The organism is Rhodanobacter sp. 7MK24, assembly GCF_014842995.1.
Taxonomy (GTDB): Bacteria; Pseudomonadota; Gammaproteobacteria; order Xanthomonadales; family Rhodanobacteraceae; genus Rhodanobacter_A.
This window is the reverse complement of sequence record NZ_JACYXL010000007.1, coordinates 57672-115342: the sequence shown is the minus strand read 5'-3', so window position 1 is coordinate 115342 and position 57671 is coordinate 57672. Positions and strand designations below refer to the sequence as shown.

Below are 57671 nucleotides of genomic sequence, written 5' to 3'. Positions count from 1 at the left end.
CGCGGGTGAATGCATCGTTGGCATCACCCGCCAGCATGTGGGTGGCGCCAGCCACTTCGATGTGGCGTGCGTGCGGCACCAGTTGCCTGAACTCGGCGACGGTGTCATGCGACACCACGTCGCTGCGCTCGCCCGAAAGCAGCAACACCGGTACCCCCACCTTCGCGGCGGCGGCGAACAGGCGCGGCTGATAGCGCTCGCTCTCGGCGATCAAGTCGCCGGCCAGCAACGCCGGATCCCAATGCCAGCGCAAGCGACCGTCTGCGCCTTCGCGCAGCAGCGGGCGCAATTGTTCCTCGCTCTTGCGGCCGGGACGGTGTGGCAGGTAGGCGGCGATCTGTTCGGCGGCTTCCACGTAGTCGGCAAAACCGGCCGGATGCGCCTGCATGAAGGCAAGGATGCGCTCCACGCCCTTCGTCTCCCAACGCGGCGTGATGTCTACCAATACCAGGGCGCGAAACGGTGGAGGCTGCGCCTCTCCTGCGGCCACCAGCCCAAGCAGCCCGCCCATCGAGGCACCGACCAGCACCGACCGCTCGGGCTGCGCACGGGCCAGCAGCAGCAGGTCGTCCACGAACTGTTGCATGTGGTAATCGCCGCCCGGCGCGCGTCCACTCTCGCCGTGACCACGTGCGTCGAAGCTGACGCAGCGGCAGCCACACGCCGCCAACGCGGCGACCGCCCCGTTCCACGCACCACGCGTCTGGCCGAAGCCATGGGCGAACAAGAGAGTGGGCGCGCCATCTGCACGATGCGTCTCCATAGCTAACTGTGCACCGTCGAGGGCGGCGATGGATTCGATGTGGGCAGCAGGGGCAATTGACTTGTCCATACGGATGAGTATGGATTGCTCGATCGAGTGCCGTCAACCCATTCGCGCGGGTTACTAAAGCCCGGCGCAGCGGCTACCATACGGTCATGGATTCAAGCCCGAAACCCGAACGAACCCGCCTCACCGCGGAAGACTGGGAAGTAGCCGCCCTGCAATTGATCGCCGACCAAGGCGTGGGTGCGCTGGCCGTCGAAGCCTTGGCCCGCCAACTGGGCGTCACCAAGGGCAGCTTCTACTGGCACTTCCGCACCCGCGAAGCGTTGCTGCAGGCCGCGCTGGAACGCTGGGAGCAGTACGGCGAAAACGAAGTGCTGGGCCAGATCGAGCAGATCGCCGATCCGCGCCAGCGCCTGCCCGAATTGTTCCGCCGCGTGGCGCACGAGCTGCAGCCACACCGCGTGTACGCCGCTTTGCTGAAGGCGCTGGATCATCCGCTGGTGGTTCCCGTGATGGCGCGCGTGTCGCAGCGACGTACCGAGTTCCTGCACACCGCCTACCGCGAAGCCGGTCTGCCGCCACGTGAGGCGTTGAATCGCGCGCGGCTCACGTACGCCGCCTACGTGGGCTTTCTGCAACTGAATTTCACCCTGGGTCTTCCGCGCATCAACCACGAAGAGTTCGATGGCTACGTGGAACACATGATCGCTACCCTTATTCCGGCCTGACCCCCTCCGGCAAGAGCTTGCGAACGGCGCCGCTTGGCGCCGTTTTTACGACCGATCTTCCTGGCCACCATCCCCCGCGCCATCCCTAAGATGCGGCGCAAGAAAACGCCACTGGCGGTTTTTGCTGCATTCTTCCTTGCAATGCCAGTGCTCGCAAACTACGGTTCCTCCACCCTTTTTTATAAAGACCAGTGAGGACATGATGGCAAGCACTCTGGACGCGCTCGAACGTTGGGTCAACGAAGTTGCGGCACTTACCCGTCCCGCGAAAATCCACTGGTGCGACGGCTCCGAAGCCGAATACCAGACGCTGGTCCGGCAAATGCTGGCCGACGGCACCCTGATCGAGCTCAACCAGCAGACCCACCCAGGCTGCTACCTGCATCGCTCCCATCCGTCCGACGTGGCACGCGTGGAGCACCTCACCCTGGTCTGCCACCAGAACGAGCAGGATGCCGGTCCGAACAACCATTGGCTGGCCCCGGCCGAGGCGCACGCGAAGATGGATGCGCTATTCGACGGCTGCATGGAAGGCCGCACCATGTACGTGATCCCGTACTGCATGGGCCCGATCGGCTCGCCGCTGTCGCGTTGCGGCGTGGAGATCACCGACAGCCCTTACGTGGTCGCCAACATGAAGATCATGACCCGCATGGGCAAGGCGGCCCAGGAGCGCATCGAAAACGAAGGCATCTTCGTGAAGGGGTTGCACTCCACCGGCGAACTGGATCCGGAACGCCGTTTCATCATGCACTTCCCCGAGGAGCGCACGATTAAATCCTACGGCTCCGGCTACGGCGGCAACGCACTCCTGGGCAAGAAATGCCACGCGCTGCGCATCGCCAGCAACCAGGCCCGTGACGAGGGCTGGCTGGCCGAGCACATGTTGATCGTCGGCATCGAGAACCCCAGCGGCGAAACGCACTACATCGCCGCCGCTTTCCCCTCAGCCTGCGGCAAAACGAATCTCGCGATGCTGATTCCGCCCGAGGGCTACCGCAGGGATGGCTGGAAGGTGTGGACGGTGGGCGACGACATCTGCTGGATGCGCCCCGGCACGGATGGACGTCTATACGCCATCAATCCCGAGGCGGGCTTCTTCGGCGTGGCGCCGGGCACCAGCGACAGCAGCAACCCCAACGCGCTCAAAAGCATTTCGCACGACACCATCTTCACCAATGTCGCCGTCACCGCCGACAACCAGCCGTGGTGGGAGGGCTTGCCCGGCACGCCGGTCACCGATTGGCAGGGCCGCCCCTACGACCCCGCCAATGGACCCGCCGCACATCCCAACTCGCGCTTCACGGTGAGCGCCAAGCAGTGCCCCACCTGGTCGCCCAAGGCCGAAGACGCGCAGGGCGTGCCGATCAGCGCCATCGTGTTCGGCGGTCGCCGCCCCTCCTTGCTGCCACTGGTGATGGAGGCGCGTGACTGGACGCACGGTGTGCTGATGGGTGCCGCGATGGGCTCGGAAACCACGGCCGCAGCCACCGGCGCCGTCGGCGTGCTGCGCCGCGATTCGATGGCGATGAAGCCCTTCTGCGGATACCACTACGGCGACTACTTTGCGCATTGGCTGAGCTTCGACCAGCCCGGCGCCAAGTTGCCCAAGGTCTTCCACGTCAACTGGTTCCGCAAGGGCAAGGACGGCAAGTTCCTGTGGCCGGGGTTCGGCGACAACCTGCGCGTGCTGGAGTGGATGATCGCGCGCGTTGAAGGCAAGGTGCGCGGCAAGGAAACCCCCGTCGGCACCCTCCCCGCGCCCGGCGAGCTGAAGCTTGACGGGCTGAGCCTCGACAAGACCGCACTGGCGGAGTTGCTCGACGTGGATCAGGCAGGATGGCAGGTCGAGTTGGCCGCTATCGGCGAATATCTGGCCAGCTTTTCGCCCCGCACACCTGCGGCGCTGCACGGGGAACAGCAACGCGTAGCCCTCGCGCTGGAAACCATCGAGCGCAAGGTCGCCTCGGCCTGAGCGTGCGCGCATCGCCGCGGACCTGTGCCCACGGCGATGCAAACCCTTTCGGCACGGCGGGCATCCAAGCTGGCAAGATGATCGCTGCCTGCCCCGCCACCGCCAGCCCGATGCCGCCAGCCCCCGCTGCCGCCGACGACGACAAGGACGACGCGCGCGCGGCCGCCATGGGCGACCGCCGTGCGTTCCAGCGGCTGTACTGCCGGCATGTTGAACGCATCAACGGCGCGATGTATCGGCTGGCCGGCTATGACCATGCCCGTGCCGAGGATCTCACCCAGGAAGCCTTCGTGCGCGCATGGCAGAAGCTGCCCAGCTTCCGTCACGAAAGTGCGTTCGGCACCTGGCTGTACCGCCTCGCGGTCAACATGGCACTGATGGAAATCCGCGCCCGCCGCGCCGACCCGGTCGGCTTCATGGACGAGGAAAAACTGCCCGACCATGGCGAAACGCCGTTCTGCGCCGCAGAACGCGAAGAACTCGAACGCGCCATCGGCAAGCTGCCGCCGCGCGCGCGCGCCGTATTGGTGCTGCACGACGTGGAAGGTTGGCGGCACGAAGAAATCAGCGAGGAGATGGACATGGCCGTGGGCACGTCCAAAGCGCAATTGCACCGCGCGCGGCAACTGCTGCGCCGCGCCCTGGGAGAAAACCCATGAACGAATTCGAATGGCGCCAGCAGATGCGCAAGCTGCGCGAGCCCGTCGCACCGCGCCGCGACCTGTGGGAGACGATCGACGCTGCACTGGAAGACCGCGGCGAAAGCGCGGCACCGCAGCACGTCACCCGTCATGCGCCGCCGCGGCCATGGCTGCTCGCCGCCGCGCTGGCTGGTGCTTTCCTGCTTATCGGTGATATCGGTCTGCACCTGCACCGCACCGCCCATGACGCACCGGACAACGCACCTGCACTGGCCAGCGCGCCTTGGAAGCCGGCCGATCCGCGCCTCAGCGGTGCGGCGATCGAACTGGATGCTGCCCGCATCGAACTGCGGCAGGCCATGCAACAGTCTCCCGATTCCACCTCGTTGCAGCGCCTGCTGGCGCGCACCGAACAGCAACAAACGCAATTGCGCCATCTCGCCCAGGAGGCCGGCTGACCGCAGCCGGGAACGATCATGAAAACCACCGCCCGTTACGCCCCCTTGCTGTTGTGCCTTTGCGCAGGCCAGGCCATGGCTGGCACGCCGATCAACCTGCAGCATGCCGCGACGCCTACTGCCCACATCAGCATCAGCAACATCTCCGGCGAAGTACGCGTCACCGCATGGGATCGGGCCACGGTGCAGGTCGACGGCCAGCTCGGCGACGGCGCCAAGCCGCTGGCGATCACAGGCAATGACGACAAGCTCGCCATCGAAGTTCAACCGCAGGGCAACGGCGGCGGCTGGCTCAATTGGGGCAGCGACAACCGCATGGGCCCGACCATGCTGGATCTGCACGTACCGCGCGGCGCCTCGCTGGATGTACGCGTGGTGAGCGCACCGCTGGTAGTCGACGGCATGGATGGCGGCAAGATCTCCGTCAACACGGTCAGCGGGCGGGCGCGCATCAACGCGAACAGTCCGTCGCTCTACATCGAAAGCGTCAGCGGCAACATCGAATTGGCTGGCCATGCAACGCAAGCCAACCTGCAGACCGTGAGCGGCGACATCCTCGCCCCGGTGCTGGGCGATCAGGCGAAACTGCAGACGGTTTCCGGTCGCATCCAAGGCAATGGCGGCCCATGGCGCCAGCTCACGCTGAGCACGGTGTCGGGCGACGTGCAGCTCGCCGGCAACCTCGCGCAGGACGGCAAGCTGTCTGTCGACAGCATGAGCGGCAACGTGCAATTGCAACTGCCCGCCGCCGCCAATGCCACCGTGCATGCCAGCAGCTTCAGCGGCGACCTGCGCAGCGACGTCGGCGCCGCGCAGAAATCCGAGCACGGCCCCGGCAGCAAGCTCGACGCCACCCTTGGCAACGGCAGCGGCACAATCAATGTCGAGACCTTCAGCGGCGACCTGCGCATCCGTACATCGAAATGATGCAAACGAGGCCAGCCGGACACCCATAAAAAAGGCCACCGGTCTTGACGACCGGTGGCGATGTGGCATCAACGCCGGAACTTGTCAGTAATCGTAGGTCACCGACAACCGCACGGTGCGCGGCGGGTTGGTGAACAACGGCTGCTTGTAGTAAGTGTTGACGTAAATCGTGTTGCTGGTCGGATCAAACGAAGCCGGGAACGACGGGTCCGTCTGCAACGGCCGCTGCTGGTTCAGCGCGTTGAAGATATCCAGGTTGAAGCCAAGCTTGTTCCCGGCGAACGCCGGACGATAGTGCACGCCAAGGTTGAGCAGCTCGGTCCATGGCGTGTGGCCGACCGATCCAGGCGGCACGCGCTGGCCATTGCACCAGTGATAGTTGCCGGTACCGTAGTTGTTGTAGCCGGTCGGGTCGTTGTCGCCGCCGGGTTTGTAGCCTCCCGGCCCCTGGGTGAGCGGCCCGTAATAACCAAGGCACTCCTGCGGCATGCCGGATTGCACCAGAAGCGTGGCGGAGAGCAGCCACTCTGGATTGATCTGGTAATTCCCGCGGAAGCGGACCTGGTGCTTGCGGATATTGGCGAACTCGCCGTACTGCCCATCCATAAGCTGCCAGCTGTCCCAGTCCTCGGTCTTGGAAATGTCTTCCTGGCCGAAGTCCGAGCGCACCTGGCCTTCGGTGTTGCCGAAGCCTCGCGTGAAGGTGTAATCGATGCGGCCATACCACTTGCCGTCGAACGGGTGCTCCAGATAGAGGTTCAGCGCGCCGTACTTGCGGACGGCACCGCGACTGAAGCCCCAGTCCTGCAGAGTCATGGGCACGGTGACCTTGCTGCTGCCGTCGTCCGACACCACCAGCATGTCGTTGGTGCGTCCCGGGTTGAACAGGCGGCAATACGAAGCGCCATACAACGAATCGGAGTAGGCGTTCGGATCGAGGCCCATCTTGGTCATCTTGGCGGCGATCATGCCGGGCTCGCATTCGTCGTCGATTGCGGCCTTCAGGTTACGCCACGTGGCCTTGGCTCCGTACACCCAGTTATCCCCCAGCTTCTTGTCGAAGCCGACGATGAATTCGTCCAGGTACTCCGGTTTCAGATTGCGCGCGGCAACCTGCATCGGATCCTTAGGCGCTCCCGTTTCGCCGTCCGGGGAAGTCGTCGGTCCGGCCTGGGTCAGGCCCTGCGGGATACCCGTGACCGGGTCGATGCTGGCGTACGAATACAGCGTGGTGAGATAGGTCGAGCGGTTGGCTGCTCGCTCCGCCGCATTGTCGGGCAGCGCCAGGTAGTAGCGGCCTGCATTGCCGTAGACCTTGAACGATGAGTCGCCGAACACATCCCAGCTAGCGCCGATACGGGGCTCCCACTGGTTCTTCTCGTCGACGAAGGCTTGTCCCAAGTCGTTGTAGTTGGTGAAGCGGTCGTTGCGCAGACCGATGCTCAGGTACACGTTCTGCGCCACCTGCCAGTTGTCCTGCAGGTAGTAGGCCTTCTGCGCCGTCGACATGCTGGTCATCCAGCCGATCTCGCGCTTCTGCACCTGACCGCCAGCCATGTAACGCCAGTAGTAATTGACCGATGGATCGAACGGGTTCTGCTGATCCGGCCCTTGGTCCACGGCCCGGTAGAACATGTTGTCGATACCCGCAAGCAGATCGTGGTCGCCCAGCTTGTAATCGAAATCCACGCGCAGACCGCGGGTAGCGTTCTTGGCGCCCGGCGCGGTCCATGAGGTGTTGGTCTGCGCGTTGCCCGGATGGCTGCCGTCGGGCAGCGTCGCATTGCTCGCGCCGGAAATGAACGGCAGCGGGCTGGTATTGCCGTATACGACAGGATCCTGGAAGCGTGCCTTGCCACCGGTAATGCTTAGCGTGGCCGCATCGGTGATGTAGCTGGTGAAGTGCGCTACATAGATCTGCGCGTTGTCCTTGGTGACATCGTTCTTGCTGGAGAACGCACCGCGCTGGAGCGTGTCGTAGTCGAAATCGTAGGTCGATCCGGCGCCCAGGCTGTTGTTGTCCTTCAGCGCCGTCAGTTCCAGGATGTTGCTGTCGGTGATGTTCCAGTCCAGCTTGCCGTAGAACTTCGTTTCCTTGTTGCGGTAATCCTGCACCTTGGCATTGTCGTTGTTCTCGACATTGGTGCCTTGCGTGCGCGTGGTCTCGCCTGCCAGGAACATGTACAGCTTGTCCTTGACCAGCGGGCCGCCCACGTAGGCGGAGTAGATCGTCTGCCAGGACGTGTTGTCGTTGCGGTACTGGCGCAGAGACCCGGGAGCATTCGGACCCGCGGCATAGTTGACCAGGCTGCTCGATGCAGGAATGGCCGGGTTGCCGTAGCGGTAATTGACCGGATCGCTCTCCAGATAGCGCGGCTGCCAAGCGACCTGGCCGCCGAAGTGCCACTCGTTGCTGCCGCGCTTACCGACCTGGTTGATCACGCCGCCGTCGGAACGACCATATTTGGCGTCGTACCCGCCGGCAAGGGTTTCCTGCTGCTCGATGGCGCCATAGGGCAACTGGAAGCCGCCCAGATTCTTGTACGGTTCGCCGACGTTGTAGCCGTTCACGTAATAGGCATTCTCTGACACGCTGGAACCACCGAACGACACCAGCGATTGACCGGACGGCCCGGTGAAGAAGCCGCTACCTGAGGCGGTATTCGGCGCGAGCAGTGCGATGGCCTCGGCGCTGTGCGCCACCGGCAACCGCTGCAGATCGGCTGCAGTGATGACAGTGCTCGAGTTGACGCTGGTGACGTCGATAGCGGGCAATGCGCTGGCCGAGACCGTTATCGAGGACAGCTGGGTGGGATTGGCGTTGCTCGAGCCGCCGGTGGCGCTAGCGAAGTCAACGCCTGCGGCGGCACCGGTGGAGACATAGGTGTTGTCGCGCGCACTCACCGTCTTGCCGTTCTGCTTCAGGGTGACCGTATAGGTACCCACGGGCAGATTGTCGACGCGATAGCGGCCCGTGCTGTCCACAGGCACTTCCCGCGTGAAGCCCGACGTGTTGCTGACCACTACGGTCTCACCCGACGCCACTGGCGCCTGGCCGAAGACGCTGCCGACAGTGCTCTGCGCAAGCGCGGCCCCGCTGAAACTCAAGCCCACGGCAATCGCCAAGGCCGTCGGGCGCCAGCGCGTGGCGTCGGCACGGTATCGAATGCTCATCGTGATTCTCCCCAAATGGATTGCGTGCAAAGGATCGATGGCCCAAATGCCAGGATCCGGCGGATCGCGGAAATTCCTCCGGCGCCGCAAGTTCGCATGAGATTATGCGAAATTCCGTACGCTTAACGACCACCGACAGCAAAAATATGACGTTAGAAAATACAGGTCAACACAAATTTTATACTCTATAACCGTAAATATTTACGAATTAACGGTAACGAACACCCCTTGCCAAGCCATGTTCAAGCACCGATGCCCGCCCCTACAGCGCTGAACGAAGCAACGAATTGAGCCCACAGAAGACCAGAATTACTATCTCCCAATGCCTTTCACGCCTCTCCTTCCCGACAAATTCCAGCATCGTTCCGGGCATCCGGAAGAGGCTGACGACCTCCGCCTAGCCTCGTCGCAAACGTCGCTGGAAGCACGACTGGCCCAGGCGCCACACGACACCACTACGCTCATCGAGCTGTCGGAAGTATTGTTTCGGCGCGGACGCCTGCGCGCCTCCAGCCATCCGCTGCTGGCGGCTGCCAGCCGGCTCCCGCGCAATGCGCCGCTGATCGTCTCCTTGACGCAACGCCTTGTTGCCAATGGCGAAATCCTTGCTGCACGGACTTGCCTCGACCTGTTGGAAGAAGCACCTGCTCCACCGGCCGACTTGTTGGCTGCACAGGCCCACCTGCGCTTCATGATCGGCGACCTCGCCAAGGCGTTGGAGCGGATCCAATTGGCCCTGCACGCTGGAGCCGACTCGCCCGGCGAGCACCACATGCACGCCCTGCTGCTGCAATTCAGCGGCAGGATCGACGAGGCCGAGGCAGTGCTGGAGCGCTGCCTTGCGCGATGGCCGCAATTCGGCGACGCCGTTACGGTACTGGTCAATCTACGCAAGCAGCGTCCCGGGGCGAACCGGCTGGATCGGATCGACAAGCAATTGCGTCTGATGCCGCATGAAACTACCGATACCGATCGTGGTTTCGTGCGTGCGGAATTCGAATATGCCCGTTTCAAGACGCTGGATGATCTCGGGCAGAACGGGGAGGCCTGGGAGGCGCTATCGCGTTGCAATGCGATCATGCGCAGCCTGAATCCCTACGACGCTGCGGCAGAGGAAGCTGTCACGGCGGCCCTGCTCAACATGCCGGCGACACCCGCGCCGCCTGGCCCTGCCAGACCGCCAGGCCCCGTACCCATCTTCGTCGTGGGCATGCCTCGGTCGGGTACGACCCTGTTGGAACGAATCCTTTCCAGCCACTCGCTAGTCGCTTCGGCAGGGGAAATCATCGACTTCTGGCGCCAACTGCACTGGGTGGCCGACGTGGCACCTGCGCAGTCCGCAGGCCTGTTGGAAATCATCCGCCGCAGCGGCAACGTCGATTACCGCGAACTGGGTCAGCGCTACTTGAAGCAGACCCAATGGCGTGCGCAAGGCAGGGCGTATTACATCGACAAGCTGCCCGCGAACATCCAGATGGTCTCCTTCATCCGGCGAGCCCTGCCGCACGCCCCCATCTTGCATATGGTGCGCGATCCCATGGATACCTGCTTTTCCAACTACAAGGCTCTGTTCGGCAATATTTCCTCGTACAGCTACGACCTCACAGCACTCGCGCACTATCACGCGCAATACATGCGACAGGCGCAGCATTGGCACAGCACGATGCCCGGTGCCATGCTCGACGTGGGGTACGAGGCGCTCGTGCAGGATACCGAAGCAACCGTAAGCCGTGTCTTGGCTCACTGCGGACTGGCTGTCGAGGAAGGCTGCTTCCGCCCTGAACGCAATGCCGCGCCTGTCGCCACGCCCAGCAGCGCTCAGGTACGCGAATCGATCCATGTACGCGGACTGGGCCAATGGCGCCGCTATGCACAGCAGTTGGAGCCGCTACGTCTGGCGCTGGAGGCTCAGCAAGCAGCGCTCGCCTTTCCGATGTGACAGCGCGGCGCCCAGCGCGATGACGCGCCATTACTGCTGCCTGCCACGCGCGCGTTGCATGAGATACCCAGCTTAGGCTGGCGAACTCGCACGCTTTAGGAGCCGAACGACCCGGCCAATGTGGAGACACGCGTCCATACAGCCGAGATCTATCGCACCACCAAAGCAAGAGCGCCATCGCTTTACGCGACGGCGCTCTTGTCTGCGCGATATTCAGGGCGAATCGCGGATCAAAGATCCTGGTGGTATTGCACGTAAGGCGTACGCGACTGATCCGGCTCGGGGCCGGCCGGCGTGTTCGTCGGCGCACCGGACGACCACAGGTTCTGAGCTCCCACGCTGAGCGAGCCCTGCCACGGCAAGTGCCACGTCACGCCAAGGTCGATGCTGTTCCAGCGGCGGTCGGGGCTGTAGCCATTCCCTGGCACGCCAGCCAAAGGCTGCATGGTGCGGCCGATAAGGGTGCCGCTGATCGGGCCATGGTCGACGCCGAAGCTGATCGCTTTCTGATCCAGCGTACTGATGCCCAACAGGTTGCCCGGCAACAGATGGATGCGGCCGACACTGGCGCCCACGTCCACACCGCTGTTGGTACCCAGCGCCAGGCGGCCGCGTGCATTGAGCTGCGAGCTGCTGTCGAAACCGGTAAGGCCATCGACGCTGGGCGTCACACCGGGCAGCACACGCGGCAGACTGGTACTGTTTGGCGTGCTGTTGCTGCCCACGCTCACGCCAAGGCTGTAAGGCCCGTTGAAGTAAGTGGCGCCAACCTCGCTGCCTACCACACGCAACGGGCTGTTGACCCAGGATTGCTGGCTGACATCAGCGTTCGCTTGCCAGTTCGGTGCCAGGCCGTATTGTAGGCCGGTGCTCACGAGCGTGGAGGCATCGACAGCATGGGGGGACAACAGCGAATCGCGCTGTGCCTGGGCGCCATTGCTTCCGTCTGCCTTGAGCACGAGCAGGCGGCCGTCCGTGCCACGCCACAACGGCACCGCCAAGCCCGACTTCACCTTGGCGACCTGCGCTGGCGGCTGCTTCAGCAACTGTCCGGCCAGTTGGCCGTTAGCATCGTCCACGCCCTGACCGGCCGCCACAAAGGGCAGCAAGCACAGCAGCATTGGGGCAAGCAGTCGACGCATAGACGGCAGGTTCGTTACGGTAGCTATGATTCGGAATTGTCGGCAGAAGTTTACTGCACTTTACATTTAAATAACAACGACACAAGGGTTTCGGTACAGTTAATGAATACACCCTGTGACCGCCATCTCAATAGCGGGGTTCGCGTCACCTTGGATTCCAACTGGCGCACTACTGACCCGCAGGATATAACGGGTTCTTCGCCGAAGCCTGCCCGCCTGCCCTTTTGATGAGCCCAGCTTCCCCGCCGCCGCGCTCCACGCCCATGCCTGCCTTGGCCAAGGACTTGGCCGGCGTGCCGGCAGCCATCGAGCAGTTGCTCAAGGCGCAGGACAGCGCAAGCGTGCTGGAGGCCTGCGCGCGCATCCTGGAGGATCTCGGCATCGCCGGTCGGCTGCATTGGCAACCGCTGGCAAGCCCGGGTGTGGAATCTCACGGGTGGCGCCACGAACTGGCGGAAGATGTGCAACACCAGCTCGTGCTCGTACTGAGCCACGACGAACCGGTTGCCCTGCCGCTGCGCGGCAAATTGGCCTGGCTGGGACGGCTCGCCGATGCCCGCCTTAACCAACTCTCCGAATCCAGCCGTCTGTACGAGGCGATCTCCCGGCTGGCATTGGCTGAACGCCTGCAGCGCGCGCTCTATGCAATCGCAGAGCAAGCCAGCGCGGAACAGGACATGCCCGCGCTGATGCGCTCACTGCACACCATCGTGAGCAGCCTGATGTACGCAGAGAACTTCTACATAGCGCTGTATGACGCCGCCAGCGACAGCGTGCGCTTCCCGTATTACGTGGACAGCCTTGATGTCGATGTGCCTTCGCCCGAACGCAGCGTGCCGCTGAACGAGCTGCTGCATGGTGTCACCTGGAACCTGTTGCGTCGTGGACGCCCTCTGTTCGGTGCCATCGACGAGCTGGCGCAGGAACTGGGCGGGCAGTTCCAGTTGCACGGTACGCGCTGCGAGCACTGCATCGGCGTGCCATTGTTCCGCTCAGGACAGGTCGTCGGCTGCATCGTGGTGCAGAGTTATCGCGCCAAGATGCGCTACACCCGGCACGATCTCGACCTGCTGAGCTATGTGGCACAGCACGTGCAGACCACGATAGAACGGCGTGGCGCCCACGTGGAACTGGAACGCCGCGTCGCCGATCGCACCACCGCGCTGCGCGAGGCCAACCGCGTGCTGCGACAGCAAGTGCTGCAGCGCCAGCGCGGCGAACGACTGCAGGCGGCGCTGTTCCGCATCGCCGAGCTGGCCGGCACCACCGACAGCCTCGACGACTTCTATCCCGCCGTGCATCGCGTGATCGGCGGTCTGTTGTACGCACGCAATCTGTACATCGCGCTTATCGACGAGGAAACGCAGTTCATCACCTTTCCCTATTCGGTGGACGAGATGAACAGCGAACGCCCGCCACGCCGCCGTGGCGGCGGAGCCACCGAATACGTGCAACGCACCGGCAAACCGCTGCTGGCGGACATGGCGACCATCGATCGCCTGATCGCCAGCGGCGAGATCGTCAACCCGGGGGCGCGCTCGGTGTGCTGGCTGGGCGTGCCGTTGAGTTGGGCCGACAAGGTGCGCGGCGTGCTGGCCGTGCAGAGTTACAGCCCCGAACATACCTACAGCGAACGCGACCAGGAACTGCTCACCTTCGTCAGCTACCACGTGGCCAACGCATTGCAGCGCAAGCATGCCGACGCCACGCTGAAGCAGGCTTACGCCAGCCTGGAGCGCCGCGTGGTGGAGCGTACCCGCGCGTTGGGCCTCGCCAACCGCGATCTGCGCGAGCAGATCGCCGAACGCGAACGCATCGAGCGCCGGCTGAAGTACGAGACCCTGCACGACTCGCTCACCGGCCTGCCGAACCGCACCATGCTGCTGCAACGTCTGGAGCAGGCATTGCAGCATTACCTCGCGAACCCGAAGGATGGGTTTGCGGTGCTGTTCATCGACCTCGACCGCTTCAAGGTCATCAACGATTCGGTCGGCCATCTGGTCGGTGACGACCTCTTGTTCCAGGTCGGCGGTCGGATCCGCGCCTGCCTGAAAACCCGCGACATCGTGGCTCGACTGGGTGGCGACGAATTCGCCGTGCTGCTCGAGCAGGTGCCGGACGTCGCCGCGGCGCAGCGCACCGCCGAGCGCGTGCTGAAGGAGTTGCAGGCGCCGTTCCGCCTGGGTACCCGCGAAATCTTCACCTCCGCCTCGATCGGCATCGCGATGGCAGATACGCACTATCGCCAACCCGAGGAGCTGTTGCGCGACGCCGATTCCGCGATGTACCACGCCAAGGACGGCGGCCGCCATCGCGCCTCCCTGTTCGACGATCGCCTGCGCCACGAGGCGCTGTCCCAATTGCGCATGGAGGGCGATCTGCGCCATGCGCTGGCTCGCCGCGAGTTCGTGCCGTTCTACCAGCCCATCGTGTCGCTGGCCGACGGCTGCATCGCCGGCTACGAGGCACTGCTGCGCTGGAACCACCCCGAGCGCGGCCTGCTGCTGCCGCACGATTTCCTGCTGATCGCCGAGGAGACCGGCTGCGCCGAGGCCATCGACTGGCTGGTCTTCGAACAGGTCTGCGCCCAAGCCATGCAGCTGCTTGGCGGCAAGGGCACGATCAGCATCAATGTCTCCGGCCTGCACTTCCGCTCGGATGACTTCGATGCCCGCTTGCTGGCGCTGCTGGACAAGTACCACGTGCCGCCTTCCAGCATCCGCGTCGAGGTGATCGAGCGCACGCTGCTGGACAATCCGGCGCAGGTGAAGCGGATGCTGGAAAACCTGCGCCTGCAGGGCATGGGCATCGCGCTCGACGATTTCGGCACCGGCTACTCCTCGCTGAGCTACCTGCACCAGTATCCGTTCGACGCGCTGAAGATCGACCGCTCCTTCGTCACCGAGCTGGACAGCGACCGCAAGGGCCAGGGTGCGGCCGTGATTCGCGCAATCCAGGTGCTGGCCGATGCGCTGAGCATGCAAGTGATCGCCGAAGGCATCGAGAACACAGCGCAACAACAGGCTCTACTCGACATGGGCTGCCGTTACGGCCAAGGCTTCCTGTTCGCACGCGGGCAGGCCGCCGAATACTGGCTGCGCCCGGAAAACCGCTTGCCGTAGACACGCACAAGGCGCGCCCGCCGGGCGCTTACGCCGTGCCGGAAGTGCCCGCCCCGCCCGCATCGCGCAACAGATGCTCCGCATCGATGCGGTCGAACTCGTAGCGTTGCGCGCAGAACTCGCAGTTCACCTCGATGCGGCCGTCCTGCTCCGCCAGCGTGGCCTCCACTTCCTCGCGGCCCAGCGAGCGCAACATCGCCACCACCCGTTCGCGCGAGCAGCTGCAGCCGAAGGCCAAGGGGCGCGGCGCGAACAGGCGCACGGACTCCTCGTGGTACAGGCGGTACAGCAGTTGCTCCGGCGCGGTGGTCAGCATTTCCTCGGCACCGAGCGTGCCTGTGAGGTGCATCACCCGTGTCCACGCATCGTCGTCCTGCACCGCGCCCTGGCCGCCTTCGTCGGGCAGCTTCTGCAGCATCAGGCCCACCGCGTGCTCGCCGTCGGCAGCCAGCAGCAGGCGCGCGGGCAACTGTTCTGACTGCGCGAAATAGTTCTCCAGGACACCTGCCAGGTCCGTCGCGCGCAATTCCACGAGGCCCTGATAACGCTGGCCGCGTTCAACGTTGCCGATGGTGATGGCCATCACCGCCTGCGGCAATGATTCCAGCGACAGCGGCTCGGGCAGCGGCCCATCCCAGCGCGCCAGGCCACGCAAACGGCCATGGTCCGTGCACTCGGCGAACAGCAGACGCAACGCGCCGGCGCTCTTCAACTGCACCGACAACTCGCCGTCGAGCTTGATATTGGCGGTCAGCAACGCACTGGCGGCCAGCGCCTCGCCCAGCAGATTGCGCAACTCGACCGGGTAGTCGACGCGTCCAGCCACCTCGCGCCACGCCGGCCCAAGCCGCACCAACGCGCCACGCACGCCGGCGCGCTCGAGCAGGAAGCGGTGCAGCACATCTTCGACAAATACGGTTTCCACAGCCGATACCTCGCAAAACGATCCCCGCTAGATGGGGCCGGATGACGGCCGCGCAATAGCCGCACCTATACTGCCCCGACTCCCCGCCATTCGCCCACCATGCCCCTTCAACTCTCCCCTCGCCGCGTGTTGCGCTGGATCGTCTTTGCCGTACTGGCCTGGCTGGGGCTCACCTGGTTGATGGTGCTGGCAATGCGCTTCGTGCCGCCCTTCACCTCCGCGGTAATGCTGGAGCGGCACGTCGGCGCCTGGGTGCATGGCGAGCGCGATTTCCGTCTGCACCAGCACTGGGTGCCGTGGTCGCAGGTATCGCCATGGGTCCCGCTGGCGATGGTGGCCGGCGAGGATCAGAAGTTCCCCTACCATCACGGCTTCGACTTCAGCTCCATCCACCAGGCGATCGACGCCGCCGACGACGGCGCTCGCCTGCGCGGCGCCAGCACCATCAGCCAGCAGGTCGCGAAGAACCTGTTCCTGTGGAACGGCCGCAGCTTCGTGCGCAAGGGGCTGGAGGCGTACTTCACCGTGCTGATCGAACTGACCTGGCCGAAGCGGCGCATCCTCGAGGTGTACATGAACATCGCCGAGCTGGGCAACGGCATCTACGGCGTGGGCGCAGCCAGCGAGGCTTATTTCAACGAACCTCCCGCGCGGCTCGATCCGTCGCAGGCGGCACGGCTGGCCGCCGTGCTGCCCAGCCCACGGCGCCTGCACGCGGATCGTCCGAGCGCCTATGTAATGCGCCGCGCTGGCTGGATCGAGCGGCAGATGCGCCAACTCGGCGGCCCGTCCTACCTCGGGCGCCCCTGACCATTGCGATCCTCCATGATCGCGGAAATGGAGCGGGCGACTGTCCTCTGCCGCCGTCTCCAGGCCGGTGTTTCACAGGGCGGCAACACCCGTTGCGCATGTCAGCGTTAGACTGACCACATGCTCCCACGGCCGGAGATCGGACATGCGTCAGGTCAAGCATCTGCTGGAGAACAAAGGCGGCACCATCCACACCATCGCGCCCGATGCGCCCGTGCTGGACGCGATCAAGCGGATGGCCGAGCACCGCATCGGCGCACTGCTGGTGATGCGTGGCGAGCAGTTGTTGGGCGTGGTGTCCGAACGCGATTACGCGCGCAAGGTGATCCTGCAGGGTCGCTCGTCGTCGCAGGCGACGGTGAGCGAGATCATGCACGGCGATCCGCTGACCGTGGGGCCGCAAACCGACGTGCTCGACTGCATGCGCCTGTGTACCGACAGCCGCGTGCGCCACCTGCCCGTGCTCGACGACGGCAGGGTGGTGGGCGTCATTTCGATCGGCGACCTGGTGAAGGCGGTGATCGACGCGCAGGCCGAACAGATCGAGCATCTGGAACGCTACATCACCGGTTGAGGCCGGGATTGGGCGTACGGAAGGCGCGCGGCGGCCACTTCACGCGGCCCGCTTTTCCTCCGACGCGAGATCGGGCGACCAGCCGGCGCGTATCGACACCCAGGTGGCGAGCACGGCCACGCCGGCGCCCGCCAGTGCGAGGCCGCTGATACCCGCGCCCAGCAGGCGCAGGCCGCTCACTGCGCTGGTCACCGCGAAGTCGCCGAAGCGCCACACTGCGGTTTCCACGAAGTTCTTGCCCTTGTAGCGCGTCTCGCGCGGCACGCGCGTATACAGCGCATCCACCGCCGGCTTGGTCATGCCATAGGCGAAACCACGCGTGGTCACCATCATCACGGCCAGCGCCGGGATCGTGGCACCCAGCACCGCCACACTGCCGTGACCGACCATCATCACCGTCAGCAACAGCGCAACATTCACCAGCGAAGGCAGCACCAGGCCCCAGCCCGGGCCGAAGCGCACCAGCAACCAGCGCGTAAGCGTGAGTTGCAGCAGCGCGCCCAGCGTGTTGGTGGCAAGGTCGAGGTCGTTGTAGAACGCGGTGCGCGCTACGTTCCCGGCGAAATGCAGCTTCGCGTAATCCGCCACCAGCGCGTAGGCCAACGTGCCGACGCCATCGCCAAACAGCATGAGCAATGCCATGTAGCGCAGGAATGGGCGCGACCACAGTTCACGCACGCCGGCCCACAACGAGCCACCGATCGCCTCGCCGCCCGACCTGCCCGGTCGCGCCTGCTCGTGATGTGCAGACAGGTGCAGCAAGAGCACCAGTGCAGCCGCCAGCGTCAGTGCCGATACCACCAACAATGGCGCCACGCCCAGCCAGTGAACCAGCAGACGGGTGAGCAACGGGCCGCAGATCGCTCCCGCCATGCCGCCGAGCGCAATCAAGGAAAACACTCGGCGTGCGCGCTCGCTGGAGAAGATGTCCGCCATCACGCTCCAGAACAGCGACACCACGAACAGGTTGAACACACTGCCCCAGGCGAAGAACACCACACCCAGTTCTCGGGCCCCCACGCGATCCTGCGCCATGAAGGCCGGCACGAAGGCCAACTGGCAGACGGCGAAGAAACTGTAGCTCCAGGCCAGCATGCGGCGCCGCGAGAAGCGCGCCACCAGCCAGCCGAACACCGGCGTGAACAACAGCATGACCGCGAACACCACGCCGTAGAACAGCGGTAACGACTGCGAACCTACAGCTCCACTCAACTGGTCGCGCACCGGCCGGATGATGTAGTACGACGTCATCACGAAGAAGAACGCCAACGCGGACAGCCCAGACTCGGCGCCCTCGCGCGTGGCGGCGGAACGAATCGAACTCACTGTGGCATCCCGCACGGGCCATGCCCGGAAGGGCGCAAGGCTAGCACGCGCCTCCACGCCGCGTGTCGCCATATGGCGGCCGTCGAAGGTCATCTCGGGGGGCGCATTGTCCCGGCACGCGAAGTACCGGAAAATCGGCGTTCCGCGTGGCCGATGGATCCCGTCCACGCATTCCATCTCGGCGTTTCGCGCGTCGCCCAGCCTTGCGAAGAAGATGCGGATTCGACACCTCGCCCTTGCCTGCACCACCTGCCTCGCCTGCACCAGCGTCCACGCCATGCAGGCGCATGCCCAAACCCAGGCGCAGACACAGCTCCAAGCACAGCCCCAAGTCCGGGCCGCCCCGGCAAGCGCCCTGCCGCCGGCCAGCGCGAACATCCCCTCCGAGGAACTTCCGCAGGCGCGCGTCCAGGCCACGCTGATGGATTACCAACGCTGGCTGGACGAGCTCGATGCGCGCCATGGCGCCGCAGGGCTGGCCACGGCGGTGGTGATCGACGACAAGGTGGTGTTCGAGCACACCCAGGGCTACGCCAACGCCGCTGCCCGGACACCGGTGACGGCCATCACGGTGTTCCGCCTGGCGTCGCTCTCCAAGGCCTTCGCCACCGCGGTCACCGGACTTGAGGTCGACGCCGGTAAGCTCGGTTGGGATACCAAGCTGGTCAACGTGCTGCCCTACTTCAAGCTCAAGGATGTGCAGTCCACCGAGCTGGCCACCGTGGCCGACATCCTCGGCCAGCGAGTGGGCCTGCCGCACAACACCTATGACAACCTGCTCGAAGACGACGTGCCCTACGACGAACTGGTGCGCAAGCTCGACGAAGTCGAGAACACCTGCGCACCCGGCGTGTGCTACGGCTACCAGAACGTGGCGTTCAGCCTGATCGGCGACGTACTGTTCGCGCGTACCGGCAACTTCTTCGACAAACTCGTCGAACAGGACATCTTCAAACCGTTGCACATGCAGACGGCCAGCTACGGACGTGCCGCGCTGGAGTCCAGCAAAAGCTGGGCGCAGCCGCACCATGCAGGAAGGAACCACAGCTGGGTGCCGTTCGAACCCAAGGACGCCTATTACCGCGTGGCGCCGGCCGCCGGAGTCAATGCCAGCATCCGCGACATGGAGCTATGGCTGATCGCGCAGATGGGCGGCCGCCAGGACGTGTTGCCCACCACGCTGCTCGACGTGCTGCACGCGCCCGGCGTGGCGACTCCCACCGAGGTGCGCGCCACGCCGTGGCGACACGCGCGGCTCAGCAATGCCAGCTACGCGCTGGGTTGGCGCGTCTACACCTACAACGGCGAAACGCTGCTCTTCCATGCCGGCGCCGTGGCGGGCTACCGAACCATGATCGGCTTTTTCCCGAAGTACCACGCCGGCGTGGTGACGCTGTGGAATTCCAGCGGCGCGATGCCCAGCGGGCTGATGCCGATGGTGTTCGACGATCTGCTCGGCTTGCCCCACGTCGACTGGGCCGGCGTGGAAAGCGCCACCCCAGCCAAGACCGCACCGGCCAAACCCGCGCGCAAGAAGTCCCGCAAGCACCAGCAGCACTGACGATCAGCTTCGAACCGGACAAAAACGGCGCACGCGATGCATGCGCCGTTTTTTCTTCACGAATCGTGTGGCCACTCAGCGACCGGTGCTGAATTCAATTTTCTGCTCGTTCGTGCTTTCCACCGGGTTGCCGTCGCGCATCGCCGGCTTGAAACGATAGCGTTCGATCGCATCCATGGCGGCACGGTCGAACACATGGCGCGGTTGTGCATCGACCACGTGTACGTTGCTGGTGGCGCCTTCCGCGGTGATCGTGAAACCGACGAGCACCCAACCGGCCTGCCCCGTGCGCAGCGCCGCAGTCGGATACCTCGCCTGCACCGCCTTCAACAATACCGCGCTGCTGTTCTGCGCGCCGGCGGTGTCGGTCGAAGCCGTTTGCGTCTGTCCCTGCGGCTGCGTCGCAGTCTGCGGCTGCTCGGCGGCCTTCTGCTGCTTGGCCTTGGCCTGCTCGGCAGCCAGCGCCTGCTGCGCCTGCAATTGCTCGGCCTGCTTGGCGGCTTCCAACTTGTCGGCAGCGGCCTTCTGCGCGGCGAGCTGCGCCGCCTTCTGCTGATCCTGCGTCTGCTGCTCCTGCTGGCTGGCCAGCTTGCGCTGGGCATCGAGCTTGGAACGCAGGATGGTCAACGTGTAATTCGCCGGATCGGCCTTGGCCAACAGGTCGATCTCGCGCTGCGCTTCGTCGAAGTTGCGTGAGTTGACCGACTGCTCGGCATCCGAGGCGGCGAACGGGAACGTCTCGCGCAAGGCGCTGGTCGCCACCGGGTTGTCTGGCTGCTTGGCAAGTACGCGCAAGTAGAACTCGAACGCGTTGTTGCCGGCAGGCGCCAGGTAACGCTGCGCCTTCAGGGCTTTGCTGGCCTCGTTCAACAACTGGTTGACGTCCAGCGCCTGCAGGTTGGCCGGCGCGGCCTCGGCCTGCGTCGCCTCCGCCTTGCCTGCCGCGGGCGCCGAAGGCGCAAGGCCGGCATCAAGTTGCATCTGCTGTCGGTAAGGGCGAACGATCAGGAACCACGACGCCGCAGCGAGCGCTGCGACGATGGCGACGATGGCTATGGCAACGGGCCGGACGGCCCCGCGCGCGCGATGGCGTGCGATGTAGGTATATCGGGTACCCATGGTCTCTCACCGAGTGTCGACAGATACCCGCGCTTTCCCCCTGTGCATCCAGGATGCGGAGAGTCCCCGACTCGCCGCGGCGCGGATTGACGACAAGGTAACCGCATTGCGCCAAGGTGCGCAAATCGCGCGATCCGTCCCCGCAAGCCGTGACACACGCCTCGGCACCATGACGGCCATCGTGCCAGGGACTTTCAAGCCACTCCGGGCCCAAACGCCACCGGTTTTCCTGTGCCCAAAACGAAACGTCCCGGCAGGGCCGGGACGAAGTTCCGAATCGATCTCCCCACGCTGGGCACCGCAGGGAGAGAAATCGTTTGACGCTCGTTGTTGTGTTGCTTACTTCTTGGCGGTGGTCTTGACAGCCTTCACCACCTTGGCGGCGGCAGGCTTCTTCGCAGCAGCTTTCTTGGCTGCCGGCTTCTTGGCAACCTTCTTCACAGCGGCCTTCTTGGCAGCAGCCGGCTTCTTGGCGGCAGCCTTCTTCGGGGCAGCCTTCTTGGCGACCTTCTTCACGGCAGCCTTCTTGACGGCCGGCTTCTTGGCGGCGGCCTTCTTGGCGACCTTCTTCACGGCGGCCTTCTTGGCAGCCGGCTTCTTTGCAGCGGATTTCTTGGCAGTGGCCATGGTTCGTCTTAGCTCCTCATCGGTTGGCAGTGGTTGCCCAGTAAAAGCGTGGAGGAACGCCTCGACCAGCAGATCGCTGTTCGTGGCATGCCTCAAATTCTTCACCTGACGTTCGGTGCGCAGGTCGGACAGCGTTCGCAGTACATGGAGCGGAATCGAAACGGTGATCTTGCGTACTGCGTTCGCTTTCTCGCCGTGCTCCACGTAAGGCTTGATGAATTTCGGTGATGCCATGTTGCCGTTCCCCGTGAACTTGGGCGAAAGCTATTCCGTAAGATTTCAGCTGTCAATGGATTTTGATCGGCAAATCAAACCCTTTCGCCGGAGGGCCCACGCCGACCATGCCGACAGCAACTCCGGATCACCGCGCCATGCATTTTCTTATGGACGTCTATACTTCCACACGAAAAATCAAGCATTAACCGGAAGACAACGACAAAACGCTGGAAACAAGGCACTTCACGGCAATGTCACGCGCATCGCGAGGAATTCGCCGCTCTGTTTCAGCAACGCAACGACACACGTCACGCGCACCCACGAGCCGCGCCCAGCCAGATGAACGGGACGCGACCAGCCGCATCTCGAACCGACCGGCAACGGAAGGGATTCGGCTCCGCCGAGGACACCAAAACCCGCCCAAGACATCCCGGCTCGACCGGCAGGGTGGCGCGGCGACCCGGCCAAAAGCCACGCCGATTCACCCGCCCACCAATGCAAATGGACGTCCATTTGCGAAATCGATGCACCACACCGGATGCCGGAAACGACGACGGCCGCGCAAGGCGGCCGTCGTCGAACTCGCAGGGCAAGAAGACTCAGTGGTCTTCGTTCTCGACCAGTTCCTCGTAAGCGCCGGCGTCCAGCAACTGGTCCAGTTCGGCACGGTCGCTCATGCGCACCAGGTAGATCCAGCCGTCGCCCCAGGCGTCTTCGTTGATCGTCTCCGGCTTGTCGTTGAGTGCCTCGTTGACTTCCACCACCTCGCCGGACACCGGCGAGTAGATGTCCGAAGCGGCCTTCACCGACTCCACCACGGCGGCGGCGTTGCCGGCAGTGACGCTTGCGCCGATTTCCGGCAGCTCCACATAGACCAGATCGCCAAGCTGGGCTTGCGCATGGTCGGAGATGCCCACGCGCACCAGGCCGCCGTCCTCGACGCGGGCCCACTCGTGGGATTTGTTGAACTTCAGGTCGCCGGGGATCTCGCTCATGGTCGGGTCCTATATCGGGTCTGGAAAGGGGCGGAGTCGGGCGGTCATTCTAGCCGCAAGAGGATGCGCGGTCAGATGCCTTCGCAGGGCTGACCGTCGCGCACGAAGGGATATTTCACCAGACGTACGGGCAACTCGCGTCCGCGGATGTCCACACGGACCGTGCCCGGCTCGCCGGCCGGGATGCGGGCGAAGGCGACGGCCTTCTCCAGCGTGGGCGCGAAGCTGCCGGAGAGGATTTCGCCCTCGCCGTTCGCGGTGAGCACTTTCTGGCCGTGGCGCAACACGCCCTTCTCGTCCAGCACCAGGCCCACCATCACGCGCTTCACGCCATCGGCCTTCTGCTTCTCCAGCGCGGCGCGACCGATGAAGTCGCGGCCTTCGTCCAGTGCAATGGTCCAGCCGAGATTGGCCTCCCACGGCGAAACGGTTTCGTCCATGTCCTGGCCATAGAGATTCATGCCGGCCTCCAGGCGCAGCGTGTCGCGCGCGCCGAGGCCGGCCGGTACGACGCCTGCCGCAGCCAACGCTTCCCACAACGCCACGGCATGGGTGGCCGGCACGACGATTTCGAAGCCGTCCTCGCCGGTATAGCCAGTGCGCGCCACGAACAGCGGCATGCCATGCGGTCCTTGCGCCGCAGCGGCGGCGAACTTGCCGAGCTTTTCGATGCGCGGACGATCCACCTCGTGCAACAGGCCAAGCACCTTCGCGCGGGCGTTCGGACCCTGCACCGCGATCATCGCGAACTCGGGACGCTCCTTCACTTCCACGCCGAAGGCCGCAGCCTGCTTCTCGATCCATGCCAGGTCCTTGGCGCGGGTGGCGGCGTTCACCACCAGGCGGTAGTGCTCGTCGCCCAGGAAGTACACGATCAGGTCGTCGATCACGCCGCCCTGCTCGTTGAGCATGCAGGTGTACAGCGCCTTGCCGTGCACCTTGAGCTTTTCCACGCTGTTGGCCACGAGGTGCCGCAGGAAATCCTTGGTGCGTGCACCGTGCAGGTCGATCACGGTCATGTGCGAGACGTCGAACATGCCGGCGTCGCGACGCACCGCGTGGTGCTCCTCGATCTGCGAGCCGTAGTTGATCGGCATGTCCCAGCCGCCGAAATCGACCATGCGTGCGCCCAGCGCGCGGTGGGTGGCATTGAGTACGGTCTTCTCGGTCATCGCGGTGGCGCTCTGCGGGGGAAAGAGACACCCATTATCCCCTGCACGCGCAAGGCATTCCAAGCCATGGACTCAGTGCGCAGCCGTATCGACATGGCGGAAAGTGAGGTTGATGCGGGCTTCCGCCAGATTGCGCATACGAGGCAGGTCATGTCGGCACAACCGCTGGGTAGCGCCGGCCATGCGCAACAGGCTGCCGTGCGGCAGCATCAGTTCGAAGGTATCGCCAAGCTGCACGGGTTCGCCGCGCGCACGGCGGCGGCGAAAGCGGAAGCGCCGCTCCGCCCCCAGGCTCAACGAAGCGATGACCGGCCGCGCGCCCAATTCCGGTTCGTCGTCGCTGTGCCAACCCATTGTGTCGTTGCCGTCGCGGTACAGGTTGGCCAGCATGCTGTTGAAGCGGGCACCGCAGGCCTGTTCGACGCGCGGCCGCAGAGCAGCCGACACCGCTGGCCATGGCCGAGGCTCGAAGCGGCTGCGCGAATAGGTGTAGGCAGCGCCCGGATCGCCGATCCAGCAACTCAGGCGCGGCGACGCGACTTCACGGCCGAACAGGCGGATGCGGTGGGTCTCCCAAGCAATGGCCTGCCGCAACTTCCCGAACAATGCATCCGCTTCGGCTGCGTCCAGCCACTGCGGCCACACATCCACATCGGCACCCGGCAAGGGGATGTGCTGCCAGCCGCTCATGGCCTAGACGGGATAATCGTCGCCCGCCGGCTCGACGATGCGCTCCAGCAGCTGCGCAGTCACCTGCTCCGCCAGCTGCTCGGCACGCAGGCCCGCGGTTCGCAGGTGCACCTCGGGCGACTCCGGCTGCTCGTAGGGGGCGTCGATGCCGGTGAAATTGCGGATCTCGCCAGCACGTGCCTTGCGGTACAGGCCTTTGGGGTCGCGCTGTTCGCATTCCGCCAGCGGCGTGTCCACGAATACCTCGACAAACTCGCCCTCGTCGAACAGCTCGCGCACCGAACGCCGCTCGCTGCGGTAGGGCGAGATGGCGCTGACCAGCACGATCAGGCCGGCGTCCACCATCAGGTGCGCCACCTCGCCGATGCGGCGGATGTTTTCCACGCGGTCTTCGGGCGTAAAACCCAGGTCCTTGTTGATGCCATGGCGCACGTTGTCGCCGTCGAGCAGGTAGGTGTGGTGGCCCAGCGCATGCAGGCGCTTCTCCACCAGGTTCGCGATGGTGGACTTGCCCGCGCCGGACAGGCCGGTGAACCACAGGCACAACGGGCGCTGCCCCATGCTGCCGCCGCGCACCGACTTGTCCACGTCCACGTGCTGCCAATGCACGTTGGCGGAGCGCGTCAGCGCGAAGTCGATCATGCCGCAGGCCACGGTGGCGTTGCTCTGGCGGTCGATCAGGATGAAACCGCCCAGCGTGCGGTTGGTGGCGTAAGGCTCGAACGCGATCGCCTCGTCGAGGCCCACCGTGCAATAACCCACTTCGTTGAGCGACAGATGGCGTGCGGCGAGCTTCGCCTGCGTGTTCACGTCCACCTTGTGCTTGATCGACATCACCCGCGCGTTGACGGTGCGCGCGCCGATCTTCAGCCAGTAGGTGCGGTTGGGCAGCAGTGCGTTGTCGCCCAGCCATACCACGTGGCAGGCGAACTGGTCGGCTACCGGCACGGGGCGCAGCGCGTCGGCGACCACGTCGCCGCGGCTGGCGTCAAGCTCGCGGTCGAAGCACAGCGTGACCGCCTGCCCTTCACTCGCGCTCTCCAGGTCGCCGCTGGCCGTGACGATGCGGTCGATGCGCGCACGCTGCACGCCTGGCTGAACCAGCACTTCGTCGCCGCGCGACACGCGACCGCCGCAGATCGTACCGGCGTAGCCGCGGAAACTCTGGTCGGGCCGGTTCACCCATTGCACGGGCATGCGGAAATCCTCAGCGCGCGCGGGCGCGGCATCGGCAACCTCAAGCAATTCCAGCAAGGTCGGGCCCTGGTACCACGACAAGCGCTCGGAGCGCGCACCCACGTTGTCGCCGCCCGGAGCAATCACCGGCAGGCAATCGACCTTGGTGATGCCAAGCGTCTGCGCCAGTTCGCGATAAGCCTCGGTGATTCCGCGATAAACGGTTGCGTCGCAACCGACCAGGTCCATCTTGTTCACCGCCAACACCACCTGGCGGATGCCGAGCAGGCTGCATATGTAGGTGTGACGGCGCGTCTGCGGCAACAGGCCTTTGCGTGCATCCACTAGCACCACGGCCAGGTCGGCGTTGGAAGCGCCAGTCGCCATGTTGCGCGTGTATTGCTCGTGTCCGGGGCAGTCGGCCACGATGAAACTGCGTCGCTCGGTATGGAAATAGCGCCACGCCACGTCGATGGTGATGCCCTGTTCGCGCTCGGCATCGAGACCATCGGTAAGCAGGGCGAAATCCAAGGCGGCGCCCGCCTCGGCGTGCAATTTGCGGCTGTCGCGTTCGAGCGCGGCGAGCTGATCGTCCGGCACCATGCCGGCGTCGTACAGCAGACGACCGAGCAGGGTGCTCTTGCCGTCGTCCACGCTGCCGCAGGTGATGAAGCGCAGCAGGCCCCGGGCGCGCTCGGCGCTGTTGGCGTTGGCGGCCATCAGAAATAGCCCTCCTGCTTCTTGCGCTCCATCGATGCCGTGGGATCGTGGTCGATCACGCGCCCCTGCCGCTCGGAGCTGCGCGACTCGGCCATCTCGTCGATGATCTCGTCCAGCGTGCCGGCGGTGGATTCCACCGCGCCGGTGAGCGGGTAGCAGCCCAGCGTGCGGAAGCGCACCGTGCGCATCTCCACCTTCTCGCCCTCGCGCAGGGCGAAGCGTTCGTCGTCCACCATGATCAGCGCACCGTCGCGCGCCACCACCGGGCGCGGCTTGGCGAAGTACAGCGGCACCACCGGAATGCCTTCGCGACGGATGTACTGCCACACGTCCATCTCGGTCCAGTTGGAGATCGGGAACACACGCACGCTCTCGCCCTTGCGGATCTGCGTGTTGAACGTGTGCCAGAACTCCGGACGCTGGTGCTTGGGATCCCAGCGGTGCTGTGCGTTGCGGAACGAGAACACGCGCTCCTTGGCGCGGGATTTTTCCTCGTCGCGCCGCGCACCGCCGATGGCCGCGTCGAACTGGTACTTGTCCAGCGCCTGCTTCAGCCCCTGCGTCTTCATCACGTCGGTGTGCACGGTGGCGCCATGGGTGAGCGGCGAGATGCCCTGCCGCACGCCATCCTCATTGATGTGCACCAGCACCTCGACGTCGCCCTGCGCGGCCACCTGGTCGCGGAAGGCGATCATCTCGCGGAACTTCCAGGTGGTGTCCACGTGCAGCAAGGGGATCGGCGACTTCGCGGGATAGAACGCCTTGCGCAGCAGGTGCAGCAGTACCGAGGAATCCTTGCCGATGGAATAGAGCATCACCGGCCGGCGGAAGCTGGCCGCCACCTCGCGGAAGATATGGATGCTTTCGGCCTCGAGTTCGTCGAGATGATCGGTGCGCGGAGCTAAACGTGCGTTCATGGAATGCCGACTTCGGAAACGATATGCGGGCCGCCGCCGGACGGGCCGAACGGGCATCCTACGCGAGCATGGCCGATTGCCCAAACAACCAGGTTGGCTGGAAGCTGCACCAGACGGCATATAGCGCCAAAACACCGCCCGCAGGAGCGCACCCTGTACGCGACGACTCCAGTGTCTGTCGAAGCCAAAAGCCATCGCGCAAGGGGGGGCACCTACAAAAGCGCGAACCTAGGTGTCAAACGATGGCCGGATAAGCAGGATCGGCATCCAGCGTGGCGGCACACACCGCGGCCAGCTCCAGCAGGCGCAAATCCGAACCGCGCGCCCCCACCAATTGCAGGCCCACCGGCATCCCGTTCGGCAGGATACCCATCGGGATGCTCATCGCGGGACACCCGGCAAGGCTGGCGAAACTGGTGAGGTCGGCATGGTTGCCGGACTCCGTCCCAGCCAGCGGGAATGCACCGCATGGCGTGGTGGGCAGCACCAGCACGTCGATCTGCGAGAACAGCCGGCGCATCTTGAGCGTGGCCGCATCCAGCACACGGTCGGCCCTGGCGTAATCGGCCGCGCCCTTGCGTTCGGCGTAACTCAACATCTCGCGGAAGCGCGGCGACGGCGGATGCGCCGCATCCTGCAAATCGTCCGCGAAGGTAACCAGCATCTCGGCCTCCATCAGCAGCAGGCCGGCACGACGGGTGCGCGCAAAATCCCAGTCGGCGAAGTCCACGGTGCGGCGGCCGCCCAGCGCGTGCGCGAGTTTTTCCAGCGCCGTACCGAACAGTGCCGCCACGTCCGGCTGCACGCCGACCGCGGCGAGGTCGGGCAGCACACCGCTGCGCAGCTTGCCCGGCTCCCAGTCCGGCAAGTCCAGCGCTACGCGGCGGCGGCGCGAACGTGCGTCGTCGGCATCGTAGCCGGCTAGCACCTGCAGCAGCACGGTCAGGTCGGCCACGCTGCGCGCGAGCAGGCCCACCGCATCCAGCCGACGCGCCGCCGGCACCAGGCCGCGCGCGGAAATTTCGCCATGGGTGGGCTTGAGCGCGTATACCCCGCAGTAGCTGGCGGGTATGCGTATCGAGCCAAGGCTGTCCGAACCCACGGCCGCGGCGGCCAAGCCGGCGGCCACTGCCGCCGCGGCACCGCCGGAGGATCCCCCCGCGCTCATACCCTGCTTCCACGGATTGTGGGTAGGACCGTAATGCGGGTTGTCGGTGGCTGCGCCTAACGCACCTTCATCCATATTGGTCTTGCCCACCAGCACTGCACCCGAGGCGCGCAGCCGCGCCACCACGTGGGCATCGTCCGTCGCGGGCGCCCCGCGACCCGGCAGGCCGGCGCGGGTGGGCCAGCCGGCGATGTCGAGGTTGTCCTTGACCGCCACCGGGATGCCGTCCAGCCGGCCGATCACGCCATCGCGGCGGCGGTGCCCGGCGGTACGCGCCTGCTCATGCAACAAACCCGGGCTGAGGCCCACGTAAGCATTGAGTTGCGGATTGATGCGTTCGATCGCCTCGCCATAAGCCTCGGCCACGGCCTGGGGGTTGGTGCGTCCGATGGCCATCCAGTGCAACAGCTGGCACACGGTGGCGCGGCGCAGGTCCAGGTCGGTGATCGGCGGAAGCGAACTCATCGGCATTCCTTAGATATGCGTTCATCCATGAACGCGAAGATCAAGAAGCGGCCATCCGTGGCCGCACTCCTCAATTAAGCGTGACCGGATTATCGCCATCATTCGTGAAGCCTGCGCAAGCCCGGGGCGCCGGGTTTGCCGCGCAGCGCGCGAAACCGGACAATACCGCAATGCATGTGTCGCACTGGCGACACCGTCCACTGAATGCCGGGGAAGCCATGAGCGAACGCGAAACCATGGAATACGACGTCGTCGTGGTCGGCGCCGGTCCGGCCGGACTGTCGTTCGCGATACGGCTGAAGCAGCTGCAGCCCGACACCACGGTGTGCGTGATCGAGAAGGCCTCGACCATCGGCGCGCAGATCCTCTCCGGCGCGGTGATCGAACCCGGCCCGCTGGACGCCCTGTTGCCCGGCTGGCGCGACAACCCGCCACCGATCTGCGTCCCTGCCACGGAAGACGAATTCTGGCTGCTGAGCAAGACCGGCGGCCGCAAGCTGCCGGTGCCGCCGGGCATGCACAACCATGGCAACTTCATCGTCTCGCTGGGCGCCATGTGCGCCTGGCTGGCACCGCAGGCCGAGGCGCTGGGTGTAGACGTGTTCCCCGGGTTCGCTGCTGCCGACACTGTCTTCAACGAGGACGGTTCCGTCGCCGGCGTGCGCATCGGCGACATGGGCGTGGCGAAGGATGGCTCGCACAAGCCCGGCTACACCCAGGGCATCGACATCAAGGCCAAGGTCACCGTGCTCGCGGAAGGCGCGCGCGGCAGCCTTACCAAGCAGCTGATCAAGCGCTTCGAGCTCGATGCCGACAGCGACCCTCAGAGTTATTCCATCGGCATCAAGGAACTGTGGCAGGTACCCGTCGGCCGCGTCACGCCCGGCAAGATCGTGCACAGCTTCGGCTGGCCCGCCGACAACCACACCTACGGCGGCAGCTTCCTCTACCACCTGGACAAGGATCGCATCGCGCTGGGCTACGTCAGCGGCCTCGACTACAGCGACCCGAACTACCAGCCGTGGGAAGCCTTCCAGCAGTGGAAGAACCATCCGCATGTGAAGGATCTGCTGGAGGGCGGCACCATCCTTTCGGCCGGTGCGCGCGCCATCGTCACCGGCGGCTGGCAGTCGCTGCCGAAGGTGGAGATGCCCGGCGCGCTGCTGATCGGCGATACCGCCGGCCTGCTCAACGTGCCCAAGATCAAGGGCACCCATCAAGCCATCCGCAGCGGCGTGCTGGCCGCCGAGCACCTCGCCGCCAACGGACTCGCCCCTGCCGGCTTCGATGCGAAGCTGCGCGGTTCCGAGGCCATGGCGGAACTGAAGAAGGTGCGCAACATCAAGCCCGCCTTCAAGAAGGGCCTGTGGTTCGGTTTGTTGAACGCCGCGTGGGAAACCGTCACCGGCGGCCGCTCGCCTTGGACGCTGAAGAACAAGGCCGACTGGTCGTCGCTGCACAAGCTCGGCCAGTGCGAGGAACCGAAGCGCGATTATGTGCAACCGCGCGAACTGCCGCCGCGCGACCGCCTCGCGGCGGTCTACTTCGCCGCCACCGAGCACGACGAGGACCAGCCCGTCCACCTGCACGTGGCCGACACCAGCGTGTGCGTGGACAAGTGCGCCACGGAATACGGCAACCCCTGTACCCGCTTCTGCCCCGCCAACGTCTACGAGATCGTGCAGGACACCATGCCTGATGGGAGCAGGAGCAAGCGCCTGCAGATCAACGCCGCCAACTGCGTGCACTGCAAGACCTGCGACATCAAGGACCCGTACCAGATCATCAACTGGGTGACGCCGGAAGGCGGTTCGGGGCCGAACTACCAGAACCTGTGACCGCGCGACCTCGTTCGGCAACGGATAACCCACCGCCCTGCATCAACAAGGAAGCTACTCTGACCAGTACGATCTCGTGGCGACTAAAACGCCTGCATTACTTGCTGCAACGCTTGGGCGGCAGCGTGGCGCAGCGCGGTCTGCGCGGCACGATGGCACGCATCGCGCAGGAGTTCCGTCCGCGCAACACGACCGACGCGTCGTGGCAACTTGAACCGCTCGACACGCCTTTCGCGCCATTCGCGTTGCCGTGCAGCGAAACGCCACGCGTCTCGGTGATCGTACCGATCCACGGCAAGTTGCCCTACACGCTGGCCTGCCTGCGCTCGATCGCCAGCCATGGCGCCGAGGCGGCGTTCGAGGTGATCGTGGTGGACGATGCCTCGCCCGATGAGAGCGTTGCCGTGCTGGGACGCGTCGATGGCCTGCGCCTGCTGCGCAACGAACGCAATCTCGGCTTCATAGGCAGTTGCAACGCCGGCGCCGCGGCGGCGCGCGGCGCGCACTTGCTGTTTCTCAACAACGATACCCAGGTGACACCGGGCTGGCTGGACCGCCTCCTCGACTGCTTCACCGAGGAAGCGGCCTGCGGTATCGCCGGTAGTCGGCTGGCGTACCCGGATGGCCGCCTGCAAGAGGCCGGAGGCATCGTGTATGCCGACGGCAGCGCATGGAACTACGGCCGCTTCGAGGATCGCGACGATCCGCGCTTCCTGTATCGCCGCGACGCGGACTATGTCTCCGGGGCGGCATTGATGATCGATGCCGCGCTGTTTCGTCAAGTCGGCGGCTTTGATCCACGTTACACACCTGCCTACTGCGAAGACATGGACCTGGCCTTCGCGGTACGCGCGGCAAGCCATCGCGTCATCTACCAGCCGGAAAGCCTGGTAGTGCATTGCGAAGGGATCAGCTCTGGGGTCGATCCCTTCGCGGGGGTCAAGCAATACCAGATCGCCAACCGCGCAACCTTCGTCGATAAGTGGCAATCCGTTCTGCAAAATCAGCCGGCACCACGTACGCCTGTGGAGACGGCGCTGCACCATGATGAGCGAAGCCACATCCTCATTGTTGACGCACTGACGCCCGATGCCGCACGCGACTCCGGCTCGCTGCGCCTGATCAACATCATGCAGCTACTACGCGAGCTGGGTTGGCAGGTCAGCTTCATGGCGGACAATCGCAAGGCCACACCTGAAGAGATCCGGCGACTGGGACGTGTTGGCGTGCACGTACTGTGCAGGCCATGGTCGCCCACGCTCGCCACCTGGCTGCATCGCGAAGGCGCAACGCTCGATGCGGTGATGTTATGCCGACATTACGTAGCAGGCCCCAACCTCGGGCTGGTGCGCCGACTAGCACCACGCGCCATGGTGCTGTTCGACACCGTTGACCTGCACTTCCTACGCGAGCAACGTGCAGCCGAGCATGCCGGCAGCACGGCACTGGCACGCCAGGCCGAGGTTTCGCGCCAACGCGAGTTGGCCCTGATTCGCGCCTGCGACGCCAGCCTCGTGGTCAGCCCGGTCGAACTCGACATGCTGCGTGCCGAAGTGCCCGAGGCGCGCGTGGAACTGCTCTCCAACGTGCATGAGGTACATGGCCGCACGACCGGCTTCGCCGAGCGTAGCGGACTGGTGTTCGTAGGCGGCTTCGGCCACCCGCCAAACGAGGATGCGGTGCGCTGGCTGACCAGCGAGATCTATCCACGCATCCGCGCATCGCAGCCGGACATCGCATTGCACCTGGTCGGCGACATTCCCGAAGACATGCGTCCGCAATTCGCCGGAGCGGGCGTGCACATCCATGGTCGTGTCGACGACCTCGATCCCTGGATGGCTGGTTGCCGCATTGCGCTGGCGCCACTGCGCTACGGCGCCGGCGTCAAGGGCAAGGTGAACATGGCGATGAGCCACGGCCTGCCGGTAGTGGCTACTTCCATGGCCGCGGAAGGCATGTACGCCGTCAACGGCGAAACCATTCTGCTGGGCGACGATGCGGGAAGCTTCGCTGCCGCGGTATTGCGCTTGTACGAGGACGAAACTCTCTGGAATCGGCTCTCGAACGCAGGACTGCTCAATGTCCAGCAATACTTTTCCTTTGAAGCGGCGCGAAAAACCCTGCTGCACATGCTTCCTTGATTACACCGATCCCGGCTTCGACCGTAGCTGCGTCGCACATATCTGTTCGTCATGCAGGGCTCGGGTTGCTGCATGCGTCATAAGTACCGGCAGACCTGGCGCTTTGGCTGAAATAGGCAACTTGTCTGCTTGGCAGGCTGCAAATTTGCGACTTTACCGCAACCGGAGCATGTGACGTAATTTAATACGATTCCCGGCGTTTCACATTGCTGAAATCGCAATATATTGCCACCTGAAACGGATCACCCACCCACTTCAAGATGCGTAGCAGCCGTTCCATAAAAATCGTTTGACAGCGTATTTGGAACCTCACTATGGTCTCTGCCCATTCCGGGTGAATGCATTTATTCGGAAGGCGAAACTCCATGGAACGAGTCGCCGCTGAATACCCGAACCGGGTGCGGCGATCAGGCCATGCACACTTGGTCTTTAGCTCAGGGGAAATCCATGCACACCCGAAATCGCCTTTGGGCGATGCTCTTTAGTGTTGCTTGCGCTGGTGCAATGCCCGTCGCCCAGGCTGCTGTCAGCCATCCGATTGTTCCGGCATCGAGCCTGGTCATGACACCGGCGATCGCGCAGATCAACACCACCATCAACAACAGTGACCGCGTCGCCCTGCCAGGTACCGTCATCACCGCCGCCTCACCGCGCTTCGACCGCGGCCTAGTTGACACCAGCCTGCAGTTGGGCCAACTCACCCTGATGCTCAAGCGCAGCCCCGAGCGCGAAGCCCGCGCCGAGGCCTATGAGCGGCAGTTGACCAATCCACACTCTCCCTACTTCCACAAGTGGCTGACTGCCCAGCAAATCGGTAGCCTGTTCGGTCCTTCCAAGCAGGACATCGCGAAAGTCACCGACTGGCTCACCAGCCAAGGCCTGCAGGTGGATGGCATCGATCCGACCGGCTTGCGCGTGCGCTTTTCCGGCAACGCCACGGCCGTCCAGAGCGCGTTCCACACCGAACTGCACAACTATGTCGTCAACGGCGTCGCGCATTTCGCCAACGCCACCCCGCAGCAGATTCCGGCAGCGCTGAGCCCGGTGGTGGTCGGCGTGGCATCGCTGAACAACTTCAAGCCCGCACCGCAAATGCGTGAAGTCGGGCCGGTGCACAAGACCGCCGCGGGCATCTGGAAAGCCACCGACGGCAAGGCCTCGCCATTGTTCTCCAATGGCAATGGCCAGTACGACATGGCTCCGGCCGACTTCAACACGGTCTACAGCGTCAACCCGTTGTGGACACAGACAACCCCGGTACGCGGTGCCGGCCAGACCATCGCCGTGCTGGAGCGCACGGACATCCAGTCGGCCGACGTCAATACCTTCCGCAGCGCGTTTCTGCCGGCCAATGCCACGGGCACAGTGACCTACGTGCAGCCCACCGGCCCCCAGACTTGCGCCAACCCTGGTACGAATGGTGACGAGAGTGAAGCGGCGCTGGACACCGAGTGGGCTGGTGCCGCCGCACCGGACGCAAACATCATGGTGGCCTCGTGTGCCGACAGTGCCACGGACTTCGGTCCGTTCATCGCGGCGGAGAACATCTTGGCGAATAACGTCCTAGGTGTATCCACCCCCTTCATCACCATCATGAGCCTGAGCTACGGTGGCTGCGAAGCACAGCAGGGCACTGCGGGTCTAGCGGAGGTCAACGGGCTGTGGCAGCAGGCCGCGCTGCAAGGCGTCACGGTGTTCGTGTCCACCGGCGATTCCGGTGCGGCCGGCTGCGACCAGAACGAACCGTTCACCACGGCCGGCACGGCCGTCAACGGGCTCGCCTCCACGCCGTACAACGTAGCCGTCGGCGGTACCGACTTCTACGATGCAGGCCCGAGCGGGAACTTCGCGAACCAGGCGAACTACTGGAGCCCGACCAATGCGCCCAACGGCGCGTCGGCGCTGGGCTACATCCCCGAGCAGACATGGAATGACTCCTGCGCAAGCAGCGTACTGACGGCGCTTGCGGGCAGCCTGGGGTATTCGGGAACGCAGGACGGCGAGTCGTTCTGCAACACGTCCTTCGGTCAACAATTCATGAGTACCGGCGGTGGCAGCGGCGGCATCAGCAGCTATATCGCCAAGCCGACATGGCAATACGGCGTGTATGGCACCCGGAATGACGGTGCACGCACGCTGCCGGACGTCTCGATGTTTGCCGCCAACGGCCTGTACGAGCACGCTTTGATCTACTGCATGTCCGACGCAAGCCAAGGCGGCACGCCGTGCACGTACTCCAACGCCGGCGACGTGCAGGCCAACAGCGCTGGTGGCACCTCCTTCGCGGCACCAGCCATGGCGGGCGTGCAGGCTCTGATCAACGAGCAGGCTGTTATCGGCATGGGTGGGCCCGCTGGATTCACCTTCCCCTGGGGCAACGTGCTACCGGTCTACTACGACATCGCCATGCGCGAATACGGCAGCGTGCAGTCACCCAACGCCACCCAACTTGCTGCATGCAATTCGGAGACGACCGGCCTCGCCGGCAACGGCTGTGCGTTCAACAACATCACCGTCGGCGACAACGACGAACCCTGCTTGCCGTTGAGCCCAGACTGCTATAGCCGTCCGGGTCACCAGTACGGCGTATTGAGCACCTCGAAGTCGCAACTGCAGCCAGCTTATCTGTCCGGCGCCGGCTACAACTACGCCACCGGCCTTGGCTCGGTGAATGTTAGTGCCCTGGCAAACGCATTTGCGAATGAGGAGCGCACGTACCAGGAAGGCGACTACGCCGTGGTCAGCGATTTTCTCGGCGGTGCTTACGCCGACTTCGGAGATGGGCATAGCGATATTGCTTACATCAACCCAAGCACCAACACGTTGACCGAGCTGGGCATGGTGGGTCCGACCGTGATGCTGTCTCATACCCAGCCGGTTGCCGCTGGCTATACGATCGGGGCCATGATCGATGTGGGTCCGCTGCAGCAGGGCTCGCTGGCCAGTTTCGCGTTCACCAATCCGGCAACCCGCCAAGTCTATCTCTGGGTGAATGATGGCAATGGTGGCCGTACGGCGTACCAGGTGGGCACTCCGTATCCAGCAGGTTGGACGCTAGTGGGCAGTGGTACGGTGGATGGATCGAATCAGGGTATGAGTGCCCTGATCTGGCAGAACGAAACCACCGGCCAAGTGGGTTGGTGGGATCTGACCTTCAATGGCAGCAGCACCATAGGCGTGACTGCCCATGTGCTGTCAGCCACGCCTGGCTACAAGCTGACGCTTGCCGATCTCAATGGCGACGGCTTCATGGACTTCGTGTTTACCGGCCCTCAAAACGACGTATACGCCTGGATCAACAATTGCACGGATAGCACTTGCTTTGGGACTGGCACCCCCTCTTTCAGTCATCACTTCGTGGCCAATTTCCCGGCGGGCTGGGTCTTACAAGGGGCAGGCGATGTCAATGGCGATGGCAAGAGTGACTTGCTGTTCACCAACAACACCACGCACCAGTTCGGCTGGTGGCTGATGAATGGCAGCACCGTCACGCAGAAAAAGACTGTCTCCATCACGCCCGGGTACCAGATCTCGACAATTGCCGACTTCAACGGCGACGGCTTGGTCGATATCCTGTGGACCGACGCGTCGGGTGATGCCTACGACTGGCAAAGCAACGGCACGAGCTTCCAGAGCTTCCGCTTGATTGATAACACCGGAGCCGTGGTGACGCTGCCTGCTGGCGCTCAGGTGCAAGCAAACCTTTACCAAGGGCTGTTTTAGTCTGGCTTGCTGTCGGCACTGAAATGAACAGGCCGGACTTCTGCCGGCCTGTTCTGTTAGCCCTTGTAGAGCCGGGCCATCAGGTACAGCCCCTTCCCATGCCGCGCGTGACATGCGTTGCCGCGCCTGCATGAATGCCAACACGCGGCAAAGCCGGCGCTGAAACGCAACGCCCAATACGGCTTCATGTGGTGTAGCAATAGCCGCGAGGTCAGGAACCGCCGGACCAGTCACGCGCTCAGCGCATCCGGTATGGGCACGGCCCGCCACACCGGCTGGCCCAATGTCTCTTTGAAAGGAGTCAATAAAATGAATCACCACACGAATCGCAGAATCCTGATAACCGTCGCGACAGCGTTGCTGGGCCTGCTTGCCGGCACTGCCCTCGCCGGCAACGACGACGGCAGCAGCAACAAAACAGACAACACGGCAGCGCACCCAACGGGCAATCCGTATGCGCCGGCCTACGGCCATCCGTATCGCCACGGTGCCGTACCAACCCGCGACGCTTACAGCCAGATGATGCAATACCGGGCGCTGCACATGTCCACGGCAGCCACCACCGGTCCGAATACGCTCAGTTACGGTGGCGGCTACGACGGTATCGGTGTCACCAGCAGCATCTCGAGGGTCTACCTGGTTGTCTACGGCAGCCAATGGGGTACCGCCAGCACCGACGGCAACGGCAATACGCATCTGTCCGGCGACGCGTTCGGTGCGGTGCCGTACCTGGAGAGCATGTTCAAGGGCCTGGGCACCGGGGGCGAACTGTGGTCAGGCACCATGACCCAGTATTGTGATGGTCCGATGGTCTCGACTGGCGCGACATTCTGCCCTTCCGGTGCCGCACAAATCAGCTATCCGACCGGCGGCGCGGCATTCGCCGGCATCTGGTATGACAACTCGGCTGCCGCACCGCAGCAGGCGACCCAGGACCAGCTCGGACAGGAAGCGCTCAACGCCGCGCAGCATTTTGGCAACACGACAGCGGCGTCCAACCGTTACGCACAGTACGTAATCCTGTCGCCAACGGGCACCCATCCGGATGGATTCAATACTCCCAGCGGCAATTTTTGCGCTTGGCACAGCGACGCCTGGGCCTCCTATGGTGGTTTCGTCGCATACACGAACATGCCCTACGTCAATGACATGAACTGCGGGCAAGGCTTCGTCAACGGCAATTCCCCGCAGGGCAGCCTGGACGGCTTTTCCATCGTCGAGGGCCACGAGTACGCGGAGACCCTTACCGACCAGATTCCGGACTATGGCTGGTTCAACTCGAACAACGCCTCAACCAATGGCGGCGAGTCTGCTGATGAATGCGCCTGGATCACCAGTGGCCAGGGTGCCCTCGCGAACGTGGTCATGGGCAATGGCAGCTATGCCATGCAAAGTATCTGGTCGAATGACACCAACGAATGTGAAATATCACACCCGATTGTGGGCACAGCCCCGCCCGCAGCCATAGCCACCATCACCTATATCAACCCAACAACCGGCACAATGACTCAGTTGGGTGTGAACGGCGCGACTGTCGTGCAATCGCAAACGCAGACGATTGCCGCGGGCTACACGATTGGCGCAATGGTCGACTTGAACAACGATAGTATCACCGACCTCGCGTTTACCAACCCGACGACCCGCCAGCTGTATGTCTGGCTGAACAACGGCAGCGGCGGTCATACTGCCTACAAAGTGGGCACCCCCTATCCAGCCGGCTGGACGCTGGTGGGTGCCGGCAAGGTGGACGCCTCTGGCAAGAATGCCTTGATCTGGAGCAATGAGTCGACGGGTCAGGTGGCTTGGTGGGAATTGACCTTCACGTCGGACAGCTCCCAGGTGTCGGTGAGCTATTCCGCGCTGCTGCCAACCGCCGCAGGTTACAAGCTGACGCTCGCCGACCTCAATGGCGATGGCTTCGTGGACTTCGTGTTTACCGGCCCCAACAACGATCTGTACACTTGGATCAATGACGGCACCGGACACTTCGCTCATCACTTTGTGGGCAATTTCCCGGCGGGTTGGGTCTTGCAGGGCGCGGGCGATGTCAACGGCGATGGCAAGAGTGATCTGCTGTTCACCAACGGCACCACCTACCAGCTCGGATGGTGGCTGATGAATGGCGACACGGTCACTGCGCGGGGTACTCGCTCGATTGCGCCGGGTTACCAGATTGCGACGATCGCCGATTTCAATGGCGACGGCATGGCCGATATCTTGTGGATCGACACAGCGGGTGATGCATATGACTGGCAAAGCAACGGGACAGACTTCCAGGGTTATCGTCTGAACAATGCTGCGGGAGCTCCCGTAACGTTGCCTGCTGGTGCGCAGATTCAAGCAAACGGCTACTAGGTCATCCCACAGCACCGAATAGCTTTGGCCACAATCAGCACAGATTTGAAAGGGCCGGACTGCTGTCCGGCTTTTTTTTGGCCACGCGCTGGAGCGCCATGTCCTGTCTCTGCTCCGCAACGCGGCACTCCAGCCTTGATGGTTCCGTTTTCCGTCAGCTAGAGGGCCGAACCTGGCATGACCTTCGCTCCGGACCGGATGAGGCATGGGTTACAATTGCTGTTTTCGTGGCACAGCCAGGCGCCGGTCGTGCGCCCGATGGAAGGGATCACATGAAAATTCTGGTCGGTTACAAACGCGTGGTGGACTACAACGTGCGTATCCAGGTCAAACCCGACGGCACCGGCGTGGTGACCGACGGCGTAAAACTTTCCGCCAACCCGTTCGACGACATCGCGCTGGAAGAAGCCCTGCGCCTGCGCGAGAAAGGCATCGCCGAAGAAGTGGTGGTGGTGGGCATTGGCCCTGCCGACCTCACCGCGCACCTGCGCAACGGCCTGGCGATGGGCGCCAACCGCGCCATCCACGTCACCACTGCCGATGCCGTGCAGCCGCTCACCGCCGCGCGCGCCTTCCTCAAGCTGGTCGAGAAGGAGCAGCCGGGTCTGGTGCTTCTGGGCAAGCAGGCCATCGACGACGATGCCAACCAGACCGGCCAGATGCTCGCCGCATTGTGGGACCGCCCGCAAGCCACCTTCGCCAGCAAGATCGAGATCGCCGAAGGCAAAGCCACGGTGACGCGCGAAGTGGATGCAGGCCTCGAAACCATCGAAGTGGAACTGCCCGCCGTCGTCACCAGCGACCTGCGCCTCAACGAACCGCGCTTCATCAAGCTGCCCGACATCATGAAGGCCAAGAGCAAGCCCATTGACGTGGTCGAACTGGCCTCGCTGGGCGTCGACAGTGGCGACCACCTGAGGACCACCCACTACGCCGCGCCGGCCAAGCGCAGCAAGGGCGTGATGGTGAAGGACGCGGCCGAACTGGTTGCGGCGCTGAAGCAGAAGGGTTTGCTGTAACCCACATCACCCGTAGGAACGGCTTCAGCCGAGAACAACCGCGCGTATCGCAGCTGAAGCCGTCCCTGCCGAAAAGCAAGACTCAAGGAACCATGCCATGAGCAAGATTCTCGTCATCGCCGAACATCTGGACGGCAAGCTGAACTCCTCCACCGCCCGCGCCGTGAGCGCCGCTGCCGCAGTGAAACCCGAAGCCGTCGATGTGCTGGTGCTGGCCGACAACGTCGCCGCGCTCGCCGCCGAGGCCGCCAAGATCGACGGCGTGAGCCGCGTGCTCACCGTCGAGCGCGCCGAGAATGCGCACCCGCTGGCCGCCGTGCTGGCGCCGCAGATCGCCAAGGCTGCCGCAGGCTACAGCCATGTGTTCGCGCCCTCCACCACTTTCGGCAAGGACGTGACACCGAGCGTTGCCGCTTTACTCGGCGTAGCCCAGGTCAGTGATGTGATGAGCGTGGAAGGCGCACATACTTTCAAGCGGCCGATCTACGCAGGCAACGCCATCGTCACCGTCGAAGCCGAACCGTCGCATCCCGTGGTCGCCACCATCCGCACTGCGTCGTGGCCGGCTGCCGCGACGGGCACGAACAACGCACCGATCGAAGCGATAACGTTGGACATAACCCTGCCCGCCCACACCCGCTACGTCGGCCTGCAGTCGGGCAAGAGCGATCGCCCCGACCTGCAAAGCGCCAGCAAGGTGGTCTCCGGCGGCCGCGGCGTGGGCTCGAAGGAAAACTTCGACATCATCTTCAAGCTCGCCGACAAGCTCGGCGCTGCAGTGGGTGCCTCGCGCGCCGCGGTGGACGCCGGCTACGTACCCAGCGACCTGCAGGTGGGTCAGACCGGCAAGATCATCGCCCCCGAGCTGTACATGGCCATAGGCATCTCCGGTGCCATCCAGCACCTCACTGGCATCAAGGACGCCGGCACCATCGTAGCAATCAACAAGGATGGTGAAGCGCCCATCTTCGAGGTGGCCGATTTTGGTCTGGTTGGAGATCTGTTCAAGCTGATCCCGGAACTGGAACAAGCTCTGGGTTGAACCGGTCATGACGTGAGCACGCCTGCTCCGTGTCATCCGGCGTACCCTGCCGACCAAGCAACAACCAGCCGCCTCCGGATCGCTGCGCCATCGCTTCTGGGTGTGCTCTAGGCGAGCTACCGCACTTCACGACGCCCTCATCCCGCAGGAATTCGGCATCATGCTGACGCCCGGCATCACACCACTTCGGGAATCTACGGTGCCGGCACCGCAGCTGAGCATCGTCACGTCCGTCTACCGCTCCGAACAATTCATTACCCGCTTCATCGATGAGATGACCGCCGCCATCGGCGCAGCTGGCATCGGGCGTTACGAGCTGGTCTTCGTCAACGATGGCTCGCCCGATGAATCGCTGCAGCATCTCATCCGCGCGCGCAGCACGAATGCCGCGATAAAGATCGTGGATCTGTCGCGCAACTTCGGCCATCACAAGGCGGTGATGGCGGGCCTGGCCCATGCCAGGGGCAACCTGCTGTTCATCATCGATTGCGACCTGGAGGTGCGACCGGGCGTGTTGCCGCATTTCCTGGAGACGCTGCGCGGAGCCGGCGCGGATGTCGTCTATGGCATCCAGGCCAAGCGCAAGGGCGCATGGGTGGAACGTGTCGGCGGCGCAGTGTTCTGGCGCCTGTTCAATCGACTGAGCGACACCCAGGTTCCCGCCAATGTGCTCAGCGAGCGGCTGATGACGCGCCGCTATGTCGATGCGCTGCTGTCGCTGGGTGATCGCAATGTGTTCCTCGGCGGCATGATGTACTGGTCGGGCTTCCACCAGGTGGCGATTGTCGTCGAGAAGACGCAACGGGAGAATGCCTCGACCTACTCCCTGCGCAAGCGATTCGCGTTGCTGATGGAAGCGGTAACCTCGTTCTCCACGGTTCCGCTGAAGATGGTTCTCGCCGGCGGCCTCGGCATCACGCTGTGCGCCGGTGTTGCCGGCATCGCCCTGGTCATCCGGAAACTGCTCCACCCCGAAGCGGTGCTGACCGGCTTCACCTCGCTGATGCTGGTCATCATCGGCATGTCCGGCATTATCATCACGGTGCTCGGCGTGATCGGTCTGTATATCTCGCGCATCTACACCCAGACGCAGAACCGTCCCTTGTTCATTGTTCGCGAATTTCACGATTGAGGCTGCCGGATGCAAGAAGATCTCAACGCCTACCAGGGCGCCTATACCGAGCAATTTCCCTATCACAGGGATGAAGAGGCCTTGCTGGCCGCTTACGCGGGCAAGATCTTCGAACGACTGCAAGACCAACGAAGGTTGCGGGTACTAAGCCTTGGCATCGGCGGGCAGCGTGTCAGCCAGGCGATCCGCGATCGACTCGACGTGACGGAGTACCACATTCTTGAGGGATCCGCGGACATCATCGCCCGCTACCAGGCCGAGACGTCACCACCGGCACATGTTTCGATTCATCACACCTATTTCGAACAAGCGCATTTCGATCAGCCATTCGACGCCATCGAGATGGGGTTCGTGCTGGAGCATGTCGACGATCCGGGCCTGATCCTGCGCCGCTTCCGGACCTTTCTGAAACCTGCCGGCGTCCTGTTCGCAGCCGTACCCAACGCTCGCTCGCTGCACCGCCTGCTGGGTCACTCCGCAGGTCTCCTGGCGGACCTGTACGCCTTGAGCCAGTACGACCTGGAACTTGGCCACAAGCGGTATTTCGACAGCAGCTCGATCAGCCGTCTGGTAGAAGACTCCGGCTACGTCATACTGGACAAGGTGGGGCTGGTGCTCAAGCCGCTGACCACGTCGCAACAGCAGCAGCTGTCGCTCGCCCCCGGTATCGAGAACGCGCTCATCGACGTCGGTTACGAGTTGCCTGATATCTGCAATGGCATCCTGCTGACCGCGCAGCCTGCATGAAAACCGCGCTCGTCGTCAGCGCGGGCGGCTTTCAAGGGCTGGGCATCGTGCGCGCCCTGCAGCGACTGGATCGCACCAGGGTGCTGGTTTGCGACATCCACTCCGAACACCTCGTACGTTATGTCTGCGGGGAATGTTTCGTGGCACCGCCGCTGGCGGATGAGCAGGCATTTGAGACATTCCTGCTCGACCTGGCGCGGCACGAGCACGTGGACGCCATTTTCCCGGCGACCGCGTATGAGCTGCTCACGCTTGCGCGCCTCAGGAACCCGCTGGTCGACCTGGGTGTCGTTGTGGCCGTGGCCGGCGAAGAACTGACCACGACGCTGCTGGACAAACTGCGCACCCATCATTTTCTCGACAATGCAGGCTTGCCGGTACCGGCGCTGCTGGATCCGCTTGCCCACGACTATGCTCAGCCCCTGTTCGGCAGGCCGCGCGAAGGCTGGGGCGGCCGCGGCACCGTGCTCCTGCGCAGCCGCGAGGAAGCGCTTGCGCACCAGGGCGACTTCGCCGCCCATGTATGGTCGACGTGGCTATCTGACTTCGAGGAGTACTCGGCCGACTTCGCGATCGATCCACACGGTCACACCTCGCCGGTCGTGCTGCGTCGGCGGCTGCGGACATCGGGCGGCTTCGCCGTCATCTCCACATCGGTGCACGATCCACACATCGCCGCAATCGCGCAACGGACGGCAGCAGCCATCGCCGCGGCAGGCGGCTGCGGCATCTACAACATCCAGGTAGTCGCGCCGCCGGACGGCATAGCTTTCGTTTCCGACGTCAACCCGCGCACCGGAACGTCCGCCACGCATGCGCTCGCCGAGGGCATCAATCTGCCAGGATTCTTCATGGGAGCCTGCACGACCGCAGCGGTTCCAGACTTGTCCGCACGCAGAGCCGTCAAGACCGTACGTGTGCTCGAAGATGTCGTCGTGCCGCTGCTGCATCCCGCCCCCAGGGGCATCGTCTTCGATCTGGACGATACCCTGGTCAAGCACAAGGAGTGGATGCTCGAAAAGCTACAGCTCATCTATGCCGACGTCTTTTCCGCATGGGTGGAACGATCCGCCTTCCTGCTGTGCGCGGGGCAATTGATCGATGAAGGCGAACGCGCATTCCTGATCGATCGACTGCTGGCGCTACTGGCGCTGCCGGAAAGCCTGCGCACCACGGCGATGGATGCCTATCGAGCGGCGATCGTTGCCGAGACACCTCTGTTCAGCGACGTCGAGGCGACACTCAGTGCCCTGAAGACCGCTGGCCTGCCCCTGGCCATCCTTACCGACAATCCTCCCGCGACACAGCGCGTCAAGATACGCCAAGCGCCGGCGCTCGGCTGCATCGACGCCGTGGTCTGCAGCCGCGAGCATGGCGGGGAGAAGCCCGCTGCCGCAGCGTTCCTGCAAGCAGCGCATGCGCTGGGCGTGGACCCTGCCCAACTGGTGATGATCGGCGACAACTACTTCCGCGATGGCGTCGGCGCGATTCGCGCAGGTTACATGCACGCCTTGATCATCCGCAGGAACGGTACGCTCCTGAGTTCCAATGAAGCCCTCGCGGCAACCGTCCCCGGCGCGATCAGCCGCCGCATCGATGTCGTCGACAGCTTGCTTTCGGCCCGCCATGCCTGCCTGAGCCAATGAACGGACACAAAGTCGCGATCATCCAGTCGTCGTATATCCCGTGGAAGGGATATTTCGACATCATCCACGACGTGGACGAATTCATCTTTCTCGATGACGTCCAGTTCACGACACGCGATTGGCGCAGCAGGAACCGTATCAAGACAGCGGGCGGTACCCATTGGTTGACCGTTCCTGCAGGCGCAAATCGCAGCCGCCTCATTTCCGAGGTAGCGCTGGACGATCCTTCCTGGCAGGAGAAACACTGGAAGACCCTTTGCCACAGCTACTCGCGCGCACCGTTCTTCCGGCAATACGCCCCCTTCTTCGAGGAACTTTATCTTGGACAGATATGGGCCAGTCTCTCGACGATGAATCAGTTGATGACGCAACGCATTGCCCGCGAACTGCTTGGTATCCGCACCGTTTTCACTGACTCGCGCAATTATGTGGCGCAAGGTGCAAAGCTCGATCGGATCATCGACCTGCTGCGACTCAGCGGCGCCACCAGTTATCTGTCAGGCCCGCTGGCTGCCGATTACCTGGAACCACGGAAATTCGCGACATTGGGCATTGGCTTGCAACTCAAGGACTACTCGGATTACCCAGAATACCCCCAGCTTTACCCGCCGTTCGAACACACCGTGAGCGTGCTCGACCTGATTTTCAACGTAGGCCCGCAAGCGCCTGAATACATCTGGGGTCATCGATGCAAGGCCATGAACAGCGACCGCCACCCGACAGGGACACCATCGTATCCCTGATCCCCTGACTATCCTATCGTGTGTCCACGCGCCGAACGTTCGTATGATCATTCCATTCAACCGCCCCTATCTGGTCGGCCGCGAGCTCGACAACATCGCCCAGGCGCACGCCATGGGGCAGCTGTCCGGGGATGGCTCGTTCACGCGCGCCTGTCACTCCTGGCTGGAACGGCGCACTGGAACGCGCAAAGCGCTGCTCACCCATTCCTGTACGGCGGCCCTGGAGATGGCCGCCATCCTGCTCGACCTGCGGCCGGGCGACGAAGTGATCATGCCTTCGTTCACCTTTGTCTCGACAGCGAATGCCTTCGTGCTGCGGGGTGCCGTGCCGGTGTTCGTGGACATCCGGCCCGATACGTTGAATATCGACGAGATGCTGATCGAACAGGCGATCACCCCACGCACACGCGCCATCTGCGTGGTGCATTACGCCGGCGTCGCCTGCGAGATGGACACCATCATGGCGATCGCGACGCGCCACGGCTTGCGCGTGGTCGAGGACGCCGCACAGGCCATACTTTCGCTGTACAAGGGCCGCCCACTCGGCAGCATCGGTGACTTGGCCGCGCTGAGCTTTCACGAGACCAAGAACGTGATCTCGGGCGAAGGCGGCGCGTTGCTGATCAACGACCCGGCCTTGGTCGAACGCGCGGAGGTCATTCGCGAAAAAGGTACCAATCGCAGCCGATTCTTCCGCGGCCAAGTCGACAAATACACCTGGGTCGACCTCGGCTCGTCCTACCTGCCCAGCGAGCTGATCGCGGCATTCCTGGCCGCCCAGTTGGAGGAAGCCGACCACATCACCAGCCGGCGATTGGCGATCTGGAACCGTTACCATGCCTGGGCGGCTCCGCTGGAAGCGGCCGCCCTGCTGCGCCGACCGGTCGTCCCCTCGGAATGCACGCACAACGCGCACATGTATTTCCTGCTGCTGCATGGACTGGAAGCACGCACGCATTTCATCGAGGCGATGAAGGCTGCCGGCATCGGCACAGTGTTCCATTACATCCCGTTGCACAGCTCGCCCGCCGGCCAGCGCCACGGGCGCATGTCCGGAGCATTGGCGCACACCGATGTCGCCAGCGATGGCCTGGTGCGCCTTCCGCTATGGATCGGACTAGAAAGCCAACAGGAACACGTCATGCAGGTCGCGCAGCGCGTGCTGGAGCAAGCCTGAGACACATGTACGCCGCTCACCACCCCTCGACGGCCGCCACCGCTGATCGCCGGTGGGCATTGCCGTGCCCCGCCAACCACCGCACCGACCAACCATGCGTGCGCTGATCCGCCGCCGCTGGCGCCATCTGCTGGTGCTGCTGATCGCAGCGATCTGCATAGTGGCAACCATCCGGTTGTTCGATTGGCACATGGTGGCACGCGCACTTGGGCGCCTGCGCTTAGGTCTGCTGCTGGCAGGCGCCGTGCCCCTGCTGCTCGCGATCTTCTCGGTGCGCGGCCTGCGTTGGCTATTCGTGCTGGGGGTAGAACCCGATCGTCGCCGTTTCTGGCATTCGCTGTGCGCGAACGGCGCCGCTTCGGGGCTCGCCTCGCTCACTCCGTTCCAACTGGGTGAGGTCATCAAAATCCGCCTGATTCCGGACCATCACGCGGGCGCATGGCGGCTGGGCGTTTCCGCATTCTTCGTCGAACGGGTACTCGATTTCGGCGGCGTAGTCGGCATGGGCCTGAGCGGCGGAGCCTGGCACTTCGGGTTCGCGTGGCTGGCTCCGTTGGCACTGTTTCTGCCGCTGCTGGCGGGGCTACTGCTCAGCATACTGGCCGTTTATCTGCACCACCTGCCCCAGCGGCTGCAGCCGTACGTGGAAGTATTGCGACATCGCGAGCGGATCGTTCGTGCCAGCCTGCTGACAGTGATCATCTGGCTGCTCTACGCCGGCCTCTGGTGGCTCGCCGTAGCCGCCATCAACGTGCACATAGATTTCAGCGAGGTCTGCCTGCTGCTGGGCGGTGTCATGCTGGCCGTGGTCGCCAGCATGACGCCCGCCGGCCTGGGCGTGTCGGAACTCGGCAGCCGCGGCATCATGCTCTGGCTTGGAGCTTCCGCCTCCGATGCAGAAGCTGTCGCCATTGCGTTGCGTTTGCTCACACCCTTGATTGCACTGGCGGGATTCATCTGCCTGCTATTCCTTTTGCGGTCTCCACACAGTGAACAAAAATAGACGCAAGAACGACATGTCCTATCCCGTCCACGGTTCCGGGGTGTAGACCTGCAGTTCGGGATAGCTCACGGTGCGATTCGAGCTGCCTCTGGTTCGTTTGCAGATAGCTACAGAGCGCAGATGCCATTTTTTGCATCGAACGACCCTGGCAGTTCGCTGGCCCGATAGGGGCATCCCGGACCCGGGCCGCGAAACCACGATTCAGCACTTCGCCAAGCAGTACGGACTGCACACCGACCAGATTGTTTCGCAGTCCTACGACGCGCCCATTCCATCATTGCGCGCGTCCTTCGGCATTGACTGGCCAGCGTGGCAGGAACCGATGCTGGGCCTGCACGCGCGACGAGAACACGTTCAGGCGCTGGTCGCGCAATAGCTCCAGCGCAGCGCGCCGGCGCTCGAGCGGCCACTGACAAACCACCAGCAGCGGCAGGCAGCCCTCCGTACGGGCCGGGTCCGCCGACATCTGCTCGATCTGGGTCGCCATCTGGCCGTAATAGGGAAGGACGTAGCGCCGCTGCTGCCAGGCAGCCTGCGCCAATGGAATCTGCAGCAACAGCAACAGTCCGCAGGCCGTTGCGGGAAGATGCCCCGTGAGCCAGTTGCGCCACGATGCACCACGATCGGCAAGCGGCGACGTATCCGCCCACATCAGCAGCAGCGCGATCAGGTTGAATTGGTAGAACTCGACATAACGATCCTGGGCAAGATAATCGCTGCCGAAATACGACACGCGAACAACAAGAATGGCCGCCAGCCAGCCATATGAAAGCAGCATCAGGCACACTGCGATAAACGTCAGCTTGCTGTATCCGCCAAGCAGAGCGCGCCGCCAGAACACCGCATGCGCGGCGAGCAGGCCCACGGCTACGACCATCTGCAGCTTGTTCCACCCCGTCGTCGACAAGCCGTGGAAGGGGTTGTCGTGCGCCACCGACAATGCCAGCGGGGTGGTAAGCCATTGCCACGCCCCGCCAGCTCGCAATTGCCCGTACAACGCGGTCAGGCGAGCGGACAACGACGGGTTGGGCATGCTGTTGTCCAGCAAGGGAACCAAGGAGTAACCGATCCGCACGAGAACCATGCAGGCAAGAATCACCAGCGTCGTCTTCCACAGGGCAGCACGCGACGACGTCGGCTCACGGAACGCGAACAGAAGCAGGGCCACCAGCGTGGCAACCACGGTGATCACGGCGCTGTCATCCGCGACCACACCAAGTAGCAGGGTCGCCAGCGCCACCGTCAGATATCGCCGATGTTGCCACGCCTGCCACGTTGCCAGCAGGAACAATAGTATCGGCAAGACGGCAAGGTAGCCGAGGGTCGCCAGCGGCCATGTCCAGATGACGCTGGCGTTGAGTGAAAACAACAGTGCGCAGATGACGGCCCAGGCCAGACAGCGGCGCGCAACACCCCGCTGCTCGCGTTGTTGCGTCGGCAGCACGACCCGATGCAGGATCACCGCGCACGCGGTAGCGGCCATGACGCCGATCACCGCACCCACGGAGGAATCAAGGCCAAACCAGCGCCATTCGATCAGCATTACCAGTTTGTTCAATGGTTGCGCGTGATCGGCGGCATAGCGTCTGGTGAAGAAATCGATGGCACCAAGCTGGCCTGCAACTGCCTTGCGCACGAAGATGTCCAGCGAATACCACTCATCGGAACGCAGTACAGGGTTGGCTGTAAGCCACACGAACAGGCACGCATTGAACAACGCTGCACAGGCCGCGACCCACGCAAAAGCGTGGATCAGGTGCTGCCGAACTCGTTCTGGAACAAATTGCAGCCCGCTCGTCATCGCACCTTCTCCTTGACCACCTGCTCACAGCGCTGCAGCAGCCGGCGTGCCAACACTGACCATCCATACTCCGCAATGCCGCTATCGTCACGCGACAGCTCCGCGCACCGTTGCTCCGGTGATTCAACAAGTGTCCCCAGGAACGCCTGCAGGCTGGCACGGTCGTTGCGGCACACCCAGCCGCGTCCCCAGCTGCGAATCAACGCATTGGCCGGGTCGTCGTCGACCGAATGGCAGTGCAGTATCGGCTTGCCGCTGCCGAGGTATTCGAACAGCTTGCCCGGCGTCTGTGCGGCCAGCGCATTGCCGATATTCACCAGCACGTCGCATTGCTGCTGCAGTTCGAGTACCCGCGCGTGCGGCTGCTCGCCAAGAAAGACGATGCGGCCACCGCTGCGATCTGCCAGAGCAAGGCATTCCGGCGCCACTTCGGGCGCCGCCACTGTCAGCCGCACGCGCGGCTGCGCCAGTACTGCTTCCAGCAACGCCAGCGGGCTGCGAAACGGATAGAACCGCCCCGTGTAAAGCAGGTGCCATTCGCCGTCGCGCGCAAAACTGTCGGGATCTGGATTCCAGGCGCCGCGCGCAGCACGTTCGTCAAAACCCTGAGTCAGCACGGATACCTTGTCGGGGTCGATGCCGTGACGTGCGATCAGCAATTCACGCGTCTGCGCCGTCGTTACGCTGACCGCTGCGGCCTTGACGCAAACCTGCGCCTCCAGTCGGCCTGCGCGCCGACGCCAACGCCTAGGTGTGTAGGGTGCCAGAACCGGGTCGCCCAGATCCGCAAGCCAGGCGGCAGTGCTGTTGGCCGCATCGATGCCGAGTTCGAGACTCACTGCCGGCTCGTGCGAACTGATCACAATGTCCGGTCGGAGCTGCGCCATGAGCGACGACAGAGCTGCTCGCGCCGGCTTGCGCCATTGCCCGCGGCTGTCGGGATAACACCACAGGCCGATCAACACATCCAGCCGCTGGTATAGACGTCCTTTCCAGTTCAGCGACGGAGTCGACGGTGCAACGACTTCCGCATTAGCGGGCGTCAAAGGCCTCGCGACCGCGCTCGACGAACGCCTGCGGCGACGCTCAAGCAAACCGGCAAGGCCACCCGCGGCACAGCGATGAACTGTCACGCCCGGCGGCACTGCCAGCGCGGTGCAGGAAACTGGCAGCTGAGGTGCGAGTACATGTACGTCGACGCCCAATGCGACCAGTTCGCGCGTGAGGTAATGCCAGCGGATCGCCTGCGGCGACGCGAGTGGCGGGTAGTCGTAGGCAATCAGCAGGATGCGCATCATCGACACCTAACAGACGGGCACAAGGGAGTTCCGATCGCACGCAGCAGCATGCATCCCTCAGCCACCAACGGCAGCTTGAGGTGCACCGGCAAGGTTGTTCATACCCGCATTTCCCGATGCACCCGGATAGGTCCGTAATAGATTCATTGATGCGCTCATTCGTTTGTCGAACGTGCTCGAAAGCCACGCATTGTGCCACGCCTATCCGAATCGGACGGGCGTGTCACTGTTGCGATGGATCAATGTCTCCCGTAGACGAACACCCGTGCTGGCGGCGAGCTGCAACACGCCAACCCGGCCGACGTACAGCACAAGTCCATTGCCCGCGCACATCTTCGTCCAGCGGGCTCCGCAAGCTACATCGCATTCGCCATCATCTCCCACACTTGGACCGTCGGCGGCAGCGATCGGCTCAGCAACGGCGCCCGCCCGATTACGCTTGGCATAGCGCGCAATATCGCCACGCGGCCGCCATACACAACGTCGCCACCCGAGCAGTCAGGAGCCCATCCCCTGACAGGCGGTGATGGCAGTCCCGCCCGTCGTCCGTATCGCAAGAATCATTCTTTCCCCGCGGCATCGGGTTGTGGCTGATCTCGGGGTGAGGTATTACCGCACTCTCCCGCAACATCCAACTTGCGCCGGCAGCTCACCTCCAGCTGTGCTGCATTGAACAGCACCTGCCCATACTTGGCACCATTCTGGTAGCGATCCTGCGCCCAGGCCTGCCTGGCAACCGAATCGAACGCAAGGTAGCCGTCCTCGGGCAGCCCTATCGTATCGAACAGCAGGGCCGGCAGATCGTACGAACTGAGATCCAGCTTGCGCGGCGCCAGTGGCCGATTCGACACCAGCATGTAACGGGTGTGCTCCTGGACTTCCAAGCCGTCATCGTCAAAGTGCAAATCCGCAAACGCGCTCGGAAGTGCGGGCAGGTGATCGCCATAGAACATCAGCACGGTCCAACGTGGTCGCGCGAGCAAGCGCTTCGCGAAATCACCGAGCGCGTCATCACCGTTGACCAGATGGGAGAGGTAGTAAACCATCTCCTCGGTGCCTGCCGCCGACAGGCCCTTGGGCAGCGGGCGCCGGCCCAGCACGTTGGCCAGCATGCCCACGTCGAAATCCCACGGACCGTGGTTCTCCATCGTGATTGCCATCGCGTAGTGCGGTCCGGAGCCGCCGTCGTCGAGATGGGCCAGCACGTAATCGAACAAGGCCCGATCAGAGATGTACTCTCCGGCGCGCTCGGCGCCAGCGAAGGCCTGTCGATAATAGGCATGCTGGAACCCCAATTCGGGCATCGTCTGCCGACGATTCCAGAAACTGCCACTAAACGGGTGGTACAGCGTGGTCGAATAGCCGAGAGCCGCCAACCTTCGCGGCACCGCCGGCATCCATCCGCCTACCAGCCCGTAATATGGATACACGACGGACGGAAACGCCTGCATCGGGTAACCGGTCAAAGTCTCGAACTCGGTACGGATGGTCCCTCCGCCGTAGGTGGGAGTGGTCAGGCTGCCGGTAATACCCGTGGCCGCCAGCCGCTCGAAATTGGGCACGAACACGCCGTAGTCGATGTCCTTCAGGACACCGGGATCGAAGAACGCCTCGCTCTGCACCACCACGATGTCCGGCAAATCGGCAGGCGGCTGGCGCGTCATGCGTGCCTTCAGGTCCGCAACGTGACGTGCGGCGAAATCGCGCACGAGCGACTCGTCAGCCTTCGGTATCGTCGTGTCCGCCTCCTGCGACATCCGCACCAGACCGGCCATGAAACCGACATGCTGCACGCTGTCGATCGGATCCCAGAGCTGAAAATCGGGCAATGCCTCGTCCGCATATGCCTCGCGCCAGGGACCGATGCCACGGTACAAGGTGCCGAGGAGCAGCAGCGACAGCACCATCCACGACGCACGAGCCACCCAGTGCGGCCGCCGCCAACGTCCCTCCAATCGCCAGATCGCCCACAACACTGCCATGGCCGCCAACAGCGCCAGCAACAACAGCACGAGACGGTGACCGGTGTAATGCGCGAAGAAACCCATGTTGTGCAGCACCTGATGCCAAAGCACCAGATCGCCAGGCAGCAGGGGCTCGTCCAAATTGAGCTCCTTGATCGCATTCACCTCGAACACGAGACGCGCGATGCCGCCGCCCAGCAAGAGTGCCATCAGCGCACGGCCGCTCAGGCCGTAGATCAGCAACATGACCAGGAAAACCGGCAGAGCGTTGCGCCAGAGCAACGCGGGTTCGAAGGTCCAACGCAGCGCAAGATCCAGCCACCACACCAGTGCCACGCTTGCCAACGCCATGACAACGATCGGTGCCGTGACGGCAACAATCCTCCACGCCCGCGCTGCGCGAGCCCCTCGCCACCGTAATGTCATCTGCGCCCCCGCGCCGAATCGTTTCAGCGAGCTTACAGGAGAGCAGACCTCAAGTGCTCGCGTGAAGGTTCCACACCCGGGGAGTCGTCAGGCGCCGCCGGCGCCCGCACACAAGGCATCACGCAACACATCGACGATGCGACACGCCGCGTGGCCGTCGCCGTAGGGCGAAACTCCACGCGCCATCGCGCGATAAGCCGCCTCGTTCTCAAGCAGTTGCGAAGCCTCCGCCACGATGCATGCCTCGTCGGTGCCGACTAGTCGCACTACACCTTCGTCCACCGCTTCCGGACGCTCGGTTTCCGTGCGCAGCACCAACACCGGCTTGCCCAGCGCCGGCGCCTCCTCCTGCACACCGCCGGAGTCGGTAAGGATCAGGTACGCACGCTTTTGTATCTCCACGAACGGCGCATAGTCGAGCGGCTGGCAGAGACGGATACGCGAATGATTGCCGAGCAGCTCGTGCGCCGTAGCACGCACGTTCGGATTCGGATGTACCGGATAGACCACTTCGATGTCCGGATAAAGATCCACTAGCTGCCGAATCGCGCGGCATACAGCACGGAAGGGCTCGCCGAAGTTCTCGCGCCTGTGCGCGGTGACCAGCACCAGCCGTTTGCTAGCATCCAGTGGAATGTCCAGCGGCCACTCAGTCGCCGCAACTTCCAGCAGCGCGTCGATCACCGTGTTGCCGGTCACATGTATTGCTGCGTCGGAGATGCCCTCGCGCAACAGGTTCTGCCGCGACCGCTGGGTTGGCACGAAGTGCCAGCGCGCCAGGTGTCCGGCCACCAACCGGTTCATCTCCTCCGGGAACGGATTGTCCAGGTCGTGGGTTCGCAATCCTGCTTCCACGTGCCCGAACGGGATGCGGCGATAGAACGCCACCAGCGCCGCCGTCATCACCGTCGTGGTGTCGCCCTGCGCCAGCACCACGTCTGGTGCCAACTCGCCGAACTTCTCGTCCAGCGCCATGACCAGCCGCGCCGTGAGTTCGGGCAGCGCCTGGTTCGGTCGCATGATGTCCAGATCCACATCCGGCACGATGTCGAACAGTGCAAGCACTTGATCCAGCAGATCGCGATGCTGCGCCGTGGCCAGCACCGTCACCCGCGCCCACGGCTCACGCTTCAGCGCCTTGATCAGCGGCGCCATCTTGATGCCTTCGGGTCGCGTGCCGACGATGCAGAGTATATGTTTCATATGTGCAATTATACCAATTCGCCCGGCCAAACAACCATCAATAACCGTCTTGAATCGTGATTCAATCCATAGACAAAACCGACCTGTCTACTGAATCAGTATTATTCAAAAAAGCGCGAAACTTTTTGCCAAGGCAATCATAATCAATTGCGCAGCGACGTTCGTACAAAAGCGGCCCCGCGTGCGGCCGTTGCAGAAGACGCTGCAGATGCGCGCGCTGGATTGAATAGCCACCGCCAAAGAGCAGCCTAAAAAAAACAAAAGGGAAAAGACCAAGCCAGGTCTTCCACTGGGACGGATAGGAAAGACACAATTTCAAATACCTGAGCCGACGCTCCACCGGAATTCGCTGCGTGACACAGGTGCCATTGTCCGGAAGCGGCTTCATGACGTGAAAGAACGAGCCACGCAGCCCTGCACCATGGTAAAGCGAAAACTGCCACACGCAGGCGGGCAAATTCAACCAGCCGCACACGGCCAGCGCAATGACGTGTGCAGTATCGTGATCCTGGTGGCCACCTTCCCACGCCGGGACATAAAGACTCTCAATAGGCCCCAATCGACGAACGACCGATGACAGTTCACCGGCCACGCGCTCCATGTTTTCGTGCAGCACCCCATCCTTGATTCCAAGCTCAACGCCCAGAAAGTGGACGTCCTCAGCGTCGATTCCGAGGGATGATAGGACTCGGATGCTCTCCCCCTTGCGCCGCGCCACCGGCTGCCCGCCGTACCCACCGTCGGTCAGGTAGAAACAGCTAACACGCCGGCCGCTCTCAACTTCAATACGAATCGATTCAAAACACCCGAATTCGTCATCCGGGTGCGCGAAGACAAACAGACCGTTGGCCACGGCAGGTGATTCAATACGCATCGAAATCCATGAAGCTGAAATTTACCGCATGCGGATTGATTCGATGGTCATCGCGGAGGGAGCGATAAATGAAATTCAATGGCGAAGGACGGGCCCAGCCCGGTATATCAACACTAAACCTTCGAGTGGCCGCCCCATGAGGATAAAGCCCAAGGGACAGCCTCGGTAAAAATACATTGGGCCGCGTCTCCGCTATCCCATCCAGCACCTGCGAAACCTCGCCCCAAACTATCACCCCGCGCCTGTCCGTCTTGGCATAAAAAGCAGAGCCTTCTGCACCGAGCCTCGAAAGTCCAAGCGGGTTGGCTGGATTGCGCATGCGCCACCGCAGCTGGTCAGGACTCCATTTTCTGGAAAACTCGGCGTCCTTCTCGACCCTGTCCCAATCGATGTTTGCCGGGCGCCCCAGACCAATCCTGGCATCAAGGCTCGCGACATGCTGGAAGCCAAGCTTACGGAGAAACCCAGGCGTACTGTTTGCATTCGCCACACCATACACCGACGAAAAGCCCATGCGCCGACCAAGATCATAGGTCAGCTCCGCCAATTTCGTGAACAAGCCCCTGCCTTGGTAACTTGGATGAGTCGCTGTATTGAGCGACAAAAGCGCCTTCATCTCAACACCCTGCAAATTGATCGCGGTGGGAACGCAGACGTAATGCGCAGCAAGAGTGCCATCCGCCAACGCATCCATGCCAACGACGCGACCACAGGGATTGTCACGGTACAGCCATCGAAGATAGGCAGGCGTAAGATGATTCGCGCCCGGGAAGCATAAGCTGAAAAGCGCGGCATAACGCTCCAGCGCCTCGTCAGTGCACTGGGATTCCTGAAATTCAAACATGGAAAAGTCTCCACCATCCATCATCGCATTGCGACACTGTCATGCGATCGCACCGATTATTCTGATCCATCTCTTCCATCGAGATCAAAATGGATTACATATTTCGGTTCCGACGCAATATCGAAGTTCAGCCAGGACAACAAAAACTGCGTTCCAATAATGAGCGGGAGCGCCGCCAGCATGACGGTACCCGCAGTGGCTGGTGCACGACCGGCAACAGAAGCCCACCAATGCCAGACACCAAACAGCACGCCAAATACAAACATGGGAAACCCCAACGCCAACTCCAGGGAGGCTGCCGAGAATCCCCTGAGGAAATAGCTGTACAACAGTCTCCGGAAAAAATTTCTTAGGTTGCCGCGCATGAAAGGACCAATCATGTGCAATGGCCGCAGACTGGAGGATTCATCGCCATAGCTGGCCTGCATGGGCATGTCCACCACCACGGCCCGCAGTTGGTTCAGGTTGTACAGCATGTCCGATTCAAAAAAATAACGCTTGGCGATCCGCGTCACGTCCAGTTCGGCCAGCACGCGCCGGTGGATTGCCGTGAAACCGTTGGTGGGGTCGAAGAGTTGCCAGTACCCCGAAGAAAGCTTGGTCAGGAACGAAAGCACCGCATTCCCGACCAGACGTATCGCCGGCATGCCGGCCACGTCGGCCACTCGGTGAAAGCGATTCCCTTTGACATAGTCCGCTCTCCCCGCAAGCAACGGCGCCGCAAGCCGGGCGATCAGCTCTGGGGCCATCTGGCCATCGCCGTCCAGCTTCACGACGGCATCTGCTGGCAAGTCGATTGCAGCTAAATAACCGGTCATAACCGCACCACCTACGCCCTGGTTCTCGGCGTGCCGCAACACCCTTACACGCGGATCGCTGCATTGCTGCTCGATCACGTCGCCGCTGCGCTCGGGGCAAGCGTCGTCCACGGCAATGATCCAGCCCACCTCGGGACCGATCCTTTCAATCACGCCGAGCACGTGCGCCGCCACCCGATAGCATGGAATCACGACGGCGATGCGCTGGTTCGACGTGGCAGCACTTGTGCTCATCGATACACCCAATAGCGTGAAATGAAGAACGTCAACATGGCCAGCATTCCTTCGACAATGGGCTTAGCCAGCCATGCCATCTTCAGGCCCAGATAATCGGCCACGATTGTCACCAGATATGTGCTTAGAAAAGTCACCACCAGCCACGAAGTGGCGAACTTGGCAAAATGCCTGTGCCCAAGCTTGGAAGACCTGTCTGCTCCGAACGTGATCCTTCCATTTGCCCAGAACCCCAGCAAGGCACCTGCGACACGCCCCGCAACATTGGCTTCCGGTGGCGCAACGCCTAGAGCCGTCAGCATCACGA

The 57671-nt window shown here is 63.4% G+C and carries 43 protein-coding genes (2 of these 43 cut by a window edge); 22 read left to right on the top strand and 21 right to left on the bottom strand.

Translation table 11 applies throughout. The annotated features are described in order from the left end of the window. Positions 1-832: the 5' portion of an alpha/beta hydrolase gene (locus IHE49_RS12600; RefSeq protein WP_192158401.1), read on the bottom strand. 74 nt of this gene lie to the left of the window's left edge; only the first 832 of its 906 coding nucleotides appear in the window; its start codon is at positions 830-832; its stop codon lies beyond the left edge, outside the window. Positions 833-918: 86 nt separating this feature from the next. Between IHE49_RS12600 and IHE49_RS12595 the strand changes: the two genes are divergently transcribed. The 5 genes from IHE49_RS12595 (at position 919) to IHE49_RS12575 (ending at position 5498) form a co-directional block, all read left to right on the top strand. After that, positions 919-1497 carry a TetR/AcrR family transcriptional regulator gene (locus IHE49_RS12595; RefSeq protein ID WP_192158399.1) on the top strand — a complete coding sequence of 193 codons (579 nt, stop codon included), beginning with the start codon at positions 919-921 and terminating at the stop codon, positions 1495-1497. Between the two features lie 202 nt (positions 1498-1699). Next, the gene (locus IHE49_RS12590; RefSeq protein ID WP_192158397.1) at positions 1700-3472 is read left to right on the top strand and encodes a phosphoenolpyruvate carboxykinase (GTP); all 1773 of its coding nucleotides are present in this window, start codon (positions 1700-1702) and stop codon (positions 3470-3472) included. 110 nt (positions 3473-3582) lie between these two features. Beyond that, positions 3583-4131 carry a sigma-70 family RNA polymerase sigma factor gene (locus IHE49_RS12585; protein WP_192158516.1) on the top strand — a complete coding sequence of 183 codons (549 nt, stop codon included), beginning with the start codon at positions 3583-3585 and terminating at the stop codon, positions 4129-4131. After that, positions 4128-4571, top strand: coding sequence for a hypothetical protein (locus IHE49_RS12580; RefSeq protein WP_192158395.1), 444 nt, complete (start codon positions 4128-4130; stop codon positions 4569-4571). Before IHE49_RS12585 ends, IHE49_RS12580 begins: the two co-directional genes overlap by 4 nt. An 18-nt stretch (positions 4572-4589) precedes the next feature. After that, a complete protein-coding gene (locus IHE49_RS12575; RefSeq protein ID WP_192158393.1) occupies positions 4590-5498 on the top strand; it encodes a DUF4097 family beta strand repeat-containing protein in 909 nt (302 codons plus the stop codon). An 84-nt stretch (positions 5499-5582) separates the two neighbouring features. Here the strand turns inward: IHE49_RS12575 and IHE49_RS12570 are convergent, their stop codons facing one another. Beyond that, on the bottom strand, positions 5583-8672 hold the full coding sequence (locus tag IHE49_RS12570) for a TonB-dependent receptor (protein ID WP_192158391.1): 3090 nt from the start codon (positions 8670-8672) through the stop codon (positions 5583-5585). Positions 8673-8994: 322 nt separating this feature from the next. Here IHE49_RS12570 and IHE49_RS12565 point away from each other — a divergent pair, with 322 nt between their 5' ends. Beyond that, a complete protein-coding gene (locus tag IHE49_RS12565; RefSeq protein WP_192158389.1) occupies positions 8995-10611 on the top strand; it encodes a sulfotransferase in 1617 nt (538 codons plus the stop codon). Positions 10612-10841: 230 nt separating this feature from the next. Here the strand turns inward: IHE49_RS12565 and IHE49_RS12560 are convergent, their stop codons facing one another. After that, positions 10842-11753: a hypothetical protein gene (locus tag IHE49_RS12560; RefSeq protein ID WP_192158387.1), complete on the bottom strand. Its 912-nt coding sequence runs from the start codon at positions 11751-11753 to the stop codon at positions 10842-10844. Between the two features lie 263 nt (positions 11754-12016). Between IHE49_RS12560 and IHE49_RS12555 the strand changes: the two genes are divergently transcribed. Beyond that, positions 12017-14875 (top strand): EAL domain-containing protein, encoded by a 2859-nt coding sequence (locus IHE49_RS12555; protein ID WP_225578420.1) that lies wholly within the window; start codon positions 12017-12019, stop codon positions 14873-14875. Between the two features lie 28 nt (positions 14876-14903). On the opposite strand, the gene IHE49_RS12550 is transcribed toward IHE49_RS12555, so the two are convergent. Next, positions 14904-15800 carry an Hsp33 family molecular chaperone HslO gene (locus tag IHE49_RS12550; protein ID WP_192158383.1) on the bottom strand — a complete coding sequence of 299 codons (897 nt, stop codon included), beginning with the start codon at positions 15798-15800 and terminating at the stop codon, positions 14904-14906. A 99-nt stretch (positions 15801-15899) separates the two neighbouring features. Between IHE49_RS12550 and mtgA the strand changes: the two genes are divergently transcribed. Beyond that, positions 15900-16610 (top strand): monofunctional biosynthetic peptidoglycan transglycosylase, encoded by a 711-nt coding sequence (gene mtgA, locus IHE49_RS12545; RefSeq protein WP_192158381.1) that lies wholly within the window; start codon positions 15900-15902, stop codon positions 16608-16610. Between the two features lie 145 nt (positions 16611-16755). Next, entirely contained in the window at positions 16756-17184 is a 429-nt protein-coding gene (locus IHE49_RS12540) for a CBS domain-containing protein (RefSeq protein ID WP_192158379.1), read from the top strand. A 39-nt stretch (positions 17185-17223) separates the two neighbouring features. Here the strand turns inward: IHE49_RS12540 and IHE49_RS12535 are convergent, their stop codons facing one another. Next, positions 17224-18510 (bottom strand): MFS transporter, encoded by a 1287-nt coding sequence (locus IHE49_RS12535; RefSeq protein ID WP_343227577.1) that lies wholly within the window; start codon positions 18508-18510, stop codon positions 17224-17226. A gap of 277 nt (positions 18511-18787) precedes the next feature. On the opposite strand from IHE49_RS12535, the gene IHE49_RS12530 reads away from it, so the two are divergent. Next, positions 18788-20071 carry a serine hydrolase domain-containing protein gene (locus IHE49_RS12530; protein WP_192158511.1) on the top strand — a complete coding sequence of 428 codons (1284 nt, stop codon included), beginning with the start codon at positions 18788-18790 and terminating at the stop codon, positions 20069-20071. Positions 20072-20146: 75 nt separating this feature from the next. Here IHE49_RS12530 and IHE49_RS12525 read toward each other — a convergent pair whose 3' ends face one another. The 8 genes from IHE49_RS12525 to IHE49_RS12490 all read right to left on the bottom strand — a co-directional run bounded on the left by IHE49_RS12525 (position 20147) and on the right by IHE49_RS12490 (position 29336). Then, positions 20147-21190 carry an energy transducer TonB gene (locus IHE49_RS12525; protein ID WP_192158377.1) on the bottom strand — a complete coding sequence of 348 codons (1044 nt, stop codon included), beginning with the start codon at positions 21188-21190 and terminating at the stop codon, positions 20147-20149. Positions 21191-21529: 339 nt separating this feature from the next. Continuing rightward, complete coding sequence (gene metJ, locus IHE49_RS18605) at positions 21530-22051, bottom strand: met regulon transcriptional regulator MetJ (protein WP_192158376.1); 522 nt, start codon at positions 22049-22051, stop codon at positions 21530-21532. Positions 22052-22632: 581 nt separating this feature from the next. Continuing rightward, on the bottom strand, positions 22633-23028 hold the full coding sequence (gcvH, locus tag IHE49_RS12515) for a glycine cleavage system protein GcvH (RefSeq protein WP_192158374.1): 396 nt from the start codon (positions 23026-23028) through the stop codon (positions 22633-22635). 71 nt (positions 23029-23099) lie between these two features. Then, a complete protein-coding gene (gene gcvT, locus IHE49_RS12510) occupies positions 23100-24200 on the bottom strand; it encodes a glycine cleavage system aminomethyltransferase GcvT (RefSeq protein WP_192158372.1) in 1101 nt (366 codons plus the stop codon). 72 nt (positions 24201-24272) lie between these two features. After that, entirely contained in the window at positions 24273-24890 is a 618-nt protein-coding gene (locus IHE49_RS12505) for an alpha-ketoglutarate-dependent dioxygenase AlkB (protein WP_192158370.1), read from the bottom strand. A gap of 3 nt (positions 24891-24893) precedes the next feature. After that, positions 24894-26786: an adenylyl-sulfate kinase gene (gene cysC, locus IHE49_RS12500; protein ID WP_192158368.1), complete on the bottom strand. Its 1893-nt coding sequence runs from the start codon at positions 26784-26786 to the stop codon at positions 24894-24896. Beyond that, on the bottom strand, positions 26786-27703 hold the full coding sequence (cysD, locus tag IHE49_RS12495) for a sulfate adenylyltransferase subunit CysD (protein ID WP_225578419.1): 918 nt from the start codon (positions 27701-27703) through the stop codon (positions 26786-26788). Before cysD ends, cysC begins: the two co-directional genes overlap by 1 nt. Positions 27704-27938: 235 nt before the next feature. Beyond that, entirely contained in the window at positions 27939-29336 is a 1398-nt protein-coding gene (locus IHE49_RS12490; protein WP_192158364.1) for an amidase, read from the bottom strand. 218 nt (positions 29337-29554) lie between these two features. Here IHE49_RS12490 and IHE49_RS12485 point away from each other — a divergent pair, with 218 nt between their 5' ends. The 12 genes from IHE49_RS12485 (at position 29555) to IHE49_RS12430 (ending at position 47902) form a co-directional block, all read left to right on the top strand. Further along, positions 29555-31174 carry an electron transfer flavoprotein-ubiquinone oxidoreductase gene (locus IHE49_RS12485; RefSeq protein ID WP_192158362.1) on the top strand — a complete coding sequence of 540 codons (1620 nt, stop codon included), beginning with the start codon at positions 29555-29557 and terminating at the stop codon, positions 31172-31174. A 101-nt stretch (positions 31175-31275) separates the two neighbouring features. Next, entirely contained in the window at positions 31276-33315 is a 2040-nt protein-coding gene (locus IHE49_RS12480; RefSeq protein WP_225578418.1) for a glycosyltransferase, read from the top strand. 447 nt (positions 33316-33762) lie between these two features. Beyond that, the gene (locus tag IHE49_RS12475; protein ID WP_192158360.1) at positions 33763-37038 is read left to right on the top strand and encodes a protease pro-enzyme activation domain-containing protein; all 3276 of its coding nucleotides are present in this window, start codon (positions 33763-33765) and stop codon (positions 37036-37038) included. A gap of 309 nt (positions 37039-37347) precedes the next feature. Then, the gene (locus tag IHE49_RS12470; protein WP_192158358.1) at positions 37348-39393 is read left to right on the top strand and encodes a VCBS repeat-containing protein; all 2046 of its coding nucleotides are present in this window, start codon (positions 37348-37350) and stop codon (positions 39391-39393) included. Positions 39394-39665: 272 nt separating this feature from the next. Then, positions 39666-40412, top strand: coding sequence for an electron transfer flavoprotein subunit beta/FixA family protein (locus IHE49_RS12465; RefSeq protein ID WP_192158356.1), 747 nt, complete (start codon positions 39666-39668; stop codon positions 40410-40412). Positions 40413-40509: 97 nt separating this feature from the next. After that, the gene (locus IHE49_RS12460) at positions 40510-41454 is read left to right on the top strand and encodes an FAD-binding protein (protein ID WP_192158354.1); all 945 of its coding nucleotides are present in this window, start codon (positions 40510-40512) and stop codon (positions 41452-41454) included. Between the two features lie 160 nt (positions 41455-41614). Further along, the gene (locus IHE49_RS12455; RefSeq protein WP_192158352.1) at positions 41615-42586 is read left to right on the top strand and encodes a glycosyltransferase family 2 protein; all 972 of its coding nucleotides are present in this window, start codon (positions 41615-41617) and stop codon (positions 42584-42586) included. A gap of 9 nt (positions 42587-42595) precedes the next feature. Then, entirely contained in the window at positions 42596-43333 is a 738-nt protein-coding gene (locus tag IHE49_RS12450; protein WP_192158350.1) for a class I SAM-dependent methyltransferase, read from the top strand. Continuing rightward, entirely contained in the window at positions 43330-44979 is a 1650-nt protein-coding gene (locus tag IHE49_RS12445; protein WP_192158348.1) for an HAD-IA family hydrolase, read from the top strand. The genes IHE49_RS12450 and IHE49_RS12445 overlap by 4 nt, the downstream gene beginning before the upstream one ends. Then, complete coding sequence (locus IHE49_RS12440; RefSeq protein WP_192158346.1) at positions 44976-45722, top strand: WbqC family protein; 747 nt, start codon at positions 44976-44978, stop codon at positions 45720-45722. Before IHE49_RS12445 ends, IHE49_RS12440 begins: the two co-directional genes overlap by 4 nt. A gap of 46 nt (positions 45723-45768) precedes the next feature. Beyond that, positions 45769-46899, top strand: coding sequence for a dTDP-4-amino-4,6-dideoxygalactose transaminase (gene rffA / locus IHE49_RS12435; RefSeq protein ID WP_343227579.1), 1131 nt, complete (start codon positions 45769-45771; stop codon positions 46897-46899). A 94-nt stretch (positions 46900-46993) separates the two neighbouring features. Then, on the top strand, positions 46994-47902 hold the full coding sequence (locus tag IHE49_RS12430) for a lysylphosphatidylglycerol synthase transmembrane domain-containing protein (protein ID WP_192158342.1): 909 nt from the start codon (positions 46994-46996) through the stop codon (positions 47900-47902). 274 nt (positions 47903-48176) lie between these two features. Here IHE49_RS12430 and IHE49_RS12425 read toward each other — a convergent pair whose 3' ends face one another. The 8 genes from IHE49_RS12425 to IHE49_RS12390 form a co-directional block, all read right to left on the bottom strand. Beyond that, entirely contained in the window at positions 48177-49703 is a 1527-nt protein-coding gene (locus IHE49_RS12425) for a hypothetical protein (protein WP_192158340.1), read from the bottom strand. Continuing rightward, a complete protein-coding gene (locus IHE49_RS12420; protein WP_192158338.1) occupies positions 49700-50998 on the bottom strand; it encodes a glycosyltransferase in 1299 nt (432 codons plus the stop codon). Before IHE49_RS12420 ends, IHE49_RS12425 begins: the two co-directional genes overlap by 4 nt. A 563-nt stretch (positions 50999-51561) precedes the next feature. Next, entirely contained in the window at positions 51562-53301 is a 1740-nt protein-coding gene (locus IHE49_RS12415) for an LTA synthase family protein (protein ID WP_192158336.1), read from the bottom strand. A 177-nt stretch (positions 53302-53478) separates the two neighbouring features. Further along, entirely contained in the window at positions 53479-54594 is a 1116-nt protein-coding gene (gene wecB / locus IHE49_RS12410; protein ID WP_192158334.1) for a UDP-N-acetylglucosamine 2-epimerase (non-hydrolyzing), read from the bottom strand. A 61-nt stretch (positions 54595-54655) separates the two neighbouring features. After that, positions 54656-55468 carry a PIG-L family deacetylase gene (locus IHE49_RS12405; RefSeq protein WP_192158332.1) on the bottom strand — a complete coding sequence of 271 codons (813 nt, stop codon included), beginning with the start codon at positions 55466-55468 and terminating at the stop codon, positions 54656-54658. Continuing rightward, entirely contained in the window at positions 55458-56312 is an 855-nt protein-coding gene (locus tag IHE49_RS12400) for a GNAT family N-acetyltransferase (RefSeq protein ID WP_192158330.1), read from the bottom strand. Before IHE49_RS12400 ends, IHE49_RS12405 begins: the two co-directional genes overlap by 11 nt. 56 nt (positions 56313-56368) lie before the next feature. Further along, positions 56369-57364 (bottom strand): glycosyltransferase family 2 protein, encoded by a 996-nt coding sequence (locus tag IHE49_RS12395; protein WP_192158328.1) that lies wholly within the window; start codon positions 57362-57364, stop codon positions 56369-56371. Next, a protein-coding gene (locus IHE49_RS12390) for a GtrA family protein (protein WP_192158326.1) crosses the window boundary here: on the bottom strand, positions 57361-57671 show its 3' portion. It continues 73 nt past the right edge of the window; the window shows 311 of its 384 coding nt (coding positions 74-384); the start codon falls outside the window, past its right edge — the gene reads right to left on this strand; the stop codon is at positions 57361-57363. The genes IHE49_RS12395 and IHE49_RS12390 overlap by 4 nt, the downstream gene beginning before the upstream one ends.

Excerpts from the sequence above, each read along its gene's own strand:
- IHE49_RS12595 (WP_192158399.1), top strand. The coding sequence starts at position 919 with ATGGATTCAAGCCCGAAACCCGAACGAACCCGCCTCACCGCGGAAGAC.
- IHE49_RS12590 (WP_192158397.1), top strand. The coding sequence starts at position 1,700 with ATGGCAAGCACTCTGGACGCGCTCGAACGTTGGGTCAACGAAGTTGCG.
- IHE49_RS12585 (WP_192158516.1), top strand. The coding sequence starts at position 3,583 with ATGCCGCCAGCCCCCGCTGCCGCCGACGACGACAAGGACGACGCGCGC.
- IHE49_RS12580 (WP_192158395.1), top strand. The coding sequence starts at position 4,128 with ATGAACGAATTCGAATGGCGCCAGCAGATGCGCAAGCTGCGCGAGCCC.
- IHE49_RS12575 (WP_192158393.1), top strand. The coding sequence starts at position 4,590 with ATGAAAACCACCGCCCGTTACGCCCCCTTGCTGTTGTGCCTTTGCGCA.
- IHE49_RS12570 (WP_192158391.1), bottom strand. The coding sequence starts at position 8,672 with ATGAGCATTCGATACCGTGCCGACGCCACGCGCTGGCGCCCGACGGCC.
- IHE49_RS12565 (WP_192158389.1), top strand. The coding sequence starts at position 8,995 with ATGCCTTTCACGCCTCTCCTTCCCGACAAATTCCAGCATCGTTCCGGG.
- IHE49_RS12560 (WP_192158387.1), bottom strand. The coding sequence starts at position 11,753 with ATGCGTCGACTGCTTGCCCCAATGCTGCTGTGCTTGCTGCCCTTTGTG.
- IHE49_RS12555 (WP_225578420.1), top strand. The coding sequence starts at position 12,017 with ATGCCTGCCTTGGCCAAGGACTTGGCCGGCGTGCCGGCAGCCATCGAG.
- mtgA (WP_192158381.1), top strand. The coding sequence starts at position 15,900 with ATGCCCCTTCAACTCTCCCCTCGCCGCGTGTTGCGCTGGATCGTCTTT.
- IHE49_RS12540 (WP_192158379.1), top strand. The coding sequence starts at position 16,756 with ATGCGTCAGGTCAAGCATCTGCTGGAGAACAAAGGCGGCACCATCCAC.
- IHE49_RS12530 (WP_192158511.1), top strand. The coding sequence starts at position 18,788 with ATGCAGGCGCATGCCCAAACCCAGGCGCAGACACAGCTCCAAGCACAG.
- IHE49_RS12525 (WP_192158377.1), bottom strand. The coding sequence starts at position 21,190 with ATGGGTACCCGATATACCTACATCGCACGCCATCGCGCGCGCGGGGCC.
- metJ (WP_192158376.1), bottom strand. The coding sequence starts at position 22,051 with ATGGCATCACCGAAATTCATCAAGCCTTACGTGGAGCACGGCGAGAAA.
- gcvH (WP_192158374.1), bottom strand. The coding sequence starts at position 23,028 with ATGAGCGAGATCCCCGGCGACCTGAAGTTCAACAAATCCCACGAGTGG.
- gcvT (WP_192158372.1), bottom strand. The coding sequence starts at position 24,200 with ATGACCGAGAAGACCGTACTCAATGCCACCCACCGCGCGCTGGGCGCA.
- IHE49_RS12505 (WP_192158370.1), bottom strand. The coding sequence starts at position 24,890 with ATGAGCGGCTGGCAGCACATCCCCTTGCCGGGTGCCGATGTGGATGTG.
- cysC (WP_192158368.1), bottom strand. The coding sequence starts at position 26,786 with ATGGCCGCCAACGCCAACAGCGCCGAGCGCGCCCGGGGCCTGCTGCGC.
- cysD (WP_225578419.1), bottom strand. The coding sequence starts at position 27,703 with ATGAACGCACGTTTAGCTCCGCGCACCGATCATCTCGACGAACTCGAG.
- IHE49_RS12490 (WP_192158364.1), bottom strand. The coding sequence starts at position 29,336 with ATGAGTTCGCTTCCGCCGATCACCGACCTGGACCTGCGCCGCGCCACC.
- IHE49_RS12485 (WP_192158362.1), top strand. The coding sequence starts at position 29,555 with ATGAGCGAACGCGAAACCATGGAATACGACGTCGTCGTGGTCGGCGCC.
- IHE49_RS12475 (WP_192158360.1), top strand. The coding sequence starts at position 33,763 with ATGCACACCCGAAATCGCCTTTGGGCGATGCTCTTTAGTGTTGCTTGC.
- IHE49_RS12470 (WP_192158358.1), top strand. The coding sequence starts at position 37,348 with ATGAATCACCACACGAATCGCAGAATCCTGATAACCGTCGCGACAGCG.
- IHE49_RS12465 (WP_192158356.1), top strand. The coding sequence starts at position 39,666 with ATGAAAATTCTGGTCGGTTACAAACGCGTGGTGGACTACAACGTGCGT.
- IHE49_RS12460 (WP_192158354.1), top strand. The coding sequence starts at position 40,510 with ATGAGCAAGATTCTCGTCATCGCCGAACATCTGGACGGCAAGCTGAAC.
- IHE49_RS12455 (WP_192158352.1), top strand. The coding sequence starts at position 41,615 with ATGCTGACGCCCGGCATCACACCACTTCGGGAATCTACGGTGCCGGCA.
- IHE49_RS12450 (WP_192158350.1), top strand. The coding sequence starts at position 42,596 with ATGCAAGAAGATCTCAACGCCTACCAGGGCGCCTATACCGAGCAATTT.
- IHE49_RS12445 (WP_192158348.1), top strand. The coding sequence starts at position 43,330 with ATGAAAACCGCGCTCGTCGTCAGCGCGGGCGGCTTTCAAGGGCTGGGC.
- IHE49_RS12440 (WP_192158346.1), top strand. The coding sequence starts at position 44,976 with ATGAACGGACACAAAGTCGCGATCATCCAGTCGTCGTATATCCCGTGG.
- IHE49_RS12430 (WP_192158342.1), top strand. The coding sequence starts at position 46,994 with ATGCGTGCGCTGATCCGCCGCCGCTGGCGCCATCTGCTGGTGCTGCTG.
- IHE49_RS12425 (WP_192158340.1), bottom strand. The coding sequence starts at position 49,703 with ATGACGAGCGGGCTGCAATTTGTTCCAGAACGAGTTCGGCAGCACCTG.
- IHE49_RS12420 (WP_192158338.1), bottom strand. The coding sequence starts at position 50,998 with ATGCGCATCCTGCTGATTGCCTACGACTACCCGCCACTCGCGTCGCCG.
- wecB (WP_192158334.1), bottom strand. The coding sequence starts at position 54,594 with ATGAAACATATACTCTGCATCGTCGGCACGCGACCCGAAGGCATCAAG.
- IHE49_RS12405 (WP_192158332.1), bottom strand. The coding sequence starts at position 55,468 with ATGCGTATTGAATCACCTGCCGTGGCCAACGGTCTGTTTGTCTTCGCG.
- IHE49_RS12400 (WP_192158330.1), bottom strand. The coding sequence starts at position 56,312 with ATGTTTGAATTTCAGGAATCCCAGTGCACTGACGAGGCGCTGGAGCGT.
- IHE49_RS12395 (WP_192158328.1), bottom strand. The coding sequence starts at position 57,364 with ATGAGCACAAGTGCTGCCACGTCGAACCAGCGCATCGCCGTCGTGATT.